50 protein-coding genes, 1 pseudogene and 2 riboswitches are annotated in these 56,644 nt (G+C 65.2%); of the genes and pseudogenes, 38 read left to right on the top strand and 13 right to left on the bottom strand.

The genetic code is table 11. The annotated features are described in order from the left end of the window. Window positions 1–118: 118 nt before the first annotated feature. Together ispG and AWJ14_RS08205 are read right to left on the bottom strand one after the other, a co-directional pair. The gene (ispG, locus tag AWJ14_RS08210) at window positions 119–1,360 is read right to left on the bottom strand and encodes a flavodoxin-dependent (E)-4-hydroxy-3-methylbut-2-enyl-diphosphate synthase (RefSeq protein WP_066177354.1); all 1,242 of its coding nucleotides are present in this window, start codon (window positions 1,358–1,360) and stop codon (window positions 119–121) included. Between the two features lie 167 nt (window positions 1,361–1,527). Beyond that, window positions 1,528–1,983: a TspO/MBR family protein gene (locus AWJ14_RS08205; RefSeq protein ID WP_066177351.1), complete on the bottom strand. Its 456-nt coding sequence runs from the start codon at window positions 1,981–1,983 to the stop codon at window positions 1,528–1,530. Window positions 1,984–2,251: 268 nt separating this feature from the next. On the opposite strand from AWJ14_RS08205, the gene AWJ14_RS08200 reads away from it, so the two are divergent. Continuing rightward, window positions 2,252–3,049 (top strand): DUF2189 domain-containing protein, encoded by a 798-nt coding sequence (locus AWJ14_RS08200; protein ID WP_066177349.1) that lies wholly within the window; start codon window positions 2,252–2,254, stop codon window positions 3,047–3,049. 6 nt (window positions 3,050–3,055) lie between these two features. Here AWJ14_RS08200 and AWJ14_RS08195 read toward each other — a convergent pair whose 3' ends face one another. Beyond that, complete coding sequence (locus AWJ14_RS08195) at window positions 3,056–3,385, bottom strand: ArsR/SmtB family transcription factor (RefSeq protein WP_066177346.1); 330 nt, start codon at window positions 3,383–3,385, stop codon at window positions 3,056–3,058. A 63-nt stretch (window positions 3,386–3,448) separates the two neighbouring features. Further along, window positions 3,449–4,294: a MurR/RpiR family transcriptional regulator gene (locus AWJ14_RS08190; protein WP_066177344.1), complete on the bottom strand. Its 846-nt coding sequence runs from the start codon at window positions 4,292–4,294 to the stop codon at window positions 3,449–3,451. A gap of 139 nt (window positions 4,295–4,433) precedes the next feature. Between AWJ14_RS08190 and AWJ14_RS08185 the strand changes: the two genes are divergently transcribed. The 12 genes from AWJ14_RS08185 to AWJ14_RS08130 all read left to right on the top strand — a co-directional run bounded on the left by AWJ14_RS08185 (window position 4,434) and on the right by AWJ14_RS08130 (window position 18,519). Then, window positions 4,434–5,228 (top strand): N-formylglutamate amidohydrolase, encoded by a 795-nt coding sequence (locus AWJ14_RS08185; RefSeq protein ID WP_066177337.1) that lies wholly within the window; start codon window positions 4,434–4,436, stop codon window positions 5,226–5,228. A 42-nt stretch (window positions 5,229–5,270) separates the two neighbouring features. Continuing rightward, the gene (locus AWJ14_RS08180; protein WP_066177328.1) at window positions 5,271–5,798 is read left to right on the top strand and encodes a TRAP transporter small permease subunit; all 528 of its coding nucleotides are present in this window, start codon (window positions 5,271–5,273) and stop codon (window positions 5,796–5,798) included. After that, window positions 5,795–7,129, top strand: coding sequence for a TRAP transporter large permease (locus AWJ14_RS08175; protein WP_066177325.1), 1,335 nt, complete (start codon window positions 5,795–5,797; stop codon window positions 7,127–7,129). Before AWJ14_RS08180 ends, AWJ14_RS08175 begins: the two co-directional genes overlap by 4 nt. Window positions 7,130–7,173: 44 nt before the next feature. Then, a complete protein-coding gene (locus AWJ14_RS08170; protein ID WP_066177321.1) occupies window positions 7,174–8,226 on the top strand; it encodes a TRAP transporter substrate-binding protein in 1,053 nt (350 codons plus the stop codon). A 164-nt stretch (window positions 8,227–8,390) separates the two neighbouring features. Further along, a complete protein-coding gene (locus tag AWJ14_RS08165) occupies window positions 8,391–9,755 on the top strand; it encodes a glutamine synthetase family protein (RefSeq protein WP_066177313.1) in 1,365 nt (454 codons plus the stop codon). 157 nt (window positions 9,756–9,912) lie between these two features. Then, window positions 9,913–10,332 (top strand): DUF7662 domain-containing protein, encoded by a 420-nt coding sequence (locus tag AWJ14_RS08160; RefSeq protein WP_066177306.1) that lies wholly within the window; start codon window positions 9,913–9,915, stop codon window positions 10,330–10,332. Next, complete coding sequence (locus AWJ14_RS08155) at window positions 10,325–10,741, top strand: type II toxin-antitoxin system VapC family toxin (RefSeq protein ID WP_066177302.1); 417 nt, start codon at window positions 10,325–10,327, stop codon at window positions 10,739–10,741. Before AWJ14_RS08160 ends, AWJ14_RS08155 begins: the two co-directional genes overlap by 8 nt. A gap of 12 nt (window positions 10,742–10,753) precedes the next feature. Further along, window positions 10,754–12,142, top strand: coding sequence for an aldehyde dehydrogenase family protein (locus tag AWJ14_RS08150; protein ID WP_066177299.1), 1,389 nt, complete (start codon window positions 10,754–10,756; stop codon window positions 12,140–12,142). Further along, window positions 12,139–13,284, top strand: a complete 1,146-nt coding sequence (locus AWJ14_RS08145) for an iron-containing alcohol dehydrogenase (protein WP_066177297.1) — start codon at window positions 12,139–12,141, stop codon at window positions 13,282–13,284. Before AWJ14_RS08150 ends, AWJ14_RS08145 begins: the two co-directional genes overlap by 4 nt. A 278-nt stretch (window positions 13,285–13,562) precedes the next feature. Beyond that, on the top strand, window positions 13,563–14,306 hold the full coding sequence (locus tag AWJ14_RS08140; RefSeq protein WP_066177294.1) for a helix-turn-helix transcriptional regulator: 744 nt from the start codon (window positions 13,563–13,565) through the stop codon (window positions 14,304–14,306). Window positions 14,307–14,455: 149 nt separating this feature from the next. Next, window positions 14,456–17,914 carry a pyruvate carboxylase gene (pyc, locus tag AWJ14_RS08135; protein ID WP_066177290.1) on the top strand — a complete coding sequence of 1,153 codons (3,459 nt, stop codon included), beginning with the start codon at window positions 14,456–14,458 and terminating at the stop codon, window positions 17,912–17,914. Window positions 17,915–18,114: 200 nt separating this feature from the next. Further along, window positions 18,115–18,519 carry a hypothetical protein gene (locus tag AWJ14_RS08130; protein ID WP_066177287.1) on the top strand — a complete coding sequence of 135 codons (405 nt, stop codon included), beginning with the start codon at window positions 18,115–18,117 and terminating at the stop codon, window positions 18,517–18,519. 24 nt (window positions 18,520–18,543) lie between these two features. Here the strand turns inward: AWJ14_RS08130 and AWJ14_RS08125 are convergent, their stop codons facing one another. Both AWJ14_RS08125 and phaR read right to left on the bottom strand, forming a co-directional pair. Beyond that, window positions 18,544–18,975: a GlcG/HbpS family heme-binding protein gene (locus AWJ14_RS08125; RefSeq protein ID WP_066177285.1), complete on the bottom strand. Its 432-nt coding sequence runs from the start codon at window positions 18,973–18,975 to the stop codon at window positions 18,544–18,546. Window positions 18,976–19,188: 213 nt separating this feature from the next. Further along, complete coding sequence (gene phaR / locus AWJ14_RS08120) at window positions 19,189–19,782, bottom strand: polyhydroxyalkanoate synthesis repressor PhaR (protein ID WP_066177281.1); 594 nt, start codon at window positions 19,780–19,782, stop codon at window positions 19,189–19,191. A gap of 241 nt (window positions 19,783–20,023) precedes the next feature. On the opposite strand from phaR, the gene AWJ14_RS08115 reads away from it, so the two are divergent. From AWJ14_RS08115 to AWJ14_RS08085, 7 genes are all read left to right on the top strand, one after another. Then, window positions 20,024–21,196 (top strand): acetyl-CoA C-acetyltransferase, encoded by a 1,173-nt coding sequence (locus AWJ14_RS08115; RefSeq protein ID WP_066177279.1) that lies wholly within the window; start codon window positions 20,024–20,026, stop codon window positions 21,194–21,196. A 79-nt stretch (window positions 21,197–21,275) separates the two neighbouring features. After that, complete coding sequence (phbB, locus tag AWJ14_RS08110; RefSeq protein ID WP_066177277.1) at window positions 21,276–22,001, top strand: acetoacetyl-CoA reductase; 726 nt, start codon at window positions 21,276–21,278, stop codon at window positions 21,999–22,001. A 965-nt stretch (window positions 22,002–22,966) separates the two neighbouring features. Continuing rightward, window positions 22,967–26,143 carry a helicase-related protein gene (locus AWJ14_RS08105; RefSeq protein WP_066177274.1) on the top strand — a complete coding sequence of 1,059 codons (3,177 nt, stop codon included), beginning with the start codon at window positions 22,967–22,969 and terminating at the stop codon, window positions 26,141–26,143. A 9-nt stretch (window positions 26,144–26,152) separates the two neighbouring features. Then, on the top strand, window positions 26,153–26,545 hold the full coding sequence (locus AWJ14_RS08100; protein ID WP_066177272.1) for an RNA-binding S4 domain-containing protein: 393 nt from the start codon (window positions 26,153–26,155) through the stop codon (window positions 26,543–26,545). Window positions 26,546–26,813: 268 nt separating this feature from the next. After that, window positions 26,814–27,152 carry a ferredoxin FdxA gene (gene fdxA / locus AWJ14_RS08095; RefSeq protein ID WP_066177269.1) on the top strand — a complete coding sequence of 113 codons (339 nt, stop codon included), beginning with the start codon at window positions 26,814–26,816 and terminating at the stop codon, window positions 27,150–27,152. A gap of 422 nt (window positions 27,153–27,574) precedes the next feature. Then, window positions 27,575–28,147: a CarD family transcriptional regulator gene (locus tag AWJ14_RS08090; protein WP_035529978.1), complete on the top strand. Its 573-nt coding sequence runs from the start codon at window positions 27,575–27,577 to the stop codon at window positions 28,145–28,147. A gap of 416 nt (window positions 28,148–28,563) precedes the next feature. Then, window positions 28,564–29,442, top strand: a complete 879-nt coding sequence (locus AWJ14_RS08085; protein ID WP_066177266.1) for an RNA polymerase factor sigma-32 — start codon at window positions 28,564–28,566, stop codon at window positions 29,440–29,442. A 78-nt stretch (window positions 29,443–29,520) separates the two neighbouring features. Here the strand turns inward: AWJ14_RS08085 and AWJ14_RS08080 are convergent, their stop codons facing one another. The 4 genes from AWJ14_RS08080 to thiB all read right to left on the bottom strand — a co-directional run bounded on the left by AWJ14_RS08080 (window position 29,521) and on the right by thiB (window position 34,606). Next, on the bottom strand, window positions 29,521–31,029 hold the full coding sequence (locus AWJ14_RS08080; protein WP_066177264.1) for a M48 family metalloprotease: 1,509 nt from the start codon (window positions 31,027–31,029) through the stop codon (window positions 29,521–29,523). 163 nt (window positions 31,030–31,192) lie between these two features. After that, window positions 31,193–31,918, bottom strand: coding sequence for a thiamine ABC transporter ATP-binding protein (locus AWJ14_RS08075; RefSeq protein ID WP_066177261.1), 726 nt, complete (start codon window positions 31,916–31,918; stop codon window positions 31,193–31,195). Next, window positions 31,915–33,549, bottom strand: coding sequence for a thiamine/thiamine pyrophosphate ABC transporter permease ThiP (locus AWJ14_RS08070; protein ID WP_066177383.1), 1,635 nt, complete (start codon window positions 33,547–33,549; stop codon window positions 31,915–31,917). Before AWJ14_RS08070 ends, AWJ14_RS08075 begins: the two co-directional genes overlap by 4 nt. Before the next feature lie 46 nt (window positions 33,550–33,595). Next, entirely contained in the window at window positions 33,596–34,606 is a 1,011-nt protein-coding gene (gene thiB, locus AWJ14_RS08065) for a thiamine ABC transporter substrate binding subunit (protein ID WP_066177258.1), read from the bottom strand. Window positions 34,607–34,644: 38 nt separating this feature from the next. Next, window positions 34,645–34,753: riboswitch (TPP riboswitch) on the bottom strand. A 64-nt stretch (window positions 34,754–34,817) separates the two neighbouring features. On the opposite strand from thiB, the gene AWJ14_RS08060 reads away from it, so the two are divergent. Together AWJ14_RS08060 and AWJ14_RS08055 are read left to right on the top strand one after the other, a co-directional pair. Beyond that, complete coding sequence (locus AWJ14_RS08060) at window positions 34,818–35,471, top strand: thiamine diphosphokinase (protein ID WP_066177256.1); 654 nt, start codon at window positions 34,818–34,820, stop codon at window positions 35,469–35,471. Window positions 35,472–35,473: 2 nt separating this feature from the next. After that, window positions 35,474–37,306, top strand: coding sequence for an ABC-F family ATP-binding cassette domain-containing protein (locus AWJ14_RS08055; RefSeq protein ID WP_066177251.1), 1,833 nt, complete (start codon window positions 35,474–35,476; stop codon window positions 37,304–37,306). A 22-nt stretch (window positions 37,307–37,328) separates the two neighbouring features. Here AWJ14_RS08055 and AWJ14_RS08050 read toward each other — a convergent pair whose 3' ends face one another. Further along, a complete protein-coding gene (locus tag AWJ14_RS08050) occupies window positions 37,329–37,703 on the bottom strand; it encodes a hypothetical protein (RefSeq protein ID WP_066177248.1) in 375 nt (124 codons plus the stop codon). 186 nt (window positions 37,704–37,889) lie between these two features. Here AWJ14_RS08050 and AWJ14_RS08045 point away from each other — a divergent pair, with 186 nt between their 5' ends. The 13 genes from AWJ14_RS08045 to AWJ14_RS07985 all read left to right on the top strand — a co-directional run bounded on the left by AWJ14_RS08045 (window position 37,890) and on the right by AWJ14_RS07985 (window position 52,501). Continuing rightward, window positions 37,890–38,732 (top strand): AAA family ATPase, encoded by an 843-nt coding sequence (locus tag AWJ14_RS08045; RefSeq protein WP_066177245.1) that lies wholly within the window; start codon window positions 37,890–37,892, stop codon window positions 38,730–38,732. Between the two features lie 73 nt (window positions 38,733–38,805). Next, on the top strand, window positions 38,806–40,041 hold the full coding sequence (locus tag AWJ14_RS08040; protein ID WP_066177243.1) for a GGDEF domain-containing protein: 1,236 nt from the start codon (window positions 38,806–38,808) through the stop codon (window positions 40,039–40,041). A 103-nt stretch (window positions 40,042–40,144) separates the two neighbouring features. After that, a riboswitch (SAM riboswitch) is annotated at window positions 40,145–40,222 on the top strand. Window positions 40,223–40,280: 58 nt separating this feature from the next. Continuing rightward, complete coding sequence (locus AWJ14_RS08035) at window positions 40,281–41,228, top strand: homoserine O-succinyltransferase (RefSeq protein ID WP_066177240.1); 948 nt, start codon at window positions 40,281–40,283, stop codon at window positions 41,226–41,228. Between the two features lie 7 nt (window positions 41,229–41,235). Further along, window positions 41,236–41,697 carry a GNAT family N-acetyltransferase gene (locus tag AWJ14_RS08030; RefSeq protein WP_066177237.1) on the top strand — a complete coding sequence of 154 codons (462 nt, stop codon included), beginning with the start codon at window positions 41,236–41,238 and terminating at the stop codon, window positions 41,695–41,697. A gap of 230 nt (window positions 41,698–41,927) precedes the next feature. Further along, window positions 41,928–44,132, top strand: coding sequence for a methyl-accepting chemotaxis protein (locus tag AWJ14_RS08025; RefSeq protein ID WP_066177234.1), 2,205 nt, complete (start codon window positions 41,928–41,930; stop codon window positions 44,130–44,132). A 225-nt stretch (window positions 44,133–44,357) separates the two neighbouring features. Beyond that, on the top strand, window positions 44,358–44,861 hold the full coding sequence (locus tag AWJ14_RS08020; protein WP_066177232.1) for a hypothetical protein: 504 nt from the start codon (window positions 44,358–44,360) through the stop codon (window positions 44,859–44,861). A 42-nt stretch (window positions 44,862–44,903) separates the two neighbouring features. Further along, window positions 44,904–46,088 (top strand): vWA domain-containing protein, encoded by a 1,185-nt coding sequence (locus AWJ14_RS08015; RefSeq protein WP_066177230.1) that lies wholly within the window; start codon window positions 44,904–44,906, stop codon window positions 46,086–46,088. 74 nt (window positions 46,089–46,162) lie between these two features. Then, entirely contained in the window at window positions 46,163–47,173 is a 1,011-nt protein-coding gene (locus AWJ14_RS08010; protein WP_066177228.1) for an aldose epimerase family protein, read from the top strand. Window positions 47,174–47,304: 131 nt separating this feature from the next. After that, entirely contained in the window at window positions 47,305–47,892 is a 588-nt protein-coding gene (locus AWJ14_RS08005) for a TRAP transporter small permease (protein ID WP_066177226.1), read from the top strand. A gap of 5 nt (window positions 47,893–47,897) precedes the next feature. Continuing rightward, on the top strand, window positions 47,898–49,187 hold the full coding sequence (locus AWJ14_RS08000) for a TRAP transporter large permease (protein WP_066177223.1): 1,290 nt from the start codon (window positions 47,898–47,900) through the stop codon (window positions 49,185–49,187). Window positions 49,188–49,311: 124 nt separating this feature from the next. After that, window positions 49,312–50,388 carry a TRAP transporter substrate-binding protein gene (locus AWJ14_RS07995; protein WP_066177380.1) on the top strand — a complete coding sequence of 359 codons (1,077 nt, stop codon included), beginning with the start codon at window positions 49,312–49,314 and terminating at the stop codon, window positions 50,386–50,388. A gap of 182 nt (window positions 50,389–50,570) precedes the next feature. Beyond that, entirely contained in the window at window positions 50,571–51,476 is a 906-nt protein-coding gene (locus AWJ14_RS07990) for a PfkB family carbohydrate kinase (RefSeq protein WP_066177220.1), read from the top strand. Beyond that, window positions 51,467–52,501 (top strand): tagatose 1,6-diphosphate aldolase, encoded by a 1,035-nt coding sequence (locus AWJ14_RS07985; protein ID WP_066177218.1) that lies wholly within the window; start codon window positions 51,467–51,469, stop codon window positions 52,499–52,501. Before AWJ14_RS07990 ends, AWJ14_RS07985 begins: the two co-directional genes overlap by 10 nt. A 17-nt stretch (window positions 52,502–52,518) precedes the next feature. On the opposite strand, the gene AWJ14_RS07980 is transcribed toward AWJ14_RS07985, so the two are convergent. Then, a complete protein-coding gene (locus AWJ14_RS07980; RefSeq protein ID WP_083220130.1) occupies window positions 52,519–53,106 on the bottom strand; it encodes a histidine phosphatase family protein in 588 nt (195 codons plus the stop codon). A gap of 46 nt (window positions 53,107–53,152) precedes the next feature. Between AWJ14_RS07980 and AWJ14_RS07975 the strand changes: the two genes are divergently transcribed. Together AWJ14_RS07975 and AWJ14_RS07970 are read left to right on the top strand one after the other, a co-directional pair. Next, window positions 53,153–54,541 (top strand): hypothetical protein, encoded by a 1,389-nt coding sequence (locus AWJ14_RS07975; protein ID WP_066177216.1) that lies wholly within the window; start codon window positions 53,153–53,155, stop codon window positions 54,539–54,541. Between the two features lie 10 nt (window positions 54,542–54,551). Then, window positions 54,552–55,637, top strand: coding sequence for a Gfo/Idh/MocA family protein (locus AWJ14_RS07970; protein ID WP_066177212.1), 1,086 nt, complete (start codon window positions 54,552–54,554; stop codon window positions 55,635–55,637). Between the two features lie 35 nt (window positions 55,638–55,672). On the opposite strand, the gene AWJ14_RS07965 is transcribed toward AWJ14_RS07970, so the two are convergent. Beyond that, window positions 55,673–56,434 (bottom strand): GntR family transcriptional regulator, encoded by a 762-nt coding sequence (locus tag AWJ14_RS07965; protein ID WP_066177208.1) that lies wholly within the window; start codon window positions 56,432–56,434, stop codon window positions 55,673–55,675. Window positions 56,435–56,538: 104 nt separating this feature from the next. Here AWJ14_RS07965 and AWJ14_RS22745 point away from each other — a divergent pair. After that, window positions 56,539–56,644: pseudogene (locus tag AWJ14_RS22745) on the top strand (flagellar biosynthesis protein FlgA); the annotation flags it as partial.

The following is a 56,644-nucleotide window of genomic DNA, read 5'->3' as shown; positions in this document are numbered from 1 at the left end:
ACACTAGCGGGATTTGCTTAATGACGTTTAAATCAGAAATGCAGATATGTTGCGCCCGACCCCTGCCGCGATGCCAGGAGCGGTCGCGATCGAGGCCAGCCAAGGCCGCCGGAGGCGGTCAGGCAGACTTGCCGAACCGCTGTTCGATATAATCGGCGACCATCACCTGGAAGTCCTCGGCAATCTTCGGGCCGCGCAGGGTGGCGGCCTTCTTGCCGTCGATGAAGACGGGCGCCGCGGGGCTTTCGCCGGTGCCGGGAAGGGAGATGCCGATATCGGCGTGTTTCGATTCACCGGGGCCGTTGACGATGCAGCCCATGACGGCGACCTGCAGCGCCTCGACGCCGGGATATTTGTCGCGCCAGACCGGCATGTTGCGCCTGAGATCGTCCTCGATGGTGCGGGCGAGCTGCTGGAACACGGTCGAGGTGGTGCGGCCGCAGCCGGGGCAGGCGGCCACCACCGGCAGGAACTGGCGGAATCCCATCACCTGCAGCAGTTCCTGGGCGACGATGACCTCGCGGGTGCGGTCGCCGCCAGGCTCAGGCGTGAGCGAGACGCGGATGGTGTCGCCGATGCCCGCCTGAAGCACGATGCCCATGGCCGCGGCGGAGGCGACGATGCCCTTCGAGCCCATTCCGGCTTCGGTCAGGCCCAGATGCAGCGCATGGTCGGAGCGGCGGGCAAGTTCCGAATAGACCGCGATCAGGTCCTGGACCTGGCTCACCTTGGCCGACAGGATGATGCGGTTGCGGCCAAGGCCGGTCTCCTCGGCGAGCGCCGCGGAATGCAGCGCCGACTGGATGATCGCTTCACGGGTGACGTCGCGGGCCGACAGCGGCGAGCCATTGGCGGCGTTCTCGTCCATCAGCCGGGTCAGCAGCACCTGGTCGAGCGAGCCCCAGTTGACGCCGATGCGCACGGGCTTGCCGTAGCGGATCGCCGTCTCGACGATCTCGACGAACTGGCGGTCCTTCTTGTCCTTGAAGCCGACATTGCCGGGATTGATCCGGTACTTGGCGAGCGCCTCCGCGCAGGCCGGGTGCTCGGCCAAAAGCGTGTGGCCGATATAATGGAAGTCGCCCACCAGCGGCACGTCGAGGCCGAGCCGTTCGAGCCGTTCGCGGATATGCGGCACGGCGGCAGCACTTTCGGTGCGGTCGACGGTGATGCGCACGATCTCGGAGCCTGCGCGGTTAAGGGCCGCCACCTGGGCGACGGTGGCGTCCACGTCGGCGGTGTCGGTGTTGGTCATCGACTGCACCACCACCGGTGCGCCCCCGCCGACCATCACGCCGCCGACATCGACGGCGACGCTCGCGCGGCGGGCTTGTGGGGCGACAAAGGGAGACAGGGTCATGAAAGCCTCGGAACAGTTCTCACGCAAACGGGCCGGCGTGGCTTGTGCGGTTCCCTTTACCTAGAACGCGTTTTTGCGAAATGGAAGCCCGCTTCGGGGTCTGTCGCGCCGCGCGCGGCACAATCGGCCGCCACGGCGCGAGCGGGCGGCCAACTGCCGCATCAGGTTCAGCCCGGCACTGCCTCCGGGTTGAGGCGCCAAACCGCGCGGTTGAGCGTGGCGGCGGCGATCACCCAGGCGGCATAGGGCATGAACAGAAGTGCCGCGATCGTCGAAACGGGCAATACGAGCGCGATATAGAGGGCGATCAGCACGAACATCGCGCAGACATCGACAAAGGCGAGATCCATTCGCCTGAGCCCGAAGAACAGCCACGACCAGGCAGCATTCAGCACCATCTGTGCGCCCCAGACGACCATCGCCAGGCTCAGGCCCTGTGCCTGCCAGAGCAGCCAGCCCGAGACGCCGATGGCGACATAAAGGATGCTCCAGACCAGCGGAAACGCCCAGTTGGGCGGGGTCCAGGAGGGCCGCCGCAAGTGTTGGTACCACTCGCCCGGCTTGAAGATCGCGCCGCTCGATGCGGTCGCGAGCACGACAATGATGATGACTATGGCGGACATGGCCCACTCCGGAGCGAATTGACAGGATTGGTTCCGATGGCGCTTCCGGAACCGGATTTCGCGCCGCCGCAATCAGGCCCTTAGATAATGCATTGCACCATTATTGCCAGTGCCTTGCGGCGCCGCAGGACGACAAAGCAACGCCCGCGGCGCCCGAATCGAGGATTGCGGTCGGCCGGAAACCGGACCATTATAAATCGTCGGCAGTGACCGTGGGGTGCGTCAATACGTCCCTGCGGCACGGGAGGTGCCGGCGAGGGAGGACCATATGACCAACAACACGACCGACCTGGCCGGACACGGCCAGATTGGGGTGCCCGCATTGCGCACCGTTTCGATCGAGGATGTGACCGCGAGCCTGAAGGACGGGTGGCGCGATTTTCTCGCCCATCCCGGCTTCGGGCTGTTCTTCGGCGGCATCTATGTGCTCGGAGGCTTCGCGATCCTGGCGTTTCTCAACCGGATCGGCGCGCCCTGGATGATCATTCCGCTGGCGATCGGCTTTCCGCTGCTGGGCCCCTTCGTCGCCGTCGGGCTCTACGAGATCAGCCGCCGCCGGGCGCATGGCGAGCCGGTTACGCGCCGGGGCGTGCTGGCGCAGGTGTTCCACCAGCGCGAACGCCAGCTCGGCTGGATGGCCTTCGTCGTCATGTTCATCTTCTGGGTCTGGATCTACCAGGTGCGGCTGCTGTTCGCGCTGTTTCTCGGCTTCAAGTCGTTTTCGAGCTGGGATCGCTTCGTCGACATCGTGCTGACGACGCCCGAAGGCTGGGGATTCCTGGCGGTCGGAACCCTGGTCGGCGGGTTTCTGGCGCTGGTGCTGTTTTCAACCACCGTGATCTCGCTGCCGATGCTGGCCGAACGCGAGGTCGATTTCGTCACCGCCATCATCACCAGCATCGCGGTGGTGATGAAGAGCCCCGTGCCGATGCTGGGCTTCGGGTTCATCGTGGGCGTCGCCACGCTGCTGGCGCTGCTGCCGGCGTTCGTGGGGCTTCTGGTGGTGCTGCCGGTGCTCGGTCATGCCACCTGGCATCTCTACCGGCGGGCGGCATCGCCCCTGTAGCCGGCTTCAGGCGCAGGATTGCTGCCGGGGTTCCAGGCTGCACAGTTCCGGATGGCCGCCGCAGCAATCTTCGATGAGGAAGCCCATGAGCCCGCGTATGCCGGCGTGATCGGCATGGTAACGCACGTTCCGGCCGTCGCGGACGCGGCGGACCAGTCCGGCCTTGAGCAGGATGCCGAGATTGGTCGACATCGTGTTCTGGCGCACGCCCAGGCGCTCTCCGATTTCGCCGGAGGCGAGCCCTTCCGGGCCGGCGGCGACCAGCAGCCGGAACACGGCGAGCCGCGTTTCCTGGCTCAGGGCCGCGAAGGCGTCCAAAGCGGAATTCTGATCCATGCAGAATGGGTATTGGATGCGCAGGCTTTGCGCAAGGGCGCGAGGGTGCGCCGGGGCTGCGGCCTAGCGCCCCGCCAGATTGTTCCAGTGAATGTCCTCGAGCGTCTGCATGCGGGCGCGGGCGGCGTCGCCCTGGGCACGCGAGACCCGGTCGATCAGGGCTTCGACGAGCGCCAGCAGCGCCACGCTCGAATCCCAGGTGCGGTTGGCGTCAACGACGCAGGGCAGCACCACCCGCGCGGAGCGGGCGATCGGCGACAGCCACGGATCGGTGATCAGCAGGATGCGCGCCTTGCGCTCGACCAGAAGTTCGCCGAGCCGGACCAGATCCGACTGGTAGCGGCGGATGTCGAACAGCACCGCGACATCGCCGGGACGGACGTCGAGCAGCTGGTCGCGCCAGGTCGAGGTCTGTCCGCCGAAATGGCTGACATTGGGGCGGATGATCCTCAGATGCGCGGCCATATAGGCGGCGATGGCGTCGGTGAAGCGCCCGCCCAGGCAATAGCAGGCCGAGCGGTGATCGGCGAGCAGCTCGCAGGCCGCCTCGAATTCGCTTTCGGGCACGGCCTTGACGGTGGCCTGGAGATTGGCGGCAATGGCGGCGAAGCTCGCCTCGAGCGCCGGATTGTCGGAGGCGGGTCCCGCGCTGCGGGCACGTTCGAGCGGCGACATCAGTTGCGACTGGACGTCGGCGCGCAGGGTCCGCTGGAATTCGGGATAGGAGGCGAAGCCGAGCCGGGAGACGAAGCGCAGCACGGTCGGAGCCGAGGTGCCCGCCAGCGCGGCGAGTTCGGCGATCGTCGACAGGCCGATGCTCGGATAATTGGCGAGGAAGGCGTGGGCGACCTTCTTTTCAGCGCCGGGAAGGACGCCGAGACTGGCCTGAACCTGTTCGCGTATGGCCATGGATCGCTTCTCTCCGCGGTGATGCCTGTAATAAAAATTACAGTATTGACAACCTTGGGGCAATCCTAATCAATGTTACGAAAGTCGGCGGAACCAACCGCGACAGCCCCAAACCGACATTCCGGGAACGACATCAAAGGTGCAACGCGACGTGCTGCTCGAACCGTCAGAAGGGCCGGCTTTTGCCGTTCGCCGTCCATCGGGAACCAGTGACGTGGTGCTGGTGTGCGAACATGCGTCGAAGACCATGCCCGTGGCGCTGAAGACGCTGGGTCTCGACACGGCGGCGCTCGAAAGCCATATCGCCTGGGATATCGGCGCCGCACGCGTTGCCGAGCGGCTCTCCGACCAGCTCGACGCGACGCTGGTGATGCAGCGGTTCTCCCGCCTTGCCTATGACTGCAACCGCCCGCCCGAGGCGCCCGACGCCTTTCCCGCCAGGAGCGAGGTGTTCGAGGTGCCGGGCAACCGCGGGCTCAATGCCGAGGAGCGGGCGCGCCGCACCGAAGCTCTCTACATCCCCTTCCACGCCGCCATCGACCAGCTTCTCGACGCCCGTCTCGCTGCGGGCCGCAACCTGGTGCTGGTGACGGTTCACTCCTTCACGCCCGTCTATTACGGCAAGCCGCGCGACGGCCATCTCGGGATCCTGCATGACGCGGACAGCCGTCTTGCCGATGCGATGCTGGCCGTCTCGGCCGAGACCGGGCTTGCCGGGGTTTCGAGGAACTATCCCTACGGGCCCGAGGACGGTGTCACGCATACGCTCATTCGCCATGGATTGACCCGGCAAATCGCCAACGTCATGCTGGAAATCCGCAACGACCTGATCGCCGAAGAGGCTGGTCAGGCCCTCTGGGCCGACCGCATCGAAACGCTGCTGCGGGGCGCGCTCGACCGCCTCGACCACGAAGGAGGACGCCGTCATGCCTGATCCCGGCTCCAGGCCGCACCGGTGCGTGAAAGGTCCGTCGGCATGAAGCTCGCCGAAGCCTATATTCGCGCGGTGGACGCCTTCAACCGCCGCGTCGGCCGGTTCGCGATGTATCTGATCTTCGCGCTGATGGGTGTGCTGTTCTGGTCCTCAATCACCAAGGCCGCGGGCTCTCCGGCGCTCTGGACCCTGGAATTCGCGCAGTTCATCATGGTCGGCTATTATCTGCTCGGCGGCGCCTATTCGATGCAGCTCGGGGACCATGTGCGCATGGACCTCGTCTATGGCGGCTGGTCGCCGCGGCGCAAGGCGGCGGTCGACGCCGTCACCGTGCTGTTCCTGTTGTTCTATCTCGGTGTGCTGCTTTACGGCGGCATTTCCAGCACGACCTACGCGCTCGAATATGGCGAGCGCGCGCACTCGGTGTGGCGGCCCTATATGTGGCCGGTCAAGATGATCGCCACGCTGGGCGTGTTCCTGATGCTGCTTCAGGCCTTCGCCGAATTCCTGCGGGACGTGCTGTTCCTCAGCGGCGTCAGCGTCAACCACGAAAGCGAGGCGGGCCTGTGAGCTACGAACTGATCGCCCTGTTCATGTTCGCCTCGATGATGGCGCTGCTTCTCACCGGGCAGCGGGTGTTCGGCGTGATCGGCGCGGTCGCGGTCATCGCCGCGCTGCCGCTGTGGGGCACCGGCGGGGTCGAGATCGCCTTCGCGCAATCGATCAAGCTGATGAAATGGTATCCGCTGCTGACGCTGCCGATGTTCATCTTCATGGGCTACATGCTGTCGGAAAGCCGGATTGCCGACGATCTCTACCGCATGTTCCATGTCTGGTTCGGCCCGGTGCCGGGCGGGCTCGCGATCGGCACGATCTTCCTGATGGTGGTGATCTCGGCCATGAACGGGCTGTCGGTGGCCGGCATGGCGATCGGTGCGACGATCGCGCTGCCGGAACTGCTCCGGCGCAACTACGACAAGGTGATGATCACCGGCGTGATCCAGGGCGGCTCGTCGCTCGGCATTCTCATTCCGCCCTCGGTGGTGCTGGTGCTTTACGGCATGATCGCGCGCCAGCCGGTGAGCCAGCTGTGGCTCGCGGGCGTGTTCCCCGGGCTGCTGATGGCCGCGCTGTTCGTGCTCTACATCGCCGTGCGCTGCCAGTTGCAGCCGCATCTCGGCCCGCCGCTGCCCAAGGCCGAACGCGACGCGATCACCTGGAAGGAACGCATCAGCCTGCTGCGGGCCGGCATCCTGCCGTTCATGATCTTCTTCCTGATGAACGGGCTGTTCCTGATGGGCTACACCAGTCTCGTCGAAAGCTCGGCGGTGGGTGCGCTCGCCTCGATGGCGGCGGCGCTGATCAAGGGGCGCCTGACGCGCGAGGTGATGGAAAACGTCATGCGCAAGACGCTCGGCATCTCCTGCATGTTCATGTGGATCATCCTGGCGGCGCTTTGCTTCGGCGCGGTGTTCGACGGTCTCGGCGCGGTGCGCGCGATCGAGAACTTCTTCCTGGGCCAGCTCGGGCTCGAGCCCTGGCACGTGCTGATCCTGATGCAGCTGAGCTTCCTTCTGATGGGCACCTTCCTCGACGATACGGCAATGCTGGTGATCGTGGCGCCGCTCTACGTGCCGCTGGTCAAGGCGCTCGGCTTCGATCTCGTCTGGTACGGCGTGCTCTACACGATCACCTGCCAGATCGCCTACATGACGCCGCCCTTCGGCTACAACCTGTTCCTGATGCGCGCCATGGCGCCGCCGGAGATCACGCTTCGCCATATCTACCTGTCGGTTATTCCCTTCGTCGCGGTCATGCTGCTCACCTTGATGATCGTGATGATGTTCCCGGAACTCGCATTGTGGCTGCCGCAGCAGTTCCAGGGCAAATTGCAAGGCTGACATGAGCAGGACCAGGAACACGAACCCATAATAAGGAGAACAGCATGAGCACTCTCAAAAGGCGTCAATTCCTCACCAAGGCCGGTGTGGCCGCCGGCGCAGCGGCCGGCACCGCGCTGGCCGCCCCGCCGGCGATCGCGCAGGAACCGATCCGCTGGCGCATGCAGACCTATGCCGGCGCGACGCTCGGCCAGTTCGTCACCCAGCCCTTCGTCGATGCCTTCAACAAGGCGGCCAACGGCGAAATGGTGATCGAGCTGTTCTTCGCCGACCAGATCGTGCCGACGGGCGAGTTGTTCCGCGCCATGCAGGCCGGCACCATCGACGCCGTGCATTCGGACGACGATTCGATGGCCTCCCCGGTGGAAGTGGGCCTGTTCGGCGGCTACTTCCCCTTCGCCACCCGCTCGATCCTCGACGTGCCGGTGCTGTTCCAGCAATACGGCCTCGCCGACATCTGGCGCGACGCCTATGCCGGAACCGGCGTCAAGTGGCTCTCGGCCGCGGGCCAGGACCCCTGCAACTTCAACACCAAGAAGGAAATCAAGAGCGTGGCCGATCTCGACGGCCTCAAGCTCTACACCTTCCCCACCGCCGGCCGGTTCCTGACCCAGTTCGGCGTCGTCCCGGTGTCGATCCCCTACGAGGATGCCGAAGTGGCGGTGCAGACCGGCGAGCTTGATGGCATGTCGTGGTCGGGCATCACCGAGGACTACACCGTCGGCTGGGCCAATGTGACCGACTACTTCCTGACCAACAACATTTCCGGCGCCTGGATCGGTTCCTGGTTCGCCAACGAGGAAAAGTGGAACGCGCTGCCCGAGCACCTGAAGGCGCTCTACATGGCCTGCATGGAAGCCAGCCACACCTTCCGCAACCAGTGGTACTGGGGTGGCGAGGCCAAGCTGCGGGCCACCGGCGACAAGCTGGAACTGCGCTCGGTGCCGGCATCGGAGTGGAAGCAGGTCGAGGAAGCCGCGGTGAAGTTCTGGGACGAGATCGGCGCCGAAAGCGAGACCAAGGCGAAGGTGATCGCGATCTTCAAGGAATACAACGGCGTCATCAACAAGGCGGGCTTCCCCTACGGCGAAAGCTGAGCCGGACGACCCCGCGAATTTCCGCCTCCCGGCCTTGCGCCGGGGGGCGGATTGGTACTACAGCGCCGCCACGGGCGGGCGCATGAGACGAATTCCGCCGGCGGCAGGCTTGCCGTCGCTGCCGCGCACAGACGCACCAACCACAGCATCGGGACCCAATCGACATGGCCGGAAACCTTAGCTTCGAAGACCTGAAAACCGCCGCCAAGGCCGGCGAGATTGATACCGTGCTGGTCTGCTGCGTCGACATGCAGGGCCGGCTGATGGGCAAGCGGTTCCACGTGCAGAACTTCATCGCGTCCAGTCACGAGGAAACCCATTGCTGCAACTACATGCTGGCAACGGATCTCGAGATGGCGACGCCGGACGGTTACGCCACCACCAGCTGGCGCGCCGGCTATGGCGACTATGTGATGAAGCCCGACCTTTCGACGCTCCGACGCGTGCCCTGGCTCGAGGCCACCGCGATGGTGCTGTGCGACCTGCTCGACCACCACACCCATGAGCCGGTGCCGCAGTCGCCGCGCCAGATCCTGAAAGTCCAGATCGCCCGGCTCAAGGAACTGGGCTACGAGGCCATGATGGCGACCGAACTCGAATTCTTCCTGTTCGAGCAGAGCTACCGGGATCTCGCGCGCTCGGGCTACCGCGATTTGACCCCGATCAGCGCCTACAACGAGGATTACCACATCCTCCAGACCACCAAGGAAGAGGGGATCATGCGCCCGGTGCGCAATCACCTCTACGCAGCGGGCATCCCGGTCGAGAACTCCAAGGGCGAGGCCGAGACCGGGCAGGAAGAGCTCAATATCCGTTATGCCGAGGCGCTCGACTGCGCCGACCATCACACCATCGCCAAGCATGCGGTCAAGGAGATAGCCTGGGCCCATGGCCGGTCGGCGACGTTCCTGCCGAAATGGAACCCGAAAAAGGTGGGCTCGTCCTCGCATGTGCACATGTCGCTGTGGAGCGGCTCGACGCCGGCCTTCCGCGACCCTGCCGGCGCGCACGGCATGTCGGAGCTGATGCGCCATTTCATGGCGGGCCTGATCGAATATGCCTCGGACTACACTTTCTTCCTGGCGCCTTACGTCAACAGCTACAAGCGCTTCATGAAGGGCACGTTCGCGCCCACCCGCACCGTCTGGTCGGTCGACAACCGCACCGCCGGTTTCAGGCTGTGCGGCGAGGGCAGCAAGGCGATCCGGGTTGAATGCCGCATCGGCGGCTCGGACATGAACCCCTATCTGGCGCAGGCGGCGCTGATCGCTGCCGGCATCAAGGGCATCGAGGACAAGCTCGCGCTGGCGCCGCCGACCACGGGCGACGTCTACGAGAATGCCGAGGCCAAGCACATTCCCTCGAGCCTCAGGGCCGCGACCGAGACGCTGCGCAGCTCGAAGATGCTGCGCGCGGCGATGGGCGACGCGGTGGTCGACCACTATGTGCGCTGCGCCGAATGGGAGCAGGAGGAATTCGACAAGGCGGTGACCGACTGGGAGATCATCCGCGGCTTTGAAAGGGCTTAGCATGTCGCGGCGCGCGAGACTCACGGTTGCCAGCGAACTTTCCTCTAATCTCGTCGCCGCTCAAGCCGCGATTATAAACTATATGTGTTTACCCCAAAGTGTAAGTAGTTTACATTTTTCCTCAAGGTTGCCTCAGCGTGTCTTAGGGAGTTCGGAGATGGGCAAATACGAACCATTGCGTGAGTTTCTAGCCTCGCAGACGCGGGATCAAATCCAGATGTCGTTTGCCGAGATTGAAGCGGTTCTGGGGGAGCCCCTGCCGGCGTCCAAACGGTTTCCCGCGTGGTGGAGCAACAACACCATGAACAATGTAATGACGAAAGAATGGCTTGCGGCAGGGTTTCAATCAGAACAGGTCGACATAGCTGGCGAGAAGCTCACATTCAGGCGTATCAAATCCAAGTCAAAAGCGGAGGAAAGCCCATCCCGTGGAAGCAAAGCTTCAGCGGCGAGCAGCACGCAGGCGACGCGGCCCGCCTATTACGGTGCACTGAAGGGGACCCTCACTCTCGATCCCTCCCTTGATCTGACACAGCCGGCCGATCCGGAGTGGGGCCGAGTTTACGAAGATGACTGACCGATATCTGCTGGATACCTGTGCGGTCATTTGGCTCATGGGCGGAGATGATATCGAGGACAATGCCTTGAAACAGTTGGCTGAAGCGCAATCCGCCGAAGGCTTAGTTTCGATATCTGCCATGACGGCTTGGGAGATCGGAATGCTCGCCTCGAAGAACCGATTGGCATCGACACGCCATCCGTTGCGCTGGTTCAAGGATGCCGTTGGTCAATTCGGCGCGGATGTGGAGGAGGTCTCTCCAGACGTCCTGGTCGCCTCCTCGTTCCTGCCTGCACCAATCCACAACGACCCCATGGACCGCATCCTGATCGCGACGGCTCGTGAACGTGACCTAACCATCGTTACCCGGGACCGGGCCATCCTCAGCTACGGCGCGCTCGGACATGTCAAGACTCTCCCCTGTTGAACGGAAGACAAGATGAACACCACCTTGAAATGCATCTCGCCCATCGACGGCTCGGTCTATGCCGAGCGGACAGTGATGGGGCTCGACGCGGCGAGCGCCGCGGTCGCGCGCGCGCGCAAGGCGCAGAAGGACTGGGCCAAGCGGCCGCTCGAGGACCGCATCGCGCTGGTCCGGGCCGGGGTCGCCCGCTTGAACGAAATGAAGGACGAGGTCGTCCCCGAACTCGCCTGGATGATGGGCCGGCCGGTGCGCTATGGCGGCGAGTTCGGCGGCGTCAACGAACGCACCAATTATATGGCCGAGATCGCCGCGCGCGCACTTTCGCCGATCGAAATCGAAAGCTCGGCCCAGTTCGAGCGCCGCATCGCGCGCGTGCCGCATGGCGTGGTGTTCGTCGTCGCTCCGTGGAACTATCCCTACATGACGGCGATCAACACGGTTGCTCCGGCGCTGATCGCCGGCAACACCGTGGTGCTCAAGCACGCCACCCAGACGCTGCTGGTGGGCGAGCGCATGGTCCGCGCCTTCACCGAGGCCGGTGTGCCCGAGGATGTGTTCATCAACCTGTTCCTCGACCACCAGGGCACCGAAAAGCTGATCTCGTCCGGCAGCTTCGATTTCATCAACTTCACCGGCTCGGTCGGCGGCGGGCAGGCGATCGAACGCGCTGCGGCCGGCACCTTCACCGGGCTCGGCCTTGAACTCGGCGGCAAGGATCCGGGCTACGTCATGGACGATGCCGATCTCGACTGGGCCGTCGACGTGCTGATGGACGGCGCGATGTACAATGCCGGCCAGTGCTGCTGCGGCATCGAGCGGCTCTATGTCGCGCGGCCGCTCTACGACCAGTTCGTCGAGAAGGCCACGGCCTGGGTCTCGGCGCTCAAGCTCGGCAATCCGCTCGATCAGGAAACCACGATCGGGCCGATGGCCAATGTGCGTTTCGCCAACGAGGTGCGCGCCCAGACCGCCGAGGCGCTGGCAAGCGGCGCGCGTGCGCTGATCGACCCGAAGCTGTTTCCCACTGACGACGGCGGCGCCTATCTGATGCCGCAGATCCTGGTCGACGTGACCCACGACATGCGGGTGATGCGCGACGAGAGCTTCGGCCCGGTGGTCGGCATCATGCCGGTCGACAGCGACGAGGAAGCGCTCGCGCTGATGAACGATTGCCAGTTCGGCCTCACCGCCTCGCTGTGGACCAACGACGTGGAGCGTGCGGCGCGCATCGGCGCCGAGATCGACACGGGCACCGTGTTCATGAACCGCGCCGACTATCTCGATCCGGCGCTGTGCTGGACCGGCTGCAAGGCCACAGGCCGCGGCGGCTCGCTGTCCGAAATCGGCTTCCACAACCTGACCCGTCCGAAATCCTTCCACCTGAGAAAGAAAACCGCATGAGCCCGCGCGCCAACTGGTCCTATCCCACTGCCATCCGCTTCGGAGCAGGCCGCATCTCCGAACTCGCAGAAGCCTGCCTGACCGCAGGCATCAAGCTGCCGCTCCTGGTCACCGACCGGGGGCTCGCCTCGCTGCCGATCACCCAGCAGGCACTCGACATTCTCGAAGCCGCCGGCCTCGGCCGGGCGATGTTCTCGGAAGTCGATCCGAACCCGAACGAGAACAACCTCGAAGCCGGCATCGCCGTCTTCAAGGAGGGCGGCCATGACGGCGTCATCGCCTTCGGCGGCGGCTCCGGCCTCGATCTGGGCAAGCTGATCGCGTTCCAGGCCGGCCAGACCCGCCCGGTCTGGGACTTCGAGGACATCGGCGACTGGTGGACCCGCGCCGACGCCAAGGCGATCGCCCCGATCATCGCCGTGCCGACCACCGCTGGTACCGGCTCCGAGGTCGGGCGCGCGGGCGTGCTCACCAATTCGGTCACCCACGTCAAGAAGATCATCTTCCACCCGAAGCTGCTGCCGGCGATCACCATCTGCGATCCCGAACTCACCGTCGGCATGCCGCGGATCATCACCGTGGGCACCGGCATGGACGCCTTCGCCCATTGCCTGGAAGCCTATTCCTCGCCGTTCTACCATCCGATGAGCCAGGGCATCGCGCTCGAAGGCATGCGGCTTGTGAAGGAGAACCTGCCGCTGGTGGTGGCAGACGGCTCCAACATCGCCGCCCGCGCGGAGATGATGAGCGCTGCCGCCATGGGCGCGGTCGCGTTCCAGAAGGGGCTCGGCGCCATCCATGCGCTGTCGCATCCGATCGGCGCCGTCTACAACACCCATCACGGCATGACCAATGCGGTGGTGATGCCGCCGGTGCTCGCGCTCAACCGGCCCGAGATCGAGGCGCGGATCGCCCGCGCCGCCGATTACATGGGCATTCACGGCGGCTTCGACGGGTTCTTTGATTTCGTCCTGAAACTGCGTGCAGATCTTGGCGTGCCCGACAAGCTGTCCGCACTCGGGGTCGGCCGCGACCGCATCGACGAGATGACCGCGATGGCGCTCGAAGACCCGAGCGCCGGCGGCAATCCGGTGAAGATGACGGCGGAGAACACCAAGGCCCTGTTCGAAGCCTGCATCTGACGCCGCGGCCTTGCGCCGCAGGGCTGACAGAGGACACGAGAGCCGGTGCGCGGCAGGACCGCGCACCGGCTTTTTTCGAGTGGCGGTCCGCGGGAAAGGCGTATATCTCCTTCCGGCGATTGCGAAAATATTTTTTGCAACTGATGGATTTACAGTTACAATGTCACCGATGCCCTGTTCCGGTTGTACCCGATGGGACGGGGCTTGCAGTCCGCCCGGTGGATTTTCACAAGGAGTGGAACTTCACAAGGAGCGGCAGGAGTAGAAAGGAAGAAGCGATGGACATGTCACCGGTTCTTCAGTTTCTGGATGCGGAGCCGCAGCCGGATGAAAGCGCCGAGCTGATACGCGGTCGCCTGTCGAAGGTGATCAGCGCCCTCGGCTTCGATTTCTTCACCCTCGTCCGCCAGCCCGGTCCCGAAAGCGACGACGACGGCATCATGCTGGGCGGGCAATGGCCCAAGGGTTGGCCGGAACTCTATGTGAAGCGGAAATACGCCGCCATCGACCCGATCGTGCGCTATCTCGGCCACAGCCAGCGCGGATACCGCTGGCGCGAGGCGATGGGTGCCTTCGAGCAGGATGCGCATCGCAACCGCATGGAACGGATGATGGCCGATGCGCGGCGCTTCGGACTCGAGGACGGCTATCTCTTTCCGGTGCATGGCCGGCGCGGCCTGGTGGGCTCGCTCAGCGTGGCCGGTCGGCCCGTCGATCTCTCTCCCTCGGAGATGGCGCTGATGGATGCGCTCGCCAAGAAGGCCTTCTGGGACATTCTCCCGGCCCAGGATCCGGCGGCCCACGAACGCATCTCCCGTCCGGTGGCGGTGCAGATGACCCGCCGTGAACTCGAGACGCTCGAATATCTCGGCTACGGGATGACCTCCAACGAGATGGGGGCCACGCTCGGCCTGTCGACGCACACGGTCGATTGGTACATGAACGGCATCCAGGACAAGCTCAACGCCAAGAACCGCCACCATGTGGTGGCGATTGCCTTCAGGCTTGGCCTGATCTCCTGAATAGAGCGCGCCCGGGGCCGTCTGTTTTTCGAACTTTACATGGGTGGTGTTGCGCGGGGTCATTTGCACTGCAGCAAAACTGACGTTATTGATTGCGGGTTGGGAATGCTAAGTCCCTGATCCCTCCGCCCAAACCCGGGAGCCCGCCAGTGCCGATTTCCAAGATTCTTGTCGCCAACCGGTCCGAAATTGCCATCCGCGTGTTTCGCGCGGCCAATGAGCTCGGCATGAAAACCGTGGCCATCTGGGCCGAGGAAGACAAGCTCGCGCTGCACCGGTTCAAGGCGGACGAATCCTATCAGGTCGGCCGCGGGCCGCATCTTCCGCGCGATCTCGGTCCGATCGAAAGCTATCTGTCGATCGACGAGGTGATCCGCGTCGCCAAGCTGTCGGGCGCCGACGCCATTCATCCCGGCTACGGGCTTCTCTCGGAAAGCCCGGAATTCGCCGACGCCTGCGCGGAGAACGGCATCATCTTCATCGGCCCGCGTCCCGACACCATGCGCCGGCTCGGCAACAAGGTGGCCGCGCGCAATCTCGCCATCGAGATCGGCGTGCCGGTGGTGCCCGCCACCGAGCCGCTGCCCGACGACATGGACGAGGTCGCCCGCATGGCCGACGAGATCGGCTATCCGGTGATGCTGAAGGCTTCCTGGGGCGGCGGCGGGCGCGGCATGCGCGCGATCCGCGACCCCAAGGATCTGGCCCGCGAGGTGACCGAGGCCAAGCGCGAGGCCAAGGCCGCCTTCGGCAAGGACGAGGTCTATCTCGAAAAGCTGGTGGAACGGGCCCGCCACGTCGAAAGCCAGATTCTCGGCGACACCCACGGCAATGCGGTGCATCTGTTCGAACGCGACTGTTCGGTGCAGCGGCGCAACCAGAAAGTGGTCGAGCGCGCGCCCGCGCCCTATCTCAGCGAGGCCCAGCGCCAGGAACTTGCGGCCTATTCGCTCAAGATCGCCAACGCCACCGGCTATGTCGGCGCGGGCACCGTCGAATATCTGATGGATATCGACACCGGCAAGTTCTACTTCATCGAGGTCAATCCGCGCATCCAGGTCGAGCATACGGTGACCGAGGAAGTGACCGGCATCGACATCGTCAAGGCGCAGATCCACATCCTCGAAGGCAAGGCGATCGGCGATCCGGACTCGGGCGTGCCGGCGCAGGCCGACATCAAGCTCAACGGCCATGCGCTGCAGTGCCGGATCACGACGGAAGATCCCGAGCAGAACTTCATTCCCGATTACGGTCGCATCACCGCCTATCGCGGCGCCACCGGCTTCGGCATCCGGCTCGACGGCGGCACCGCCTATTCGGGGGCCGTCATCACCCGCTTTTACGATCCGCTGCTGGAGAAGGTCACCGCCTGGGCGCCGACCCCCGAGGAAGGCATTTTGCGCATGCACAGGGCGCTACGCGAGTTCCGCATCCGCGGGGTGGCCACCAACCTCACCTTCCTGGAAGCGATCATCACCCATCCGGAATTCCGCAACAACACCTATACGACGCGGTTCATCGACTCGACGCCGGAGCTGTTCGAGCAGGTCAAGCGCAAGGACCGCGCGACCAAGCTTCTGACCTATCTGGCGGACGTGACCGTCAACGGCCATCCCGAGACCAAGGGCCGGCCGCTGCCCGCCGCCGATGCGGCTGCCCCGCGGGTGCCGCATGTCGAGGGCGAGATCCGGCCGGGCACGAAGCAGTTGCTCGACGAGATGGGGCCCGAGAAATTCGCGGCCTGGATGCGCGCGCAGACGAAGGTGCTGATCACCGACACCACCATGCGCGACGGCCACCAGTCGCTGCTCGCCACGCGCATGCGCACCCATGACATCGCCGCGGTCGCGGGCGCCTATGCGCGCGCGCTGCCGGAGCTTCTGTCGCTCGAATGCTGGGGCGGCGCCACCTTCGACGTGGCGATGCGGTTCCTGACCGAGGATCCGTGGGAGCGGCTCGAGATGGTGCGCACCGGTGCGCCGAACCTGCTTCTGCAGATGCTGCTGCGCGGCGCCAACGGCGTGGGCTACAAGAACTATCCCGACAATGTGGTCAAGCATTTCGTGCGCCAGGCCGCGAGCGGCGGCATCGACCTGTTCCGCGTGTTCGACTGTCTGAACTGGGTCGAGAACATGCGCGTGTCGATGGATGCGGTGCGTGAAGAGAACAAGCTCTGCGAAGCCACCATCTGCTACACCGGCGACATCCTCAATTCCGCCCGGCCGAAATACGATCTCGCCTATTACACCGGGCTCGCCACCGATCTCGAAAAGGCCGGCGCCCATATCATCGCGGTCAAGGACATGGCCGGGCTTCTGAAGCCGGCGGCGGCGCGGCAGCTGTTCAAGGCGCTGCGCGAAGCCACCGACCTGCCGATCCATTTCCACACCCACGACACCTCGGGGATCTCGGCTGCGACCGTGCTCGCCGCGGTCGACAGCGGCGTCGATGCGGTGGATGCGGCGATGGATTCGCTCTCGGGCAATACCTCGCAGCCCTGCCTGGGCTCGATCGTCGAGGCACTCAAGGGCAATGAGCGCGATCCCGGGCTCGACACCGAATGGATCCGGCGGATCTCGTTCTACTGGGAAGCGGTGCGTCACCAGTATGCCGCTTTCGAAAGCGACCTGAAGGGGCCAGCCTCCGAGGTCTATCTGCACGAAATGCCCGGCGGGCAGTTCACCAATCTCAAGGAACAGGCGCGGTCGCTGGGGCTCGAAACCCGCTGGCATGAGGTGGCGCAGGCCTATGCCGATGCCAACCAGATGTTCGGCGATATCGTCAAGGTCACGCCGTCGTCGAAGGTGGTGGGCGACATGGCGTTGATGATGGTGAGCCAGGACCTGTCCGTCGCCGATGTCGAGAACCCGGCCAAGGATGTCTCCTTCCCCGATTCGGTGGTGTCGATGATGCGCGGCGATCTCGGCCAGCCGCCCTCGGGTTGGCCCAAGGCGCTGCAGAAGAAGGTGCTCAAGAGCGAGGAGCCCTATACGGCGCGCCCGGGCTCGCTGCTGCCGGATGCCGATCTTGCGGCCGAGCGGGCCGAGATCGAGACCAAGCTCGAACGCGAGATCAGCGAATACGAGTTCGCCTCCTATCTGATGTATCCGAAGGTGTTCACCGATTTCGCGATTGCGACCGAGACCTATGGTCCGGTCAGCATGCTGCCGACGCCCGCCTATTTCTACGGGCTTCCGGTGGGCGAGGAGCTGTTCGTCGAGATCGAGAAGGGCAAGACGCTGGTGATCCAGAACCTCGCCCAGGGAGAGACCGACGAGAAGGGCATGGTCACCGTGTTCTTCGAACTCAACGGCCAGCCGCGCCGCGTCAAGGTGCCCGACCGGGCTCACGGCGCCGCGGGGTCGGCCGCACGCCGCAAGGCCGAACCCGGCAACGAGGCCCATGTGGGCGCGCCGATGCCCGGCGTGATCTCGACGGTGGCCGTGAGCGCGGGCCAGCCGGTCAAGGCCGGCGACGTGCTGGTCTCGATCGAGGCCATGAAGATGGAAACCGCGATCCATGCCGAGCGCGACGGCACGCTGTCCGAAGTCCTGGTCAAGGCCGGCGACCAGATCGACGCCAAGGATCTTCTGGTCGTTTACGAGTGAGCGTGACTTAGGCGGCGCGGGATCTTGTAGGTCAACGGACCGCCCGCATCGTGTCCGGGTCGGGCGGGTGGTCTCGGCGCTCCACCGGCACTGACGGGCTTGCGCTTGACGGCGCGAGTGCGCATTGTCCGCCGAGCCGCGTGCGCGCGCCCTGAAGGGCGCCGCGGGCCACACCGTTTCGTTTTCCGGGGACTTTCAAGATGCTCGCAGCCATACCATTGATGATCGTGCCGCTGGTTGCCTACAATCTGGTCATGGCGGGCCTGTTCGGCGGCGGCGTCGCCGGGCTCGGTTCGACCGTCACCTCGCTGTCGATGATGTCGGGTGCGAACTGGACCATGAGCCTGGGCGACCTGCTGATCGTCGTGGCGCTGGTGCTTCTGTTCGTCGAGGTGGTCAAGGCCACCCGCACCGGGCGCTGGTCGGTGCTCGACCACATGCTGTCGCTGTGCGTGTTCGTGGTCTTCCTGGTGGAATTCCTGCTGGTGCGCGATGCCGCCACGCAAGTGTTCTTCATCCTGATGGCGATCGCCTTCATCGACGTGATCGCCGGGTTTACCGTCGCGATCCGCTCGGCGGGCCGCGACGTCTCGATCGGGCTCTGAGGACGGGAACGGCTGGCTTTCGGGTCAGCCCGCGTCGGGCGTGAAGCCCGCGGCCTCGATGCCCGCAACAGCGGCGCGCTCGTCATTGTCGGATGTGTCGCCGGTCACGCCGACCGCGCCGATGATCGCGTTCTTGCGGTCGCGGATGAGCACGCCGCCGGGAACGGCGACGATGCGCCCGCCCGAGACCGCCGACAGGCCTTCGAGGAAATGCGGCCGGGTTTCGGCCTGGGCGTTGAGCCAGCGCGAGCCCGCGCCCACGGCGAGCGCGCCATAGGCCTTGCCGCTGGCGATCTCGAACCGCATCATCGAGGCGCCGTCCTGGCGCTGGAAGGCCTTCACATGCCCGCCCGCATCGAGCACCACCACCGACAGCGGCTTGAAGCCATGTTCCTTGCCGGCGGCGAATGCGGCGGTGATGATCTTGAGCGCCTTGGCAAGCGAAATGTCGGTCATGGTGAAGCCCCTTTTGAAACGATGTCAGTTCACGTGACACCTCTTATAGGAGGTCACCGCGTGGTTGCGCCAGCCACTGCTGTCGCTGCTCAGGGGAAGGTGTTCGTCCCGCAGGGAAAGAATGGGAGCTTCGGTCCCCCTACGGTGTGGAACGAAGGCGGCGCGCTCCCTTGATCCCGTCGCGGGACCGGCGGGACGCGGCGCAACGGGCGGTCAGCTGTCGATCGAGTTGATCTTGTCCTGAAGCTGCTTGAGCTGGGCCTTCAAATCGTCGATGTCGCGGGAGGTGTCCGATTTCCGCGGCGCCTCTTCCGTGGTATCCGAATGGGCCAGCGCGAAGGGCGAGAACATCTGCATCGCCTTCTGGAACATTTCCGTGTTGCGGCGCACTTGCTCCTCGACCAGCTGGATCGGAAGCTGGATGTTGCGGGCCACCGGATTGTCGCCGAAGGCCTTGGTGATCTGGGCGCGGACCTGCTCCTGCTGCTCGGTCAGGGCCGCCATGGAATGCTCGAGATAGCTCGGCACCACCATCTGCATCTGGTCGCCATAGATCGAAATCAGCTGGCGGAGGAAGGAGACCGGCAGCAGCGTGTTGCCGGTCTTGGATTCCTGCTCGAAGATGATCTGGGTCAGCACCGAGTGGGTGATGTCGTCGCCGCTCTTGGCGTCGAGCACCGTGAAATCCTCGCCCTTCTTGACCATCACGGCGAGGTCGTCGAGCGTCACATAGGTGCTGGTTCCGGTGTTGTAGAGACGGCGGTTGGCATATTTCTTGATCGTGACCGGTCCGCTGTTCTTCGCCATGTTCATTCTCCTCAAAGGTCTCCCCGGGCCTGAACTTCACCGTGGTCGCCGACTGTAGGCGAAAAGATCATCGGATGACAATTCCTTTGTGCGTTGCGGCGAAATGGGTCCGCAAAGCGCTGAACTATAGTCGGTATTAAACCGATTGCATGGGTTTTTGGCGCGCGGGGCATTTGACAGGACCTGCAACCTCCGGCACGTTCCGGACAAACAGTCTCATCACAGGACAGGGATACCCACCATGAGCTCCATCGTTATCGCCAGCGCTGCACGCACCCCCGTCGGGTCTTTCAACGGCGCGCTGTCTTCCCTTCCGGCCCACGAACTGGGTGCCGTGGCCATCAAGGCCGCGCTCGAACGCGCGGGCGTCGCCCCCGCCGAGGTCGACGAGGTCATCCTCGGACAGATTCTGTCCGCAGGCCAGGGACAGAACCCGGCGCGGCAGGCGGCGATGGCCGCTGGCATTCCGCAGGAAGCCACTGCCTGGGGGCTCAACCAGCTCTGCGGTTCGGGCCTGCGCGCGGTGGCGCTCGGCATGCAGCAGATCGCGAGCGGTGACGCCAGCATCATCGTCGCCGGCGGCCAGGAATCGATGTCGATGGCGCCCCATGCCATGCACCTGCGCGGCGGCGTGAAGATGGGCCCGGCCACCATGATCGACACCATGATGCACGACGCGCTGACCGACGCCTTCTATAACTACCTGATGGGCACCACCGCCGAGAACGTCGCCAAGCAGTGGCAGCTCTCGCGCGACGAGCAGGACGCCTTTGCCGTCGCCTCCCAGAACAAGGCCGAGGCCGCGCAGAAGGCCGGCAAGTTCAAGGACGAGATCGCGGCCGTGACCATCAAGGGCCGCAAGGGCGACACGGTGGTCGAGGACGACGAGTACATCAAGCATGGCGTGACCATCGAGGGCATTTCCAAGCTGCGCCCCGCTTTCGACAAGGAAGGCACCGTGACCGCCGCCAACGCATCCGGCATCAATGACGGCGCCGCCGCGACCGTGCTGATGAGCGAAGCGGAAGCAGAAAAACGCGGGATCACGCCGATGGCACGGATCGTCTCCTGGGCCACCGCCGGCGTCGATCCGCAGATCATGGGCACCGGCCCGATCCCGGCGTCGCGCAAGGCGCTTCAAAAGGCTGGCTGGAGCGTGGGCGATCTCGATCTCGTGGAAGCCAACGAGGCCTTCGCCGCACAGGCCTGCGCGGTCAACAAGGACATGGGCTGGGATCCGGCGATCGTCAACGTCAATGGCGGCGCCATCGCCATCGGCCATCCGGTCGGCGCCTCGGGCGCGCGCATCCTCAACACGCTTCTGTTCGAAATGGCCCGCCGCGACGCCAAGAAGGGGCTCGCCACGCTCTGCATCGGCGGTGGCATGGGCGTGGCGCTCTGCGTGGAGCGCTGAGTTCACGACCAAAAGCGCCGGGCTCCAAAGGGTCCCGGCGCCCTCACTATGATAACGGGAACAACCTGGGAGGATTGGCATGAGCAAGGTAGCAATCGTGACGGGCGGGTCGCGGGGTATCGGGGCAGCGATTTCGATCGCGCTGAAGGCGGCTGGCTACACGGTCGCCGCCAACTATGCCGGCAATGACGAGGCTGCAGCGAAGTTCACCGAGGAGACCGGCATCAAGACCTACAAATGGTCGGTCGCCGATTACGACGCCTGCGTTGCCGGGATCAAGCAGGTCGAGGCAGACCTGGGTCCGGTCACGGTGCTCGTCAACAATGCCGGGATTACCCGCGACGGCATGTTTCACAAGATGACGCCGCAGATGTGGAACGAGGTGATCAACACCAACCTGACGGGCCTGTTCAACATGACCAACCCGGTCTGGGGTGGCATGCGCGACCGCAAGTTCGGCCGCATCATCAACATCTCGTCGATCAACGGCCAGAAGGGCCAGGCGGGCCAGGTCAACTATTCTGCTGCCAAGGCGGGCGACATCGGCTTCACCAAGGCTCTGGCGCAGGAAGGTGCGCGCGCCGGCATCACCGTCAACGCCGTCTGCCCGGGCTACATCGGCACCGACATGGTGCGCGCCATCGACGAGAAGGTCTTGAACGAGCGCATCATCCCGCAGATCCCGGTCGGACGTCTCGGCGAGCCCGAGGAAATCGCCCGCTGCGTGGTGTTCCTCGCCTCCGACGATGCGGGCTTCATCACCGGCTCGACGATCTCCGCCAATGGCGGGCAATATTTCAGCTGACGCGGCAGCCGCGTGAGACCAACCAAAGCGCCCGGCGGTGGCCCCGCCGGGCGTTTTGCTATGCGTCTTCCTGCACGCGCCTGGTTCTCCGGGGCGACCGCGGGTCGGGGCTTTCGCGACTTTTCCCAAGCTCCGCTCAGAAAGGCCCAAAGGTTAACGCAAAGGGCTGTCAAGCGGGTGCGCGGCCCATTTTTCAATGCCCGATTAGCGGATGCTTCGACGGCAAACTACAAGATAGTGTGGTGAACAAACCGGGAAATCTGTTCCAGGGCTGATTCGTCGCCGATTCGTTCCGCGGCTGTTCCGGAAGTTAATCCGGCGCCTATTTTCATTAACCAAGTCTTTGGAATTCTTGCCAAATCGTAAATGGCCGCTCCGACCCTGCAAAGGCTCGACGGGCGCTTTGCGACGGGGGCTCGGGCCCTCCAAAGGTTAACATCGGGACCTGATCCGGCAGGCTGGGCGCCCGGCGTCCTGCGGGTTTTAGTGCAAGGGGCGGCGCGGCATCGCCAGATGTTGTGGAGAACAAATGGCCAACCGTGCCCGGTCAGTGATTCGTCGCCGGTTCGTTCCGCGCCTGTTCCGAAGGTTAACGCAGAAGCCTAAAATACCACTTTTGGCGTTAAGGAAGCATTTGGAAAGATTAACAAATTCTGAATTTCGAGGGACTGTCCAAAGCGTGTGCGTAAACCCTTTGTTAGCCTTGTAAAAGTGGTTAACGGCTTGCGCAAAATTGTAACCGACCGAGCCGTCGCCGATTCAGCATCTGGTGGCGGATCATGGTTGTCGATCCAGATGTTGCGGTGAACAAAAGCGGAATCAGGATGAGTCATTGATTCGTCGCCGATTCGTTCCGCCACTGTTCCAGTGGTTAATCGCCGCTCATCCCCCGGGCCATTTTTGTCCTGTTCCCGCCACGCTGATGTGTTAGGTAGACACCCGTCTCGAGCACGATACGGACACTGATGCCCGCTTCTCCCACTCATTCGCCCAAACCCCTGATCCTCTCCGGACGCGGCGTCACGGCCGTCCTGGGGCCGACCAATACCGGCAAGACGCATTACGCGATCGAGCGGATGGCCGCGCATTCGTCAGGCGTGATCGGGCTGCCGCTCCGGCTGCTTGCGCGTGAGGTCTATGGCCGGATGGTCGACAAGGTCGGCGTGCAGCACGTGTCGCTGGTCACCGGCGAGGAGAAGATCACGCCGCCCGGCGCGCGCTACTCGGTCTGCACGGTGGAAGCCATGCCGCAGGAAACCACGGCCGCCTTCGTCGCCATCGACGAAGTGCAGATCGCGGGCGATCTCGAGCGCGGGCATGTCTTCACCGACCGGATCCTGTCGCTGCGCGGCCGCGAGGAAACCCTGCTTCTGGGCTCGGCTACGGTGCGCGGCATTCTGGAACAATTGCTGCCCGGCATCACCATCATCGAGCGCCCGCGGCTGTCGGAGCTGCATTACGCGGGATCGAAGAAGATCACACGGCTGCCGCGGCGCTCGGCCATCGTCGCGTTTTCGGCAGACGAGGTCTATGCGATCGCCGAACTGGTGCGGCGCCAGCGCGGCGGGGCCGCGGTGGTGCTCGGCGCGCTCAGCCCACGCACCCGCAACGCCCAGGTCGAGCTCTACCAGAACGGCGACGTCGATTATCTGGTCGCCACCGACGCCATCGGCATGGGGCTCAATCTCGATGTCGATCACGTGGCCTTCGCCCAGGACCGCAAGTTCGACGGCTATTCCTACCGGCAGCTGACGGCATCCGAATTCGGCCAGATCGCCGGCCGCGCCGGCCGGCACCTGCGCGACGGCACCTTCGGGGTGACCGGCCAGGTGCAGCCCTTGCCCGACGATTTGGTGCAACGGCTCGAAACCCATGTCTTCGAACCGGTCAAGATCCTGCAATGGCGCTCCAAGCAGCTCGATTTCTCGAGCCTCAAGGCCTTGCAGGCAAGTCTCGAGCAGGTTCCAGCCGTGCAGGGGCTGACGCGGGCGGTTCCCGCCGTCGACCAGCGGGCACTCGAGCATCTGGTCAATGATTTCGAGGTGCGCGATCTCGCAAATTCGCCGAAGAACGTGGCCACGCTGTGGGACGTCTGTGCGCTGCCCGACTACCGGCGGATTGCGCCGGCGCAGCATGCCGACCTGATTGCGACGATCTACCGCGACCTGATCCGGCTCGGCGAGGTCAACGAGGATTTCCTCGCCGAACAGGTGCGCCGGACCGAGTCCACGGATGGTGAAATCGACACGTTGTCGGCCCGGATTTCGCAGATTAGGACCTGGACATACATCTCCAATCGGGGTGAATGGCTTGCCGATCCGACACACTGGCAGGAAAAGACGCGCGAAATTGAGGACCGATTGTCCGATGCGCTGCATGAAAGGTTGACGAAACGCTTTGTTGACCGCAGGACATCTGTGCTCATGAGGCGCCTGAGAGAGAACGCGATGCTCGAAGCTGAAATTAGTGTGAACGGTGATGTCTTCGTCGAAGGCCACCATGTGGGACAGCTGGCGGGATTCCGGTTTGTCGCCGATACCTCGGCCGACGGACCGGACGCCAAGGCGGTGCTTGCTGCCGCGCAGAAGGCGCTGGCGCTCGAATTCGAGGCGCGCGCCGCGCGGCTGCATGCCTCGGGCAATTCGGACTTTGCCATCGGCTCGGACGGCACGGTGCGCTGGCATGGCGATCCGGTGGCGCGCCTGACGGCGGGCGACCATGTGCTCAAGCCGCGTTCGATCCTTTTGGCCGACGACCAGCTGACCGGCTCGGCGCGCGATTTCGTCGTCGCCCGCATCGACCGCTTCGTCAATCATCACATTGCCACCGTTTTGAAGCCGCTCGACGACCTGGCGCGGGCCGAGGATCTCGATGGCCTCGCCCGGGGCCTGGCCTTCCGGCTCGCGGAAAACCTCGGAATCCTGTTCCGTCGCGACGTGGCCGAGATGATCAAGGATCTGGACCAGGGCGCGCGCGCATCCTTGCGCAAATACGGCATCCGCTTCGGCGCCTACCACATCTTCATGCCGGCGCTGCTCAAGCCCGCGCCTGCAGAGCTGGTCACGCTGCTGTGGGCGCTCGCCAATGACGGGTTCGGCAAGTCCGGTTACGGCGACGTGACGCCGCTGCTGGCCGCCGGCCGCACCTCGGTTGCCACCGACCCCGCGATCGACCGCGAGTTCTATCGCCTCGCCGGCTTCCGCTATCTCGGCAAGCGTGCCGTGCGCATCGACATTCTCGAGCGGCTCGCCGACCTGATCCGCCCGGCGCTGCAGTGGAAGCCGGGCAATCCGGGCGCGCGTCCCGAGGCGGCCTATGACGGCCGGCGCTTCGTGACCACCACCGGCATGCTCTCGATTCTCGGCGCCACCCAGGACGATATCGAGGAAATCCTCAAGGGGCTTGGCTACCGTGCCGAGCCGGTGCCGGCTGAAGAAGCGCAGGCCCATTTCGACAGTCTCGCGGCCGCGCAGCCGGAGACTTCCGGGCAGGCGGGGTCCGGCCCGGTGGTCGAGGTCGTGGTGTCGCGGGCCGCAGACCGGCCGCACAAGCCGGCCGCGGAAGCCGTGCCGGCGGCTGAGGTCGCGTCCGGCGAGACCGCTGGAGCGGAAGCAGAGCCGGTTGCCGGCGAAGACTCCACGCTTGAGGCGCCCTCCGAGACATCCGTCGATGCCGCAGCGGCAACGCCAGCGGAGGCCGCTCCGGCCGAGCCGGCCGAAGCCGTTACTGCGGACGCTGCACCTGGCGCCGAGCCGGCACCTGCCGCCGAGACGGAAGCCGAGGAAGCCCCGCGCCCGGTGCTGCTGTGGCGGCCCGGTGGCCGTTCGGACGGAGCCCCCCGCGGGCCGCGCCCTGCCGGCGCGCCCGGTGAAGGTCGCGGCCGTCGCAACCGGCCTGGCGACAAGCCTGCGGGCGAAGAGGGTGCCGGCGACGGACAGCGCCCCGGCAAGGGACATCGCGGCAAGGCCGGGCGTCCCCACGCCAAGGGCGGGCACGGCAAGGATGGGCATGGAAAGGGCGCCCCCAGGACGGGTGCCGGCGGCGGCAATCGCCCCGACCGGCCCGAGCGCCGGGAAAAGCCGCTCGATCCGGATTCGCCCTTCGCTGCGCTCGCCGCCCTGCGCGACAAGCTCAAGAAATAGGCGCCGGCCTTGGCGGGGGACAGCGAAAGACAGCGCATCGACAAATGGCTGTTTTTCGCACGCATCCTCAAGTCGCGCACGCTTGCGGCCAAGTTCGTCGCCGCGGGCAGCGTGCGCGTCAACCGCGAAAAGATCGACCAGGCCAGTTTCCAGGTCAAACCGGGCGACGTGCTGACACTGTCGCTGGAGCGGCGGATTGCGGTGCTGAAGGTGCTGGGCTGCGGCGCCCGGCGGGGGCCGGCCACCGAAGCGCAGCTGCTCTATGAGGACCTGACCCCGGCTCCGGCCGCGGCCAATGCGGCCGTGCCGCAACCGCCGCAGCGCGAGCCCGGCGCGGGACGGCCCACCAAGCGGGACCGGAGAAAAATCGACGCCATGCGAAATCCCGGATCGCAGACATGATCTGCCCCGGCCCGGGGCTTATCGGGGCAAGACGTTTCGCAAAACGCCCGCGTGGACGCATGCATTTTCCGCTGCCCCTCAGGTGCGGCGCTTTGTCGAAATCTCAAGTCTTGCAATGGGCCGCCAAAGTCGGTACCTCACGCCGTTGTCTGCTGGAGTGTAAGGGCTGCCCGACCGTGGGCGCGCGCTGTGGCATTCGGAAAATGTTGCTGGCGCGGCTCATCGCGACCCTTTGAGCACGACATGCATGGAGCCTCAGGAGAGACGTATGACCTATGTGGTGACTGACAATTGCATCCGCTGCAAATACATGGATTGCGTTGAGGTCTGCCCGGTGGATTGCTTCTACGAGGGCGAGAACATGCTGGTTATCCATCCCGACGAGTGCATCGATTGCGGCGTGTGCGAACCGGAGTGTCCCGCCGAGGCAATCAGCCCCGATACAGAGCCGGGTATGGAAAAGTGGCTCGAGATCAATACTGAGTATGCCGACAAGTGGCCCAATATCACGATCAAGCGTGAGGCGCCCAGCGACGCGAAAGACTTTGACGGGCAGGAAGGTAAGTTCGAAAAGTACTTTTCTCCCGAACCCGGCGAGGGCGACTAAGCTTCGACTCGCACGCGAAATTCTTCGCGGTGCAGCAAATTGGCGGACGTGCCGCCGCCGGCTTCACCAAAGGCTGCCGCAGTTTGCGGCAGGGTTTGCCGCTGCTTGTGCAAATCATTGATTTACACCATTTTTTGTGATACACATTTTGTTACTGACATCTTTAAGGCGCCGTCAGGGCGAAACTAGAAGCAAAATCGGAAGCATACGTCCCCTTACAGCGGTGGTTCTCTCCTAACAGCGTCAGGCTGTCGGACTGGTTGTCTCCGCGTGGTGACGGGCTGCGCCGGTTTATTCGCCCCGAAGCGTCTTAAAGCTTTGCGTGTCAGTGCGATGCGCCTCCTGGCCGTCGCAGGACCTGTCCGGGCAACCCATGCCCGGCTCCCAGTGTCCGTTTCCGTAACAGGGAGTTTTGAAAACGCATGACAACCCAGCAGAAAAAAGTGCCTTCACAAAGACAGGGTTTCAAAACCGGTGAGTCGATCGTCTATCCGGCCCACGGCGTCGGGCAGATCGTTGCCATCGAGGAGCAGGAGGTCGCAGGCCACAAGCTCGAGCTTTTTGTGATCGATTTCGAGAAGGACAAGATGCGCCTGAAGGTGCCGGTCGCCAAGGCCTCCACCATCGGCATGCGCAAGCTGTCCGAAACCGATTTCGTCGAACGCGCCCTCAAGGTCGTTCAGGGCCGCGCCCGGGTCAAACGCACCATGTGGTCGCGTCGTGCGCAGGAATACGATGCGAAGATCAATTCCGGCGACCTGATTTCGATCGCGGAAGTGGTTCGCGACCTGTATCGCGCCGAAAACCAGCCCGAGCAGTCCTATTCCGAGCGCCAGCTCTATGAAGCGGCGCTGGACCGGATGGCCCGCGAACTCGGCGCCGTCAACAAGATGTCCGACACCGAGGCCGTGCGCCTGATCGAGGTGAACCTGAACAAGGGGCCCAAGCGCGGCAAGGCCAATGACGAGGAAGGCGCGCAGGAAGAAGCCGCCTAATCGGCACCTGACCTGCGGGAATGCGAAAAGCCCGGGCCGCCCAGCGCGCCCGGGCTTTTTTGTGCCTGTCGTCGGGCCGCGCAGGGGAGCTCATTTCCCTCCTTCGCCTTGCGCAGCCTTTGGCACGCGTTGCCCGTGAAAAAAAGCCGGAACCAAATCGGGCGCCGGGCGTTTAGCGCGTAAACACTGGCTTCAGGCGTGGACCGGACCACGCTCTGGGGAGCGACTGTCTTATGCGGTTCGGGCGCGCTTCGCGTGCTCTTCGGCACACCTCAAACCGGGCCGGGCGGGGATCTGGGCTGGATCCGATCACGGCGATGTCATCGACTGTGATGATCCGTTTACCCCGCAGACGCGTAGCCTTTCCACGGAAGGCGTGGAACCGATCAACAGGACTGCAGTGACAGGAGGGTGTCATGAAAGAGATTCCGGCCAACAGGCAACCGGCCAACAGGCAGATCGTGCGCGCCGCAATGGCCGCCCCCTATCTCGAACGCGAACAGGAGCATGATCTGGCGGTTCGCTGGAAAGACAACAAGGACCAGGATGCGCTGCACCAGATCACCATGGCGCATATGCGTCTGGTGATCTCGATGGCGGCAAAGTTCCGCAATTTCGGCCTTCCCATGAGCGACCTGATCCAGGAGGGCCATGTCGGGCTGCTCGAGGCTGCAGCCCGGTTCGAGCCCGAGCGCGATGTGCGCTTTTCGACCTATGCCACCTGGTGGATCCGCGCCTCGATCCAGGACTATATCCTGCGCAACTGGTCGATCGTGCGCGGCGGCACCAGTTCGGCGCAGAAGGCCCTGTTCTTCAATCTGAGGCGGCTCCGGGCGCGGCTGACGCAGGACGATCCGACGCTCTCGGAAAGCGCAATTCACTCGCAGATCGCCGACGCGCTCGGCGTGCACGCCAAGGACGTGGCGGTGATGGATGCGCGCCTGTCGGGATCGGATTCTTCGCTCAATGCGCCGATGGCGGACGGCGAATCCGGGTCCTCGTCGGACCGGATGGATTTTCTCACCAGCGAAGAGCCGCTTCCCGACGAACAGGTGTCCACCATCATCGACGAGGAACGCCGCAATGTGTGGCTGGACGATGCGCTCAACACGCTCAATCCGCGCGAACTCAGGATCATTCGCGAGCGTCGCCTGACCGATGACGGCGCAACGCTGGAATCGCTCGGAACGGCGCTCGGGATCTCCAAGGAGCGGGTGCGCCAGATCGAAAACCGCGCGCTTGAAAAACTGCGCGTGGTGCTGATCAGCCAGACCCCCGAGATCGCAAGCCTGTGATCCGCCCTTCCGGACCGGCTTGAGCCGGTCCCGGTCCCTTCGCAGCCCGGTAGTGGCTTGCGGGGACTGCCGCGACCGCTATAGGTCGGTGACGATCTTGACCCGCTGCCCCGGGACCAGGGCTTCGCCAGGCGACAGCGCGTTGAGCAGGCGGAACAGGTCCACCTTGCGCTCGACGCCGCGCATGCGGGCCGAGAGCGAGGCGATCGTGTCGCCCGCGCCGACGGTGACGATGCGGATGCGCAGGGGCTTCAGCGCGGCGATCTCGGCCGCCGACATTTTCTCGAAACTTGCGCGCACCACCGCGGCGGTGGCTTCCAGTTCGGTGCTGCCCTGCGGCGCTGCGGTCAGGAACCGGTAGATCCGGTCCTTGACCCGGATCACGGTGATATCGAAGATCCAGCGGTCGGCGCTGGCCCGGGCCGTGGCCGCGGGCAGGCCTGCGATGCGGGTTTCCCGGATCGATGCCGGATCGAGCCCGGTGACCCAGCCACTGGCAACGTATTTGGCAAGCGATTGCCGCCCGTCGTCGGTCACGCCGTCGAAGCGGATGGCGAGATCGCGCGGGCCGGTGGCGAGCACGGCTTCGGCATTGTTGTCGATGCGGAAGCCTTGGGGCACCGAAAACCGCACGCCGAGCACGGGGTGAAGGAACTGGGTGCCGCGGACATAGCCTTCGTTGGGGCTGTCGCCGAACAAAAGGCCGTCGATGCCGTCGAGATAATAGTCGCGGCCGCGATCGCCCACGCCTTCGGGTCCGAAGGCCCGCGCATGGCCCTTGGCAAGCTCCACCCGCTGCGGTGCGTTGGGATGGCTTGCCAGAAAGTCGAGGCTCGCATCGGAGGATCCGGGATCGACCGCCGCAAACCGCTGGTTGGCGTTCATGGATTCGAGGAACCGCGCCGCCGCATAGGGATCATAGCCGGCTTCGCCCAGCATCCGCACGCCGATCACATCGGCCTGGAGTTCCTGGTTGCGGGAGAAGGCGGCGAGCGAGAGCTTGCCGCGGGCGATCACCTGGCGTCCGGCAATCGAATTGGAGAACAGCTCTTCGGCCACCTGGCCCGCAAGCTCCACTTCCTTTTCGCGCCGCTGCCGTTCGAGGCCGTGATTGGCGGTGACATGGGCCATCTCGTGCGACAGTACGGCGGCCACTTCGGAGGCGTCGTTGGCAAGCGCAAGCAGCCCGCGGGTGACGTAGAGAAAGCCGCCCGGCAGCGCGAAGGCATTGACCGAGGGCGAATTGAGCACGGTGATGCGGTAGGCCTGTTGCGGGTTTTCCGACACCAGCGTCAGCGCGCCGACGATCCGTGCCACCAGCCGCTCGGTCTTGGCATCGTGAAACTCGCCGCCATAGCTTGCGATGATGCGCGGATGCTCGCGCGCGCCGATCCGGGTGCGCGGGTCCGATGCCCCCGCCTTCTCCGCTGTCTGCGGCGTGTCCGACGGCTTCACGCTCGAGGGGTAGAAGTCGATCCCGGTTGTTTCGCAGCCGGCAAGGGCAAGCATGCCAATGAGCACCACCGCGGCGAAGCGGGGTCTGGTCGCGGCGGACAGGATCGGCTGGGGCAATGCGATATGTACCATGGTCCGGATGTGCGGTCGGATGTTTCATGCCGGAGCGGAGGCGGGAGTGCTCCAGAAGCCGGTGCGATATTCACGGGTGTATCTCACTTCGGGCCGCTTCTCCAGTGGCAAAGCCTCACGTCGAAATTGTGGCGTGACCGCGCAGAGCGGGCGCGGGCGCGTATCACGCCCCGCGCTGGCGACCGAGATAGGCCTCGAGCTCGGGCAGGTCGGTGCGGTCGAAGAAGCCCGCGGCATCGGCATCGGCGGCGATCTTGCCCTTGCTGATCAGCAGGATGCGGTCGGCGGCGGCGCGGGCCTCGTCCGGATCATGCGTCACCATCAGCACGGTTGCGCCGACCTCGGCGCGGATTTCGAGCATCAGCCGCAGCATGTCGGCGGCCAGGCCCGGGCCGAGCCCGTCGAAGGGCTCGTCGAGCAGCAGCAGCGGCCGGCGGCGCACGAAGGCACGGGCCAGCGCCACGCGCTGCCGCTCGCCCCCCGAGAGCGATCCGGGCTGGCGTTTGCCGAAGCCCGCAAGCCCCACGCGGTCGAGTGCGGCTTCGACCCTGGCCCAGGCCGCGGCGTCGAGCTTCAGGGCCGGGTCGAGCCCGAGGCCGATATTGGTGCGGATATCGAGATGGGCGAACAGGTTGTTGTCCTGAAACACCATCGACACACCGCGCGTGGCCGGGGGCAGTCCGCCGACCGGCTTGCCATCGATCCGGATTTGGCCCTCGCGTGGTTCCAGAAAGCCGGCCGCCAGATTGAGCAGGGTCGACTTGCCCGCGCCGGAGGGGCCGAGGATCGCGGTCACCGTGCCCGGTTCGCGGCTGAACGCAAATTCCGCGCTCAGCTCGCCGACCCCGTAGGCGACGCGGTCGAATTCGATGGCGGGTGTCGTGGTCATGGCAGGTCCTTGCGTGCCCGGGTAAAGGTGCCGGCGCCGAACCGGTCGGCCACCACCATCAGCGTCATGGTCGTCGCCCCGAGCAGCAGCGCCAGCCCCGCGGCGTCGGCGGTGCGGTAGCTGCCGAGCTTCTGGTAGAGAAGCCAGGGCAGTGTCAGGATACGGTCGCTGCCGAACAGCGCCACTGCTCCGAGATCACCGAGCGACAGCGCGACTGCAAAGACGAAGCCGGTGGAAACAGGCGCCAGCATGGCCGGGATGTCGATCTGGCGAATGCGGTCGATGCCGGTGATGCCGAGCGACAGCGCCAGCCTGCCGTTGCGTTCCATCGCGCTTTGGTGAGCGGGCTCGATCACCCGGATGACGAAAGGCAGGGACATCAGCGCGTTGATCAGCACGATCACCGCCAGCGGCGCGATCAGTTGCCCCGAGCCGCCGCCCAGCATCAGGAACCAGCCGGCGCCGAGCACCACCGGCGGCACCAGCAGCGTGAGTGAACTGGCCGCTCCGGTCATGCCTGACAGCAGCCCGAGCGCGGGCGAGCCCGGCCGGGCGCCGGCCGAGTGGCGCGCGCGCACCATCAGGCCGGCGAGGCTCACCGAGAGGATCGCCGCGGCCAGGCCGATGCCGAGGCTGGTGGCGGTCGCGCGCCAGAACTGCGCGCTCGACAGCAGTCGTCCGAGATCGGCGGCAAGACCGGATGTCACCACGGCGACAAGCGGTGCGGCGACGAAGGCGCCCGACAGGGCGATCAGCGTGATATCGGGCAGTGCGCGCCAGCCGCGACCGGCATCGGGGCGGCTCGGGCTTCCGCCGCGGGTGTCGCCGGCCTCCGCCGGCAGCGAAATCAGCCGGAGTGCCAGCATCACCGCCAGGGTAAGGCCGATCTGGATGGCCGAGAGCAGCACCGCGCGGCCGGGATCGAAATCGAACCGCAGCGCCTGGTAGATGGCGACTTCGAGCGTGGTCGCCGCGGGGCCGCCGCCCAGCACCAGCACCAGCGTGAACGAGGTCGCGCAGAGCATGAAGATAAGCCCTGCCGCAGCACCCGCCGAGCGGCGCATGGCGGGCCATTCGACCAGCCGGAACAGGCTCATGCCGCCCATGCCGAGATTGGCCGCGGTCTTCCAGTATTCCGGCGGCAGCCGTTCGAGGCCGGGCAGGATGAGCCGTGTGGCGAGCGGCATGTTGAAGAACACATGGGCAAGCAGAATGCCGCTCAGCCCATAGATCGAGAACGGTGTCTCAAGGCCGAGCACGGACAGTCCGGCATTGGCCAGTCCGTTCCGGCCCCAGACCTCAAGCAGCCCGAGGGCCGCGACCAAGGGCGGCAGGCCGAGCGGAACCGCGAACAGGCTGATCAGCCAGCGCCGTCCCGCGAATGCCGGCCGGCGGGCCAGCGCCCGGGTCAGCGGAATGGCCAGGCCCAGGCTCAACAGCGTCGACAGGCCGGCCTGCAGCAAGGTGAAGCGGGTGATCCGCATCAGGTAGGCACCCTGGCCGGACCCGAGCCCCGCCCCGGTTCCCTGCGCCACCAGCACCCAGATGGGCGCGAGCAGCGCCAGGCCGATCAGCAGGATGGCAGCCACGCCGCCGCCGCGGGCGGCGCGGTGCTCCCCCCGTGTCAACATGGGCCTGGGCAACAGGGGGCGGGCAAGCATCGCTCGATGGCCGGGGTCAGCGGCTCATGGCGCCAAGCCATTCCGCGATCCAGGCGCTCCGGTTGGCCGCGACCTCGTCGGAGGGATAGAGCAGGTCGGTCGAGGGCGTGACCAGTTTCGAGAAGGCCTCGGGCAGTTCCATCGTCACCGCCGCAGCCGGCATCATCCAGTTGTGGGTCGGAATCTCGTTCTGGAAGCCCGGCGTCATCATGAATTCGAGGAATTGCCGGGCCAGCTCCTTGTCCGGCGCATTGGCGAGCAGGCCCGCCACCTCGATCTGCAGATAGTGGCCTTCGGCGAATGCGGCCGCCTGGTAGCGGTCGGTGTCCTCGGCGACCATGTGATAGGCGGGGGAGGTGATGTAGGACAGCACCATCGGCGCCTCGCCCGAGGTGAACAGGCCATAGGCTTCCGACCAGCCGGGCGTGACGGTGAGCACGCGGCCGCTCAGTTTCTCCCAGGCCTTTGCGGCCTCATCGCCATAGACCGACTTCATCCACAAAACCAAACCGAGCCCCGGAGTCGAGGTGCGCGGGTCCTGGATCACGATCTTCTGGTTCGGGTCGCCTTCGACCAGTTCCTTGAGGCTGTGCGGCGGCGTGTCGATCGCTTCGGTGTCGTAGATCACGGCGAAATGGCCGTAGTCATAGGGGATGAAGACGTCGTCGGAATAGCCGCCAGGAACGGAAATGGCCGACGTGTCGAGGCCATGCGCCTCGAACAGGCCGGTGGCCTTGGCTTCGGTAACGAGATTGGTGTCGAGGCCGAGCACGACGCCTGCCTCGGCGCGGTCGCCTTCGAGCCGGAGCCGGTTCAGGAGCGCCACCCCATCGGCGACGCCGACCCACTTCAACTCGCAGCCGCATTCGGCTTCGAAACTGGCCTTGATCTTGGGGCCGGGGCCCCACTCGGTGTTGAAGCTGTCATAGGTGTAGACAGTGAGCGTCCTGTCGGCAGCGGCGGCGGTGCCGGGCGTGAGCGGAAGAGAGGCTGCCAGGACAGCCGACACAAGCAGTGATGTGCGCATGGTTCGCGCCTCCTTTGGTTCGTCAAACAGGAATAGGCGCGGGAAGCACGTCTAATCCCTCCGCCGGTACAAACCGGATCAGGTTCTTCGGGTTGGCCGTCTGGCCTCTCAGCCCGGTCGGATCACCGGGCACCCCGTTAGAGCGGAACAAGACATAGAATTTCTGCGGGGCGCTGGCAAGTCCGCGCAAAGCTGCTATTGGCTGTGCGCCATGACAGCTGTTGAACCCTTTGCAATCCTTCTGGGCGGCGCGCTCGAGGTCGATGACCGCGTTCGCCGGCTCGTGCGTGGCGCGCGCGCGATCGCCGCCGATGGCGGAATGGCCCATGCACGCGCGCTTGGTCTTGAGCCGGAACTGTGGGTCGGCGATTTCGATTCGACCGCGCCGGACCTCATCGCCGCGCATGCCGGCACGCCGCGACTGCCGTTCGCCGCCGAAAAGAACTTCACCGACGGGGAGCTCGCCGTCGAGCAGGCGATCGAGCGGGGCGCGAAGCGCCTGGTGCTCGTCGGCGCCTTCGGCGGGCAGCGCACCGATCATGCGCTGATGCATCTCCTGCATGCGGTGATGCTGGCCGAACGCGGGCTGGACGTGGTGCTGACCTCGGGCAGCGAGGAAGCCGTGCCGCTGCTGCCGGGCCATGTCGAACTCGACCTTCCTGCCGGGTCGCTGTTCTCCGTGATCGGCTTCACCGCGCTGGTGGGGCTCAGTCTCGGCAATGCCAAATATCCGCTCGATCGCGCCGATATCGGTTTCGGCGCGTCACGCACCATTTCCAATGTGGCTGCAGGCAGGGTCCGGTTCGACCTTGCCGAAGGGCGCGCGCTGATCGTCGCCCGGCCGCATGATTTTTCGGGAGCCTGACGATGGCGCCACCCATCCTCAAACTTGACGATATCCGCCTGTCCTTCGGTGGCACGCCGCTGCTCGACGGGGCCGAACTGCAGGTGGAGCCGGGCGACCGGATCTGTCTCGTCGGCCGCAACGGCTCGGGCAAGTCGACGCTGCTCAAGATCGCCGCCGGCCAGGTCGAGCCGCAATCGGGCGAGGTGTTCCGGCATCCCTCCGCCACCATCCGTTATCTGCCGCAGGCGCCGGATTTCGACGGGCATGCCACGGTGCAGGCCTATGCGGAGGCCGGGCTCGGCCCGTCCGACGACATGCACCGGGTGAGCTATCTGCTCGAGCACCTGGGGCTCGATCCGATGGCCGATCCGCAGACGCTGTCGGGCGGCGAGGCGCGGCGGGCGGCGCTGGCGCGCGTGCTTGCGCCAGAACCCGACATCCTGCTGCTCGACGAGCCCACCAACCATCTCGACCTGCCGACCATCGAATGGCTCGAAGAGGAACTCATGCGCAGCCGTGGCGCGCTGCTGGTGATCTCGCATGACCGTCGCTTCCTCGAACGCGTGAGCCGCGCCACCGTCTGGCTCGACCGGGGCCGCTCGCTGAGGCTCGACCGCGGCTTCGAGCATTTCGAGGCCTGGCGGGATTCGGTGCTGGAGGCAGAGGAGCTCGAACAGCACAAGCTCGGCCGGCAGATCGAACGCGAGGAGCACTGGTTGCGCTACGGCGTCACCGCCCGGCGCAAGCGCAACATGCGGCGGCTCTCCGAGCTCAAGACCATGCGCGCCGAACATCGCGGCCACAAGGGCGCGGTCGGCCGCATCAATGCCCAGGTCGCCGACGGCCGCGAGTCCGGCAAGCTGGTGATCGAGGCCGAAGACATCGCCAAGAGCTTCGGCGGCGCGCCGGTGGTGCGTGGCTTCTCGATGCGGATCAACCGCGGCGACTGCATCGGCATCGTCGGCCCCAACGGCGCCGGCAAGACGACGCTGCTGAAGATGCTGATCGGGGAACTGGAACCCGACAGCGGCGCGGTGCGGCACGGCTCGAAGCTCGATATCGCCGTGCTCGACCAGCGCCGCGAGGTGCTCGATCCGGATGAAACGCTTGCGCATTACCTGACCGACGGACGCGGCGACAACCTGCTGGTCAATGGCGAAGCCAAGCATGTGACGGGCTACATGAAGGATTTCCTGTTCCAGCCGGAACAGGCGCGCACGCCGATCCGCAATCTCTCGGGCGGCGAAAAGGCCCGGCTGGTGCTGGCGCGAATTCTCGCGCGCCCGACCAATCTGCTGATTCTCGACGAGCCCACCAACGATCTCGACATGGAGACGCTCGACCTGTTGCAGGAAGTGGTCGCTGCCTATGCCGGAACCGTGATCCTGGTGAGCCACGACCGCGATTTTCTCGATCGCACCGTGACCTCGACGCTGGCGCCGGCCAATCCCGACGCGCCGGACGGGCGCTGGATCGCCTATGCCGGCGGCTACACCGACATGCTGGCGCAGCGCGGCGCCGAAGCGCGCGAGACCAAGGCACGCGCGTCCCAGGAGGCAGCCCGGACGCAGCCCGAGGCGTCCAAGCCGCCGGCTTCCGGCCGCGACGCGTCGCGCAAGCTCTCCTACAAGCAGAAATTCGCGCTCGAAAACCTGCCCGGCAAGATCGAGGAAGCCCAGCAGAAACTGGCCGCCATCGAGACGGAGATGGCCGATCCGGCGCTGTTTGCGAAGAACCCGGACGGTTTTGCCGCGCGCGCCAAGGCCCATGACGTCCTCAAGGCCGAGATCGAGGCGATGGAAGCCGAATGGCTCGAACTCGAGATGCTGCGCGAGGAGATCGAGGGCAGGTAGCTTGCTCGCGCCGCCCCCCGGCTCAGCCGGCCGGGGTGACCGAGGAAATCACGAAGGTGTGCAACTCGCCCGCGTCGTGATCGCGCACGGAGATATATTCGCCGGTCTTGAAGACGTGGCTCGACAGCCGGTAGCCGGTTTCGTCGTCGTCCTCGTCGGCGGGGTCGTAGTCGAAGACCCAGCCGGCCTTCGCGTCATGCACGAGATAGCCCAGTTCGGACCGCGCGCCATCCCAGAACCGGACCACGGTGCAGGCCGCGGGCGCCTTTTCCCAGGCCGCCTCGTCGAGATGGCCGTCCGCGTCGAGCGGCGCATGGATGTCATAGCCGCGATGGACATTGCCTTCCGGAAACTCCTTGTTGCGGGCCATGACCAGATGGATGTGATAGAGCGTCATGCCGGTCTCCCTTCGACAGAACTTCAAGCTGGCGTTCAGTGTGCCCCCCGGGGGCTCCGGTCGCATTGATCTGGAACAACCGGTCTAGGGTGCGGGCGGCGCCAAGGCGCGGGTTGCGTCCCATCGCCGGATATGGTGTCAAGGAGAGCATGAAACGGCCGCGCGATGGCGGCGCATGGAGGGCTTATGCAGTTTGAAGGCACTTCGGCCTATGTGGCGGACAAGGATCTCACCGTCGCGGTCAATGCGGCGATCCGGCTCGAGCGGCCTTTGCTGGTCAAGGGCGAGCCCGGCACCGGCAAGACCGAACTGGCCCGCCAGGTGGCCCAGTCGCTGGGTCTCGACCTGATCGAGTGGTCGGTCAAATCCACCACCAAGGCGCAGCAGGGGCTCTACGAGTATGACGCGGTCAGCCGGCTGCGCGACAGCCAGCTCGGCGACGAGCGGGTCAATGACGTGGCCAATTACATCCGCCGCGGCAAGTTGTGGGATGCGTTCGCCGCCGACAAGAAGACGGTGCTCCTGATCGACGAGATCGACAAGGCAGATATCGAGTTCCCGAACGACCTGCTGCAGGAACTCGACCGGATGGAGTTCTTCGTCTACGAGACCGGCGAGACCATTCGCGCGCGGCAGCGGCCGATCGTCATCATCACCTCCAACAACGAGAAGGAACTGCCCGACGCGTTCCTGCGTCGCTGCTTCTTCCACTATATCCGTTTTCCCGACATGGAGACGCTGCAGCGCATCGTCGACGTGCATTATCCGGGCATCAAGCAGGCGCTGGTGCGCGAGGCGCTGACCCAGTTCTACGCGATCCGCGAGACCGCGGGCCTCAAGAAGAAGCCCTCGACCTCGGAAGCGCTCGACTGGATCCGGCTGCTGGTTTCCGACGACGTCGATCCCGAGACGCTGCGAGGCGACGCGCGGAACGCGCTGCCGAAATTGCACGGCGCGCTTCTGAAGAACGAGCAGGATGTGCACCTGTTCGAGCGGCTCGCCTTCCTCGCCCGCCAGCGCGGGACTTGACTGTTGCAGTAATCAATTAGCCACTTTTTTCTGTCAGCTTGCGCGCCATTCATGGACCATGAAGGCGCTACGATTGTTCATTGCTGACTTGTCCTACCAATGGCTTGGCCCCATCATTTTCCTGTCGGTCGGCGTGGCCTTCCTGCTGCTTTATTGGCATGACCGCAGCCAGCATGCCGCCCTCCACCTGGCGGGCTGCTATTTTCTGCTGATGACGGCCCTGCTCGGGCTGATGCTCGGCGATGCGGGCAAGTATCCCGCATTGGCGTTCCTGATCCCGGCCGCCGTCTATGGCGGAAACTTCCTGCTGTTGCGCGGTGTCGCCTCCCTGTTCGGGCAGAAATTTCCCCGCATTGCCTTTCTCGCAGCGCTGGCTCTCTCCGTGGCCGGGCTGATCTATGCCGGCGAGACTTCGGCGCCGTTCGGGGTGCGTTATGCAGGCACCTGTGGTTTCATGATCGTGGTCGACCTGATCTGCTGCGTGCTGATCTGGCGGGGACGGAACCATCGGGTCGATACCGTCATCGCCGTCGTCTTCCTGGCCCATGCCGCGGCCATCGGGGCGCGGCTCGTCGCCATGACCCTGTCGGGAACCGAGATTCTCACCCATGCCGCGTTCAAGGGCAGTCATGTTGCCCTGGCGATGCAGACCGGCAATGCGATCTTCGCCATCTTCATCGGGCTTGCGCTGTTCGCCCGCTATGCGACGACGTTGGTGACGCGGCTCAGCCATCTGGCCGAGACCGATCCGCTGACCGGCCTTCTCAACCGGCGTGCGTTCCAGGCCATGGTTCCTGCCATGCGGGCAGCATCCGCGCCGCTGCCGACGGGCCTGATCATCTGCGACATCGACCATTTCAAGCAGATCAACGATTCCTTCGGCCACGATGTCGGCGACATCGTGCTCAGGACCGTGGCCGAGCTGTTGCGCAATGTGGCGGGCGAAGGAGCGATTTGTGCCCGGATGGGTGGAGAGGAGTTCTGCATCTTGCTTCCCGAATCCAATGCCGAGATGACGCGCCTGGCCGCGGCTCGGCTCCGGGTGGCGATCGAGATGCAGCAGATGGTGAGCTCCGGCCAGAAGTTCGGGCTGACGGCCAGTTTCGGCTATTGCGAGCTCCGGCCCCAGGACGATTTGCGCGTTGCCATGGCCTGCACCGATGCGGCGGTCTACCAGGCGAAGGCCGCCGGGCGGAACACGGTCCGGGTCGCGCCCGCCTTGTTCGATCCGGAGGCGGACAAGAGGCTGTTCCCGGCTCTGCCCCGGGCGGATGGAAAGCCCGGCTCCGCCATGCCCGGACCTGCCTGAGCGCCCTGGACGCCGGAGGCGCCGGGTCGCGGCCCGGTGCGGGTCCCGATTCCGGCCATGTGGGGCAATAGGCGGAGATTGATTTCCGTTCAGGCCGGATCTAGATTGCAGCCGTGGTGATTTGGCCGGCCGGCTTGCAGCCACGTTAAAAAACTCGCTAAAGGGCCGACGGGACAGTTTCCCTCCGGACCGGCAGCGTTTCTCTCGCGGCCGGTTTTTGCGTTGGAGGTCAGTGCGTCATGCCGATCCGTATTCCCGATGGTCTTCCTGCCCGTGATATCCTGGTGCGGGAAGGCGTTCAGATCATGGATGAATCCGTTGCCGTCCGGCAGGATATCCGTCCGCTGCATATCGGGCTGCTGAACCTCATGCCCAACAAGCTCGCCACCGAAACGCAGATCGCCCGGCTGGTCGGCGCGTCGCCGCTGCAGGTGGAACTGACGCTGGTGCGGATCGGCTCGCATGTCGCCAAGCACACCTCGGAAGAGCACCTGATCAATTTCTACCATACCTGGGACGAGGTGAAGCACCGCAAGTTCGACGGCTTCATCATCACCGGCGCGCCGATCGAAACCCTGCCCTTCGACGAGGTGACCTATTGGCCGGAGATGGAGCAGATCCTCGACTGGACCACGACCAACGTGCATTCGAGCTTCTTCGTCTGCTGGGGGGCGATGGCGGCAGCCTGGCACTTCCACCGGGTGCCGAAGCGGGCGCTCGACCGCAAGGCCTTCGGCGTCTACCGGCACCGCAACCTCAATCCCGCCTCTCCCTATCTGATGGGGTTCTCGGATGATTTCCAGGTCTCGGTGTCGCGCTGGACCGAAGTCAGGCGCGAAGACCTGACGTCGGATTTCGACGTGCTGATGGAAAGCGACCAGACCGGACTGTGCCTGCTGCACGAGGCCTTCGCCAACCGGCTCTATATCTTCAATCACATCGAATACGACTCCGGCACGCTTGCCGAGGAGTATTTCCGCGACGTCACGGCGGGGGTGGCGATCAATCCGCCGCACAATTACTTCCCCGACGACAATCCCGACAAGAAGCCGTCCAACCGGTGGCGCAGCCATGCCTTCCTGCTGTTCGGCAACTGGATCAACCAGGTCTACCAGACCACGCCCTTCGACATCGAGGACATCGGCGCGGATCGCGAGACCGCAAAGGCGCCGGCGACGGCGAAGTGAGAAGACCATGAGCAAGATCACGATTCGCCCGGTCGAGGCCGGGGACGAGGCCGATTGGCGCCGGCTGTGGACGGGCTATCTGGAATTCTACGAGTCGACCGTCGCGGAAGAGATCTACCGGACCACCTTCGCCCGTCTCGTGTCGGATCACGATGCCAGCGAGGCCGCGTTCTACGAGCCGCGCGGGCTGCTGGCGCTGGCCGATGGCCGACCGGTGGGGCTGGTGCATTACTTCTTCCACCGGCACTGCTGGCACCTCGAGCATGTGTGCTACCTGCAGGACCTGTTCGCCGATCCCGAAAGCCGCGGCAGTGGTGTGGGCCGGGCGCTGATCGAAGCGGTTTATGACGAAGCCGATGCGGCCGGGTGCCCGCGGGTCTACTGGATGACGCAGGAGTTCAACGCGACCGCGCGCAAGCTCTATGACCGGATCGGAACCCTCACTCCGTTCATCAAATACAGCCGCTGAGGCAGGCCGCGCACCACCGCGGCAAATGGCCTCGCTTGAGTGCAGTTCCGGCCCGCGGCGCGCTTTCGCCGCGGTTGCCCCGGTGCGCACGGCCGGCCATCCGTGCAGCTATCAATAATTGCCCGATTTCTTCGAGTTCCTGCACGAAAAGTTTCATCAATTTTTAGTAAAGTCACGCCGATATCTTCGCTCGTATTGGCAATGACGTATATAATTTGGAGGATGTATTGGTGAGCGAAATTGATATCAAGCGACCCATGTGGGTCAAGATGACCGCTTACGGCTTCGCAGCGGTTCTGTTTGCCAGCGCCACGATCGGCGGTCTGGCCTGGTACAGTCAGTCCAGCATGAATGAACAGGCAGTATTGAAGGAATTCAATGCGGACCTTGCCGTGCTCGAAGCAGACATGGAGGCGCAGAAGCGGGCGGCCGCCTCGCTTGCGCTGACCGTCGCCAGCGAACCGGATCTCGCCGGCCTGATCGCAGGCAACGCCCGCGAGGCGCTGATTGCCCGCTATGCCGGCAGCCAGGCAGGCGTGATTGCGAACTCGGGTCTCGGCCTTATCACCTTCAGCCGGGACGGCGTCGTGGTGGCACGTGTTCATGCCCCCACCAAATTCGGTGACGATATCCGGGGACGCCGGAAGATGATCGTCGCCACGCTGGCGGACAAGAAGCTTCATGCCGGCGTCGAACCGGGGCGGACCTCGGTCAATGTGTTCGCCACGGCTCCGGTGATGAAAGACGGGCAGATTGAGGGCGTCGTCGACATCGGCAGCGAACTGAACGCGGACTATTTCTCGCGCATCGCCGACAAGACCGACGCGCAGATCGCCATTCACATCCTCAAAGACGGGAAATTCGAAACGCAGTCGTCGACATTCGACGGGGCAACCATGCTCTCGCCCGAAGAACTCACGGCGGTTTTCGAAGGCAGCCAGCCGCTCAAGATGATGTCGGCCGGCAAGCGTGACTACGCGGTCAACGGCACGGTCCTGGAAAATTTCTCCGGGGAAAGGATCGGCGTCATCGAGATGGCTTCCAACGTGACCCCCGTGGTGGCCGCCGGGCAGGCCGCCACCTGGATGTCGATCGTCGGCACGGTCATCGTCTCGCTGCTGTCGCTGCTCGGCTTCTTCTTTTACGCCCGCTCCTTCTCCGGCACCATCAGCCGGATGACGGGGACCATGGCCCGTCTCGCCAATGGCGACCTGGAGGTCACGGTCCAGGACCAGGACCGTCCCGACGAAGTCGGCGCCATGGCGCGGGCGGTGCAGGTCTTCAAGCAATCCGGCCTCGACAAGATCCGGCTCGAAGCGGAGGCTGACGCGCAGCGAAATCACGCCGAGCAGGCGCGCAACCGCAGCAGCGAAGCCGAACGGATCAGGGCACAGGAGATGGAGCAGGCGACCAAGGGCCTGGCGGAAGGCCTGAAGCACTTGGCCGATGGCGATCTTTCGTTCCAGCTCACACAGCCCTTCGCGGCCGATTTCGAAGGCCTGCGCGGCAACTTCAACGCCGCCGTCGCCCAGCTCGGCGATACCTTGCGCTCGGTCGCGGAAGCATCCAAGCAGATCGATACCGGTTCGCGCGAAATCAGCCAGTCGGCGGAGGATCTCTCCAGGAGAACGGAACAGCAGGCAGCCTCGCTCGAGGAGACGGCCGCGGCGCTCGACCAGATCACCGCGAACGTGACCAACTCGACGCAGCGCGTCGAGGAGGCGCGGGCTGCGGCGGTGCAGGCCAACCAGAGTGCGGTGCAGTCGGCCACGATCGTCTCCAATGCCGTCGATGCGATGGGCAAGATCGAGCAGTCTTCGAGCCAGATCTCCAACATCATCGGCGTCATCGACGAGATCGCCTTCCAGACAAACCTCCTGGCGCTGAATGCGGGCGTGGAGGCGGCGCGCGCCGGCGAAGCCGGCAAGGGCTTTGCCGTCGTCGCCCAGGAAGTCCGGGAACTCGCCCAGCGCTCGGCCCAGGCTGCCAAGGAAATCAAGGATCTGATCCGCAATTCCTCGGTCGAGGTCGAAGGCGGCGTCCGGCTGGTGCATGAAACCGGCGAGGCGCTGAAGGCGATCGAGAACTACATCGTGACGGTCAACGACCACATGACGGCGATCGCCAGTGCCGCCAAGGAACAGTCCGTGGGCCTGACGGAGGTCAATACTGCGGTCAACCAGATGGACCAGGTCACCCAGCAAAATGCCGCCATGGTCGAGGAAAGCACCGCGGCCAGCGCGTCCCTCTCCGACGAAGCCGGCCGTCTGGGCGCGCTGATCGGCCAGTTCCGCCTCGCCGGCGGCACCGGTGGGCAGGCGGCAGCGCTGCGTGAGGTCGCGGCCGTCATGGCCAAGCCGGCGTCGTCTGCGGGCCGTCCCGCCCGAAGCCAGGGCAATCTGGCGGTCAAGGCAGAGGAGTGGTCGGAATTCTGACCGGTCTGCCGGCGGGACCCTGTTGCGGCCGGACGTGACCCGTCCGACCTCGACCCGCCCAAACAGCCAAGGCGTCGCGTTGGGGGAACCCCTTCGCGGCGCCGTTTCCGTTTTGCGGCCCGCTGCGGTGCATCCTGTCCCGGGGCGGTGGTCGCCGTCGCTGTGGCGCGTTTTCCGGTCTTGTGCGATAAGGGATGCGGGATCGCCGGCTCGGGAGAAGCTGTCATGGTCGTGCGGGAAGACAAGTGGTTCGAAAAGGCGGTCGCCGCAGCCGTCGGCCTGGTTCTGGTCTTGCTCGCCTTCGGCTGGGCCACCCGCGACGATCCCGCGAACAAGCCTTACATCGGCATCGTCGGCGGCGGTTTCATCTTCAATTACCGGGAAGCGCAGGTGTTCTACGGCTTTGTCGCCCATGTGCTCAAGCCGCTGCCGGCCGGCACCTGGATGATCACGGACTTCGAGGACCCCGCCGGCGGACCGCCGCTCACGGTCGAAACCCGGCTTCATGCCCGTTCCAGCCGCTACGGGGTGCATTCGCCCAAGGTGCGCGGGGTGAAGGCCGGACGGCCCTATCACGTCTCAATCCGGCTTTACGACCGCACCCGCTCGCAGCTGATCTGGCAGGAGGAGAAGAGTTTCGTGAGCCAGATCGACGACACGGTCGTGCCGGACAAGCCGTTGACGGTGGGACCGGGCTATTTCCCCAATCCGGAGCTTGAAGGCGGCTAAAGCGGTTGGCAAGCAAGCCGCGATGCGGCTAAGGTCGCGCGCATGTTCCTGCCGTTCTTTCTTGAGCTCAAAGCCGCCAAAGTGCCCGTCTCGCTGCGGGAATATCTTGCGCTGATCGAGGGGCTTGAGGCCGGGCTCGCCCGTTTCGACATCGAGGAATTCTACTATCTCGCCCGCGCCGTGCTGGTGAAGGACGAACGCCATATCGACCGCTTCGACCGGGTCTTCGCCCATGCCTTCCGGGGCGTGGAGGCGATTGCGGGCGAGGACGGGGTCGATGTGCGCGCGCTCCCGGAGGAATGGCTCCGGCGCATGGCCGAGAAGCATCTCAGCGACGAGGAGAAGAAGCTGATCGAGAGCCTGGGCGGGTTCGACAAGCTGATGGAGACGCTCAAGCAGCGGCTCGAGGAGCAGAAGGGCCGCCACCAGGGCGGATCGAAATGGATCGGTACGGCCGGAACCTCGCCCTTCGGCGCCTATGGCTACAACCCCGAGGGCGTGCGCATCGGCCAGAACGAAAGCCGGCACCGGCGCGCGGTCAAGGTCTGGGACAAGCGCGAATTCAAAAACCTCGACGATTCGGTGGAGCTCGGCACGCGCAACATCAAGATCGCGCTCAGGCGGTTGCGGCGCTGGGTGCGCGAGGGGGCGGCCGAGGAGTTCGACCTGCAGGGCACGATCCGGTCGACCGCCGAGCATGGCTGGCTCGACGTCAAGACCAGGCCGGAGCGGCGCAACGCGGTCAAGCTCCTGATGTTCTTCGATATCGGCGGGTCAATGGACGACCATGTCCGGGTGGTCGAGGAGCTGTTCTCTGCCGTGCGCAGCGAATTCCGGCACATGGAGTATTTCTACTTCCACAATTGCCTTTACGAGGGGGTGTGGCGCGACAACCGCCGCCGCCGGCAGGAGCTGGTGCCGACCATGGACGTGCTGCACACCTACGGCTCGGACTACCGGGTGATCTTTGTCGGCGACGCGGCGATGAGCCCCTACGAGATCGTCGCCGCCGGCGGTTCGGTCGAGCACTGGAACGAGGAGCCGGGCCAGGTCTGGCTCACCCGCGTGCTCGACCATTTCCCCAAGGTCGCCTGGCTCAACCCGACCCCGGAGGCCTATTGGCAGCATTCGCATTCGACCGCGCTGATCCGGCACCTGTTCGGCGACCGTATGTTCCCGATGACGCTGTCGGGGCTCGAGGCCGCGACGCGGCAATTGACGCGGTAAGGCGCCTGCGCCGCACGAGGTTTCGGGGCCGGCCCGGGATGACGCAACAGGCACCGATTTGAGGGAGACATGAGATGGCGGTCGAGGAATTCGGTCAGACGCAAGACGGCGAGACGGTGCATCGGGTCACGATCGCGGGCGGAGGGCTCACGGCGCGGATCATGACCTGGGGCGCGACGCTGCAGGAATTGCGGCTCGATGGCCATGGCGCGCCGCTCACACTCGGCTTCCCGGATTTCGCGAGCTACCCCGCGCATTCGCCCTATTTCGGCCAGACGCCGGGACGGCACGCCAACCGGATCGCCGGCGGGCGGTTCGAGCTCGACGGGGTTTCCTACCAGCTCGACCTCAACGAGCGCGGCGTCACGCATCTGCATGGCGGCCAGGCAGGAACCGGCAAGCGGGTGTGGAGGCTCGACAGCCACGGCGCCGACCACGCGGTGTTCTCGATCGTCGATCCGGACGGCCAGTCGGGCTATCCCGGCACCATGAAGATCGAAGCGCGCTACGAACTGCGCCCCGGCGGCTGCATGGCGATCACCTATACCAGCGTGACCGACCGGCCCACGCTCGCCAACATCGCCCATCACAGCTATTTCAATCTCGACGGTTCGGACACCATTCTCGACCACGATCTGATGATCGCCGCCGATCACTACCTACCGGTCGATGCGGACCAGATCCCGACCGGCGAGATCCGGCCGGTGGCGGGCACGGATTTCGATTTCCGCGAGATGCGGCCGATCCGGTGCGAGGGGCCTGACGGGCAGGTGCCCTATGACCACAATTTCTGCATTTCGCGCGAACGGGCGCCTGCGAGGACCATCGCGCTGGCGCGCTCGATGCGCTCGGGCATCGCCATGGAACTGCGCTCGACCGAACCGGGGCTCCAGTTCTACAGCGGCTTCAAGGTCTCCCCCTCGGTGCCCGGCCTCGAGGGCAGGACGTATGGTCCCTATGCGGGCTTCTGCCTGGAAACCCAGAGCTGGCCCGACAGCCCCAATCATCCGGGCTTTGCGGGGGCCGTGCTCCGGCCCGGGGAAACGCGGGTTCAGCACACCGAGCACCTGTTCATGCGCGACTGAGCGCCGGGAGCATGCGCCAAAATGCATCAGCCGGTGCGGGCTTGACAGATCGCGGGAAATAGAAGCCCATACACGGGTCTTATATAAGACTTGACGGGCGACTGGCTATTGGCTCTGGGAGGACCAAGACCATGACCGCGATACTGACCGTGCTGAGGCCGCTCGCGCATCTCAACACCTTCCTGCTCAGGATCGGGCGCACCGCCGCCTGGATGGCAATGGCGGCGATGGTGATCATCATCATGCTGCAGGTGGTGTTCCGTTACGCCTTCAACAATGCGCTGGCCTGGCCCGACGAAGCGGCGCGTTTCCTGATGCTGTGGATGACGGGACTGATCGCGCCCTCGGCCTATCGCTGGGGCGGGTTCGTGGCGATCGACATGATCAAGGACATGCTGCCGCGCAGGCTCGGATCGCTGCTCGGTCTGTTGCTCCTGCTGCTCTCTCTGGTGGTCTTGATCTATGGCTTTCGGTTGGGGCTCAACCATGTCTCGTCGGGCTGGCTGTTCAATTCGAGTTCGCTCAAGTTCCCGCTCGATTTCCTCGGCCTCGGGCTGGTGCGCGTCAAGCTTGCCTGGATGTACATGTCGCTGCCGGTCGGGCTGTTGCTGATGAGCCTCGTCAATGTCGAACTCTGCCTCAAGGCGCTCGCCCATCTGATCGATCCGGAGGCTGACCTGCCCGAGGACCATGACCGGGTGCTGGTGGCAGTGGAGTAGGGGCGATGCTGTTCTTCTTCCTGCCGCTGTTTCTGCTGTTCCTGATGATCGGCCTGCCGGTGTTCTTCGGCATGCTGGCAGCGCCCGGCCTGCTGCTGTGGCTCAACGGGCAGGAGCGCGACATCGCTCTGCTTTATCGCAACGTCTATACCGGGATGGATTCGTTCCCGCTGATGGCGATCCCGTTCTTCATGCTCGCGGGCGAGCTGATGAACCGCGGCGGCATCACCATGCGGATCGTCGAGTTCAGCCAGGCGCTGATCGGCCATCTCAAGGGCGGTCTCGCCCATGTCAACATCCTGTCGTCGATGCTGTTTGCCGGGCTCTCGGGCTCGGCGGTGGCCGATGTCTCGGCGCTCGGCTCGATGCTGATCCCGGCGATGGAGAAGAACGGCTACACCCGCCGCTTTGCCGCGGCGGTGACGGCCGCCTCCTCGGTGATCGGCCCGATCATCCCGCCGTCGGGCATCATGATCATCTATGCCTATGTGATGGGCGAGTCGGTCGCGGCCCTGTTCCTGGCGGGGATCCTGCCCGGCATCCTGGTCGGCGTCGGGCTGATGATCGTGGTGGCCTTGATGGCGCGGCAGAACGATTTTCCCGCCGCCTCCGCCCGTGCCAGCTGGCCCGAGAAGGGGCGGGCGAGCCTGAAGGCGTTCTACCCGCTGATGACCCCGGTGATCATTCTCGGCGGCATCTTGGGCGGCGTGTTCACGCCCACCGAAGCCTCCGCCGTGGCGGCCGTCTATGCCTTCATCGTGGCGCTGTTCATCCTCAAGACCATGGGCTGGGCCGATTTGCCGCAGGTGCTGACAAAGGCGGCGATGACCACCTCGGTGGTGCTCCTGCTGGTGGGGGCGGCGATGGCGTTCAAGACTGTCGTGAGCCTCAGCCACGCGCCCGAGATCATGGCCGCGTTCATCCTGGGGCTGACCGACGAGCCGCTGCTGCTGCTGTTCCTGATCAACCTGCTCCTGTTCGTGGTCGGCATGTTTCTCGACGCCGGACCCGCGATCATCATCCTGGCGCCCATTCTCGCGCCGATCTTCACCGAGCTTGGCGTGCATCCGGTGCATTTCGCCATCATCATGAGCGTGAACCTGACGGTGGGGCTCGCGACCCCGCCGATGGGGCTGGTGCTGTTCATCACCTCCAGCGTCTCGGGCGAAAAGGTGGAGACCATCGCCAAGGCGATCCTGCCGTTCCTCGCCGTCGAGATCCTGGTGATCTTTCTCATCACCTTCGTGCCGCAGATTTCCCTGTTCATGCCGCAGCTGTTCGGGTTCGCGCGATGAGGCGGGCGGGGCCTCGGCAGACGACAGGCGGGCCGGCCATGCTTGACAAGCTCCGGGGGCTCGTCGAGCTTGTCTCTTATACAAGACTTGGGCGACAGTTTCATCAAAGGGAGGTTCGATCATGATACTGAAACAGGCCATGAAAACGCTCGGTGCAGCGGCGCTCGGGCTCGCGGTCCTTGCCGGCAGTGCTGTGACGGCGGCGCAGGGGGCTGATATCACGCTCAGGGCCACCGCCAATTCCAACGAGAACGACGAGGACTATGACGGCCTTGTGGTGTTCAAGGACTATGTCGAGAAGGCATCGAACGGCGCGATCGCGGTGGAACTGTTCATCGGCACGCAGCTGTGCTCGACCGGGGCGGAATGCCTGCAGGGCATCGCCGATGGCTCGATCGACATCTACATCTCCACCTCGGGCGGCGCCTCGGGGATCTTCCCCTATGTGCAGGTGCTCGACCTGCCTTACCTGTTGCGCGACGACCGCGTTGCCGAGGCGGTGCTGACCGAAGGGCCGTTCGTGCGCGCCATGCGCGAACAGATGCTTGCCGATTCGGGCGACAAGATCCGGCTGATGACCATCGGCAACACCGGCGGATGGCGCAATTTCGCCAACACCAAGCGCGAGGTGCGGTCGCCGGCCGACCTCGCAGGCCTGAAGATCCGCACGGTGGTCGCCGACCTGCCGCAGGAACTGGTGCGGGCGATGGGCGCGTCGCCGACGCCGATCCCGTGGCCGGAACTGTTCACCTCGTTCCAGACCGGGGTGGTCGAAGGCACCCAGAATGGCATCACCGACATCATGGGCATGAAGTTCCCCGATGCGGGGCTCAAGTTCCTGACGCTCGACGGCCATTCCTACATGGGAGCGCTCTGGTACATGAACAACGATAGGTTCATGGGCATGGATGCAAGCATGCGCCGCGTGATCGTCGACGGCTTCGCCGCCCTGCAGCAGGCGACCTTCGCCTCGCCCAAGCGCAAGTCGATCGACGCCTACAAGGCTTTCGCCGAGGCCGGCGGTTCGGTCTATGTGCCGAGCATGGAGGAAAAGGCCCAGTTCAAGGAGGCGGCGGCGCCGGTGTTCGACTGGTTCAAGGCCAATGTCGACGGCGGCACCACCTTCTACGACCTGCTGGTCGCGGAAGCGGCCAAGGCCACCGAGGAAATCGACGCCGGCGCGGCCCTCGACACCAAGTGAGTTCCGGCATGCCGCACGGCCTGAGTGCCCGGGTACGCGCCCGGGCGGTCAGGTCTCGGCGGTCCGGGATGCCGCCGGCAGTGGGGCGCGTTTTCAATCTTGTGTCTTATATAAGACTTGATAGGGTTCCAGGCATGGCCCAGTTTTGCGGGTCTTCAGTCCGCCGGGAGTGAAGGGTGACGATGGCAAAGATCGTGACGGCCGGCGTGGCCGTGGTGGATTTCGTGTATTTCCTGGACGAGATGCCGCGGCTGGCCGAGAAATACCGGGCCAGGGATGCCGCCATTACCGGTGGCGGCGGGGCGGCGAATGCAGCCGTCGCCGTGGCCCGGCTCGGCGGCACGGCGCTGCTTGCAAGCCGGCTCGGCGACGAGCAGGTGGCCGACATGATCATGGCCGGGCTTGCCGAAGAGGGCGTGGACTGTTCCCTGGTGCGCCGCTTTGCGGGCTGCCGCTCCTCGTTCTCCTCCGTGTTCATCGACCAGGCGGGCGAACGCCAGATCGTCAATTTCCGCGATCCCGCGCTGCCGATGAATTCCGACTGGCTCGAGGCGGCACTGCCCGATGATTTCGATGCCGCGCTTGCCGATACGCGCTGGCCCGACGGGGCCGAAGCGCTGATGCGGGCCGCCCGCGACCGTGGCCTGCCTGGTGTGCTCGACGCCGAGGCGCCGACCCGCGAGGCCGAGGCAGCGCTGCGGCTTGCAAGCCATATCGCCTTTTCGGCCCAGGGCCTGCGCGACTGGGCGGGGCACTCCGATCTCGTCCGGGCGCTCGCCGACATCGCTGCCGAGACCGGGGTCTTCGTCTGCGTGACCGACGGTGAAAACGGCGTGCGCTGGCGCCACGGCGGCGATCAGGGCTCGGAACCGGCCTACCGGATCACGCCGGTCGACACGCTCGGCGCCGGCGACATCTGGCACGGCGCCTTCGCGCTGCGGCTGGGCGAGGGGGCGGAACCGCCCGAGGCGATCCGCTTCGCCAATGCCGTGGCGGCGATCAAATGCACGCGATCGGATGGCCGCGCGGGCTATCCGACGCGGGCCGAGACCGAGAGCTTCATCAAGGAGGCGCACCCATGCAGTTGAGCGCGGGAAAACTGTGGGGCATGCGGCGCATGGCCGACGCGGGCGGCCTGTTCAAGATGACGGCGGTCGACCAGCGGCCGCCGATCAAGGGGCCGATCGCGAGGCGCCACGGTGTCGCAGAGGCGCCCTGGCAGGCCGTCGCCGATTTCAAGAGGCTGCTGATCGAGACGCTGCAGGACGAGGCCTCGGCGATGCTGCTCGATCCGCATTTCGCCATTCCGCGCGGGATCGACGCGCTCTCGCCGGCCAAGGGCCTGATTGTGACGCTCGAGGATTCGCTGTTCACCGAGACACCCGACGGCCGGCTGTCGTCCGGGATCGACGACTGGTCGGTGGCCAAGATCAAGCGCATGGGCGGTGACGCGGTCAAGGTGCTGGCCTGGTACCGTCCGGATGCCGCTGCGCATGTGCGCGCGGCGCAGAAGGATTTCGCCAAGCGTATCGGCGAAGACTGCGCGCGCTATGACATTCCCTTCCTGTTCGAGCTTCTGGTCTATCCGCTGCCAGGCGACGCGCACCAGAGCACCGACTACATCGAGATGACCGGCAAGCGCACCGACCATGTGCTGCAGTCGGTCGCCGATTTCGCGGATCCGGACTTCGGCATCGACGTGTTCAAGCTCGAAAGCCCGGTCGCGGCCAGGGATGTCCCCGAAGAGGAAGACGCCGAGGTGCAGGCGGCGTTCGACGAGATGGGGCGGCTTGCCGGCCGGCCCTGGGTGATGCTGTCGGCGGGCGCCGGCAAGACCGAATTCCGCAACATCCTCGCCCATGCCTATCGCGCCGGCGCCTCGGGCTATCTCGCCGGCCGGGCGATCTGGCTCGAGCCGTTCGGGTTCTATCCGGATTGGGAGGCGATGCGAAAGGGGCTCGAAAGCGAGTCAGTCGACTATATGCGGGCGCTCAATGCGCTGACCGACCAGGCTGCGACGCCCTGGCACCGTCACGCGGTCTACGGGCCGGACGGGGCGCGCTTCTCCCCGGCGGACAAGGGCTTCCGCCACGGCTACGGCGATTTCGGCTGATGCCTGGCCGCGCCCGCCTAGTCGAGCAGCAGCCGGTTGACCACGCGGGGGCGGTCACCGGGATTGACCCCGCGCGCGATGATGATGGCTTCGCCTTCGCGCGGCGTGGTGCCGGAGATCGCCCGGATCAGAACGGGATGGGTGACCATCAACTGGTTGCCGGCGCTGTTGAACGCCTCGACCTGGGCGATCAGCTCTTCCGGAATGTCATCGGGATCCGCGCCGCCGACGATCGAGTTCAGATAGGCCCGGCTTTCCACGTTGCGGCGACCGAAAGCGAGTTCGGCGGTTTTCAGCGCACGGCAGAACTCTCCGGAATAGACGGCGCTGATGGAGACCGCGCGGGCGGCGAAGCGCATGCCGATTCGGCGCGCTTCCTGAATGCCGCGGTCGGTGAGGTTTCTGCGGGCGTCGCAGTCACCGATATCGGGATCGAGCGGTTCCCCGCCGGGGGCGCGGGCGTGACCGAGCAGAATGGTGTAGCCGCCCTGCGCCAGACGCGCCCAGGCCGCTTCCGTGGCATGGCCGCGGGTGGGCAGGGTGACGGCGACGATGGCCAGGGCAAGGATGGCGGCCGGGGGCCAGCGTCTCAGGATCGGGTTCATGAAGCCAATCTAGTGTTTTTAAACGGGGATGTAAGGGGCCAACGGCATGTCCGGTAATTCTCTCACACTCGGCGTCCTGCCCTTGGGGCGGCCGACCTTCGACGTGGGTTTCGCCGAGGAGATGCTCGCGGCCATGCGTGCCGATCTTGAGGCCCTGGGCCACCGCCTGGTCGGCCCCGAAACGCTGCTGATGGACGCGGCTGCAACCGAGGCGGCGATGGCGGAGGTCGCGGCGGCTCGGCCGGACCGGATCCTGATCCTGCAGGTCACCTTCACCGACGCGGCGATGACCTGCCGGATCGCCGACCGGTTCGATCAGCCACTGGCCATCTGGGCGGTGCCCGAGCCGCGGCTCGGCGGTCGGCTGAGGCTCAACGCCTTTTGCGGGCTCAATCTCGCCTCCCATGCGCTCGGGCTGCGCCACCGGCTGTTTTCCTGGCGCCATGCCGCGCCGGGCACACCGGGGCTCGAGAAACTGTTCCCGGAAACGCCGATGGTCGCGCCGCTTGCGACCGAAGCAAGCAGCGCGGACCCCGCCGAGGGGCGCGCGCTCATCGACCAACTGCGCGGCAGGACCATTGCCCGCATCGGCCGGCACCCGGAGGGGTTCGATACCTGCGGCTATGACGCGGATCGGCTCGCGGTGCTGACCGGCATCAACGTGGTGGGCTTCGAACTGGCCGAGCTGTTCGCGCGGGCGCAGGCGGCGCCGGAAGCCGACGCCGCCGCACTCCGCGAGAGCGCGGCTGAAAACCTCACGGGCCTCGATCGCGTCGACCAGGCCGAGCTCGACCGGTCGCTGAGGCTCAAGCTCGCGCTCGACGGCATGAAGCGCGACGGCGGCTTCGACGCCTTCGCGATCCGCTGCTGGCCGGAAACCTTCACGGAGTATGGCGGCGCGGTCTGCGGCCCGGCCTCGATGATGGGCGAGGGGCGCGTGCCCTGCGCCTGCGAGGCCGATGTCTACGGGGCTGCGACCCAGCTTCTGCTGCAGGCGGCAGCGGACGCGCCGGTGTTCCTGGTCGACCTGGTCGATCTCGATGTGGACGACGACACCGGGGTGGTGTGGCATTGCGGCCAGGCGCCGGTGTCGATGGCGGACCCGGATGCGCGCGCCCGTGCCACGATCCACACCAATCGCAAGATGCCGCTGCTGTTCGAGTTTCCGCTCAAGCCCGGCCCTGTCACCTTTGCGCGGCTGAGCCAGGCGCGTGGCGAGCAGTGCCTCGTGCTCGCGCGCGGCGAGATGCTTAAGCGCGAGATGGCGTTCACCGGCACCTCCGGTGTGGTGCGGTTCGACCGCCCGGCAGGCGAACTGCTCGCCCGCGTGATCGACAGCGGGCTCGAACACCATATGGCGCTCGCCTATGGCGACCATGTTGCGAAGCTCGAAAGTTTCGCCGCGGCCGCCGGGCTGCCGGTCCTTCACCTCTAGGGTCATCGCCATGAGAGACATCAGATACGGCATCATCGGCTCGGGCATGATGGGGCACGAACACATCCGCAATATCGGCCTGATCGAGGGCGCGCGGGTGAGCGCAGTGTGCGATCCCGATCCGGGCATGCGCTCGATCGCGTCCAATCTCGCAGGCCCCGGCTGTGCGAGCTTCACCGATCACATGGAGCTCATTGAATCGGGCCTGTGCGACGCGCTGGTGATCGCCGCGCCCAACCACCTGCACCATCCGATCCTCAAGGACGTGCTGCCGGCGGATCTGCCGATCCTGGTGGAAAAGCCGCTCTGCACCACGCTCGCCCATTGCGAGGAGATCCTGGCGTTGGCGGAAGGACGATCCGCGCCGGTCTGGGTGGCGATGGAGTATCGCTACATGCCGCCGGTGGAGCGGCTGATCGCGGCCGCGGCGTCGGGCGAGACGGGGCAGGTGCGGATGATCTCGATCCGCGAGCACCGCTTTCCCTTCCTCAGGAAGGTTGGCGACTGGAACCGGTTCGAAGACAGGACCGGCGGCACGCTGGTGGAGAAATGCTGCCATTTCTTCGACCTGATGCGGCTGATCGCGAAGTCGGAGCCGGTGCGGGTCTATGCCTCGGGCGCGGCGGACGTCAATTTCCGCGACGAGACCTATGATGGCCGCACGCCCGACATCCTCGACAATGCCTATGTCGTGGTCGATTTTGCCAATGGCGTGCGGGCGATGCTCGATCTGTGCATGTTCGCCGAAGGCTCGACCTGGCAGGAGGCGATCGCGGTGACCGGCGATGTGGCCAAGGCCGAGGCGCTGGTGCCGGGGCCGGCGCGGTTTGCGCCCGACGGCAAGGAGCGGCATTCCGAATTCGTGCTGTCGCCGCGCGCGAGCAAGCAGGAGCACCGCGAGGTCATGCATGTCGATCCGGCAATTCTCGCGGTCGGCGATCATCACGGCTCCACCTATTTCCAGCACCGCAAGTTTCTCGACCTGGTCAACAAGGGCGGCGTGCCGGAAGTGTCGCTCGATGACGGGCTCAAGGCCGTCAGGATCGGGCTTGCGGCGGAACGCTCCGCCAAGACCGGCCAGGCGATCGCGCTGTAGCGCATCCGGACCGTCTGTTGGTCGGCGGCGCGCGATCAGCGCAGATTGACGGCGTAATGGATCTCGCGGGTGATGCAGCGCGACCATCTCAGCTCCACCGGACGGTTTTCGAGATCGCGGGCGACACGGCTGATCAGAAGCAGCGGTTCGCCCGTGTCGCAGCCGAGCTTGGCTGCGTCGCGCGCGCTGGCCGCGATCGCCTTCAGCCGCTCCTCGGCGCTGGCGATGGTGATGCCCCACCGCTCCGAATAGAGCCGGTAGAGGTTGTTGGGGATGATGGTCAGGTGGTCGAAATCGGGGAAACGGCGCGCTGGCAGGGTGATGGTCTCGATCAGGATCGGCTGGTCGGAGAGCGAGCGGATGCGCTCGATGCGGAACACCCGGTCTCCCTTTTCGAGACGCAACGCCTCGGTTTCCGTGGGCGTCGGCTTTGCGTGCCCGGTGCTCAGCACCCGCGAATCGGGGAAGCTTGGCGTGCCCTGGTCGGGTGACAGCCGGAAAAACTGGAACAGGATCCGGCTTTCCTCGGGTTCGGCGACATAGGTGCCGCGGCCCTGCCGGCGCATCAGCAGATTGTCGGCGGTCATCGAATCGAGCGCCTTGCGCACCGTGCCCTGACTGACATTGAGCTGGCGCGCGAGTTCGATCTCGCTCGGCAACAGCATGCCGGGCAACCATTCGCCCTCGACCAGGCGACGCATCAGCCTGTCGCGCACCTGTGCGTAGAGTGGCTTGTAGCCGATTGCCTCTGGGGTTGTGGGATCGGCAGGGGAGGCACCTTCGTTTTTCTTTTCCATGGCTTTACCCGGTTGACATTCCAGCTCCACCATATCTTATATCTTATACAAGAGCTGTCCACTGGGCAGTTTCGTATTTCACCATTTCCTGATTGGAGGACCAAGTGAGCACCCCCCATTTGCTGGTACATGAACACGCGGACAATGTCGGCGTTGTGGTTGTCGAGGGCCTGAAGGCCGGGACGAAGATGCTGTGCGTGGTCACGCATG

This window comes from Parahoeflea olei, assembly GCF_001703635.1.
Classification (GTDB): Bacteria; Pseudomonadota; Alphaproteobacteria; order Rhizobiales; family Rhizobiaceae; genus Hoeflea; species Hoeflea olei.
Note: the sequence above shows the minus strand (reverse complement) of the source record. Positions and strands in the feature narration are given on the sequence as shown.

What these genes read in the sequence shown, in the direction of transcription:
- ispG (WP_066177354.1), bottom strand. Translation starts at nt 1,360, where the DNA reads ATGACCCTGTCTCCCTTTGTCGCCCCACAAGCCCGCCGCGCGAGCGTC.
- AWJ14_RS08205 (WP_066177351.1), bottom strand. Translation starts at nt 1,983, where the DNA reads ATGTCCGCCATAGTCATCATCATTGTCGTGCTCGCGACCGCATCGAGC.
- AWJ14_RS08200 (WP_066177349.1), top strand. Translation starts at nt 2,252, where the DNA reads ATGACCAACAACACGACCGACCTGGCCGGACACGGCCAGATTGGGGTG.
- AWJ14_RS08195 (WP_066177346.1), bottom strand. Translation starts at nt 3,385, where the DNA reads ATGGATCAGAATTCCGCTTTGGACGCCTTCGCGGCCCTGAGCCAGGAA.
- AWJ14_RS08190 (WP_066177344.1), bottom strand. Translation starts at nt 4,294, where the DNA reads ATGGCCATACGCGAACAGGTTCAGGCCAGTCTCGGCGTCCTTCCCGGC.
- AWJ14_RS08180 (WP_066177328.1), top strand. Translation starts at nt 5,271, where the DNA reads ATGAAGCTCGCCGAAGCCTATATTCGCGCGGTGGACGCCTTCAACCGC.
- AWJ14_RS08170 (WP_066177321.1), top strand. Translation starts at nt 7,174, where the DNA reads ATGAGCACTCTCAAAAGGCGTCAATTCCTCACCAAGGCCGGTGTGGCC.
- AWJ14_RS08165 (WP_066177313.1), top strand. Translation starts at nt 8,391, where the DNA reads ATGGCCGGAAACCTTAGCTTCGAAGACCTGAAAACCGCCGCCAAGGCC.
- AWJ14_RS08160 (WP_066177306.1), top strand. Translation starts at nt 9,913, where the DNA reads ATGGGCAAATACGAACCATTGCGTGAGTTTCTAGCCTCGCAGACGCGG.
- AWJ14_RS08155 (WP_066177302.1), top strand. Translation starts at nt 10,325, where the DNA reads ATGACTGACCGATATCTGCTGGATACCTGTGCGGTCATTTGGCTCATG.
- AWJ14_RS08150 (WP_066177299.1), top strand. Translation starts at nt 10,754, where the DNA reads ATGAACACCACCTTGAAATGCATCTCGCCCATCGACGGCTCGGTCTAT.
- AWJ14_RS08145 (WP_066177297.1), top strand. Translation starts at nt 12,139, where the DNA reads ATGAGCCCGCGCGCCAACTGGTCCTATCCCACTGCCATCCGCTTCGGA.
- AWJ14_RS08140 (WP_066177294.1), top strand. Translation starts at nt 13,563, where the DNA reads ATGGACATGTCACCGGTTCTTCAGTTTCTGGATGCGGAGCCGCAGCCG.
- AWJ14_RS08130 (WP_066177287.1), top strand. Translation starts at nt 18,115, where the DNA reads ATGCTCGCAGCCATACCATTGATGATCGTGCCGCTGGTTGCCTACAAT.
- AWJ14_RS08125 (WP_066177285.1), bottom strand. Translation starts at nt 18,975, where the DNA reads ATGACCGACATTTCGCTTGCCAAGGCGCTCAAGATCATCACCGCCGCA.
- phaR (WP_066177281.1), bottom strand. Translation starts at nt 19,782, where the DNA reads ATGGCGAAGAACAGCGGACCGGTCACGATCAAGAAATATGCCAACCGC.
- AWJ14_RS08115 (WP_066177279.1), top strand. Translation starts at nt 20,024, where the DNA reads ATGAGCTCCATCGTTATCGCCAGCGCTGCACGCACCCCCGTCGGGTCT.
- phbB (WP_066177277.1), top strand. Translation starts at nt 21,276, where the DNA reads ATGAGCAAGGTAGCAATCGTGACGGGCGGGTCGCGGGGTATCGGGGCA.
- AWJ14_RS08105 (WP_066177274.1), top strand. Translation starts at nt 22,967, where the DNA reads ATGCCCGCTTCTCCCACTCATTCGCCCAAACCCCTGATCCTCTCCGGA.
- fdxA (WP_066177269.1), top strand. Translation starts at nt 26,814, where the DNA reads ATGACCTATGTGGTGACTGACAATTGCATCCGCTGCAAATACATGGAT.
- AWJ14_RS08090 (WP_035529978.1), top strand. Translation starts at nt 27,575, where the DNA reads ATGACAACCCAGCAGAAAAAAGTGCCTTCACAAAGACAGGGTTTCAAA.
- AWJ14_RS08085 (WP_066177266.1), top strand. Translation starts at nt 28,564, where the DNA reads ATGAAAGAGATTCCGGCCAACAGGCAACCGGCCAACAGGCAGATCGTG.
- AWJ14_RS08080 (WP_066177264.1), bottom strand. Translation starts at nt 31,029, where the DNA reads ATGGTACATATCGCATTGCCCCAGCCGATCCTGTCCGCCGCGACCAGA.
- AWJ14_RS08075 (WP_066177261.1), bottom strand. Translation starts at nt 31,918, where the DNA reads ATGACCACGACACCCGCCATCGAATTCGACCGCGTCGCCTACGGGGTC.
- AWJ14_RS08070 (WP_066177383.1), bottom strand. Translation starts at nt 33,549, where the DNA reads ATGTTGACACGGGGGGAGCACCGCGCCGCCCGCGGCGGCGGCGTGGCT.
- thiB (WP_066177258.1), bottom strand. Translation starts at nt 34,606, where the DNA reads ATGCGCACATCACTGCTTGTGTCGGCTGTCCTGGCAGCCTCTCTTCCG.
- AWJ14_RS08060 (WP_066177256.1), top strand. Translation starts at nt 34,818, where the DNA reads ATGACAGCTGTTGAACCCTTTGCAATCCTTCTGGGCGGCGCGCTCGAG.
- AWJ14_RS08055 (WP_066177251.1), top strand. Translation starts at nt 35,474, where the DNA reads ATGGCGCCACCCATCCTCAAACTTGACGATATCCGCCTGTCCTTCGGT.
- AWJ14_RS08050 (WP_066177248.1), bottom strand. Translation starts at nt 37,703, where the DNA reads ATGACGCTCTATCACATCCATCTGGTCATGGCCCGCAACAAGGAGTTT.
- AWJ14_RS08045 (WP_066177245.1), top strand. Translation starts at nt 37,890, where the DNA reads ATGCAGTTTGAAGGCACTTCGGCCTATGTGGCGGACAAGGATCTCACC.
- AWJ14_RS08035 (WP_066177240.1), top strand. Translation starts at nt 40,281, where the DNA reads ATGCCGATCCGTATTCCCGATGGTCTTCCTGCCCGTGATATCCTGGTG.
- AWJ14_RS08030 (WP_066177237.1), top strand. Translation starts at nt 41,236, where the DNA reads ATGAGCAAGATCACGATTCGCCCGGTCGAGGCCGGGGACGAGGCCGAT.
- AWJ14_RS08020 (WP_066177232.1), top strand. Translation starts at nt 44,358, where the DNA reads ATGGTCGTGCGGGAAGACAAGTGGTTCGAAAAGGCGGTCGCCGCAGCC.
- AWJ14_RS08015 (WP_066177230.1), top strand. Translation starts at nt 44,904, where the DNA reads ATGTTCCTGCCGTTCTTTCTTGAGCTCAAAGCCGCCAAAGTGCCCGTC.
- AWJ14_RS08010 (WP_066177228.1), top strand. Translation starts at nt 46,163, where the DNA reads ATGGCGGTCGAGGAATTCGGTCAGACGCAAGACGGCGAGACGGTGCAT.
- AWJ14_RS08005 (WP_066177226.1), top strand. Translation starts at nt 47,305, where the DNA reads ATGACCGCGATACTGACCGTGCTGAGGCCGCTCGCGCATCTCAACACC.
- AWJ14_RS08000 (WP_066177223.1), top strand. Translation starts at nt 47,898, where the DNA reads ATGCTGTTCTTCTTCCTGCCGCTGTTTCTGCTGTTCCTGATGATCGGC.
- AWJ14_RS07990 (WP_066177220.1), top strand. Translation starts at nt 50,571, where the DNA reads ATGGCAAAGATCGTGACGGCCGGCGTGGCCGTGGTGGATTTCGTGTAT.
- AWJ14_RS07985 (WP_066177218.1), top strand. Translation starts at nt 51,467, where the DNA reads ATGCAGTTGAGCGCGGGAAAACTGTGGGGCATGCGGCGCATGGCCGAC.
- AWJ14_RS07980 (WP_083220130.1), bottom strand. Translation starts at nt 53,106, where the DNA reads ATGAACCCGATCCTGAGACGCTGGCCCCCGGCCGCCATCCTTGCCCTG.
- AWJ14_RS07975 (WP_066177216.1), top strand. Translation starts at nt 53,153, where the DNA reads ATGTCCGGTAATTCTCTCACACTCGGCGTCCTGCCCTTGGGGCGGCCG.
- AWJ14_RS07970 (WP_066177212.1), top strand. Translation starts at nt 54,552, where the DNA reads ATGAGAGACATCAGATACGGCATCATCGGCTCGGGCATGATGGGGCAC.
- AWJ14_RS07965 (WP_066177208.1), bottom strand. Translation starts at nt 56,434, where the DNA reads ATGGAAAAGAAAAACGAAGGTGCCTCCCCTGCCGATCCCACAACCCCA.